Annotated in this window: 54 protein-coding genes, 1 tRNA gene and 2 pseudogenes (2 of these 57 running past the window's edge); 24 read left to right on the top strand and 33 right to left on the bottom strand. The window is 71.5% G+C overall.

Features of this window, described 5'->3' with window-relative positions; all coding sequences use genetic code 11:
* The 4 genes in view from ACIQCJ_RS33380 to ACIQCJ_RS33365 are tightly spaced (at most 6 nt apart) and all read left to right on the top strand, a layout consistent with a single transcriptional unit that may run on beyond the window.
* On the top strand, nt 1-213 hold the 3' end of the coding sequence (locus ACIQCJ_RS33380) for a SigE family RNA polymerase sigma factor (protein WP_391049628.1). The gene continues 519 nt to the left of window position 1, outside the view; only the last 213 of its 732 coding nucleotides appear in the window; its start codon lies off the left edge, out of view; the stop codon is at nt 211-213.
* Nucleotides 201-998 carry a hypothetical protein gene (locus ACIQCJ_RS33375; protein WP_355342297.1) on the top strand — a complete coding sequence of 266 codons (798 nt, stop codon included), beginning with the start codon at nt 201-203 and terminating at the stop codon, nt 996-998. Before ACIQCJ_RS33380 ends, ACIQCJ_RS33375 begins: the two co-directional genes overlap by 13 nt.
* A gap of 4 nt (nt 999-1002) precedes the next feature.
* On the top strand, nt 1003-1686 hold the full coding sequence (gene cseB, locus ACIQCJ_RS33370; protein ID WP_355342294.1) for a two-component system response regulator CseB: 684 nt from the start codon (nt 1003-1005) through the stop codon (nt 1684-1686).
* 6 nt (nt 1687-1692) lie between these two features.
* Complete coding sequence (locus ACIQCJ_RS33365; protein ID WP_402713559.1) at nt 1693-3048, top strand: sensor histidine kinase; 1356 nt, start codon at nt 1693-1695, stop codon at nt 3046-3048.
* Nucleotides 3049-3132: 84 nt separating this feature from the next.
* On the opposite strand, the gene ACIQCJ_RS33360 is transcribed toward ACIQCJ_RS33365, so the two are convergent.
* Both ACIQCJ_RS33360 and ACIQCJ_RS33355 read right to left on the bottom strand, forming a co-directional pair.
* Nucleotides 3133-3543: a hypothetical protein gene (locus ACIQCJ_RS33360; RefSeq protein ID WP_402713557.1), complete on the bottom strand. Its 411-nt coding sequence runs from the start codon at nt 3541-3543 to the stop codon at nt 3133-3135.
* Between the two features lie 108 nt (nt 3544-3651).
* On the bottom strand, nt 3652-4152 hold the full coding sequence (locus ACIQCJ_RS33355) for an ATP-binding protein (protein WP_355342288.1): 501 nt from the start codon (nt 4150-4152) through the stop codon (nt 3652-3654).
* Between the two features lie 158 nt (nt 4153-4310).
* Between ACIQCJ_RS33355 and ACIQCJ_RS33350 the strand changes: the two genes are divergently transcribed.
* Complete coding sequence (locus tag ACIQCJ_RS33350; protein WP_402713555.1) at nt 4311-5687, top strand: transcriptional regulator; 1377 nt, start codon at nt 4311-4313, stop codon at nt 5685-5687.
* Complete coding sequence (locus tag ACIQCJ_RS33345) at nt 5684-6043, top strand: hypothetical protein (protein WP_355342282.1); 360 nt, start codon at nt 5684-5686, stop codon at nt 6041-6043. The genes ACIQCJ_RS33350 and ACIQCJ_RS33345 overlap by 4 nt, the downstream gene beginning before the upstream one ends.
* A 69-nt stretch (nt 6044-6112) precedes the next feature.
* Here the strand turns inward: ACIQCJ_RS33345 and ACIQCJ_RS33340 are convergent, their stop codons facing one another.
* Nucleotides 6113-7687, bottom strand: a complete 1575-nt coding sequence (locus ACIQCJ_RS33340) for an MDR family MFS transporter (protein WP_355342279.1) — start codon at nt 7685-7687, stop codon at nt 6113-6115.
* 234 nt (nt 7688-7921) lie between these two features.
* Here ACIQCJ_RS33340 and ACIQCJ_RS33335 point away from each other — a divergent pair, with 234 nt between their 5' ends.
* Entirely contained in the window at nt 7922-8500 is a 579-nt protein-coding gene (locus tag ACIQCJ_RS33335) for a helix-turn-helix domain-containing protein (RefSeq protein WP_355342276.1), read from the top strand.
* 135 nt (nt 8501-8635) lie between these two features.
* Here ACIQCJ_RS33335 and ACIQCJ_RS33330 read toward each other — a convergent pair whose 3' ends face one another.
* Complete coding sequence (locus tag ACIQCJ_RS33330; protein WP_355342273.1) at nt 8636-9373, bottom strand: M23 family metallopeptidase; 738 nt, start codon at nt 9371-9373, stop codon at nt 8636-8638.
* Between the two features lie 514 nt (nt 9374-9887).
* Here ACIQCJ_RS33330 and ACIQCJ_RS33325 point away from each other — a divergent pair.
* The 3 genes and pseudogenes from ACIQCJ_RS33325 to ACIQCJ_RS33315 form a co-directional block, all read left to right on the top strand.
* Nucleotides 9888-10064: pseudogene (locus tag ACIQCJ_RS33325) on the top strand (hypothetical protein); the annotation flags it as partial.
* Nucleotides 10061-10690 (top strand): trypsin-like peptidase domain-containing protein, encoded by a 630-nt coding sequence (locus ACIQCJ_RS33320; RefSeq protein WP_402713552.1) that lies wholly within the window; start codon nt 10061-10063, stop codon nt 10688-10690. The pseudogene ACIQCJ_RS33325 and the gene ACIQCJ_RS33320, both read left to right, overlap by 4 nt.
* Nucleotides 10623-10811, top strand: a pseudogene (locus ACIQCJ_RS33315) (NACHT domain-containing protein); the annotation flags it as partial. The gene ACIQCJ_RS33320 and the pseudogene ACIQCJ_RS33315, both read left to right, overlap by 68 nt.
* Nucleotides 10812-12076: 1265 nt before the next feature.
* Here the strand turns inward: ACIQCJ_RS33315 and ACIQCJ_RS33310 are convergent.
* Nucleotides 12077-14596, bottom strand: a complete 2520-nt coding sequence (locus ACIQCJ_RS33310) for an ATP-dependent Clp protease ATP-binding subunit (protein ID WP_355342267.1) — start codon at nt 14594-14596, stop codon at nt 12077-12079.
* A 434-nt stretch (nt 14597-15030) separates the two neighbouring features.
* Here ACIQCJ_RS33310 and ACIQCJ_RS33305 point away from each other — a divergent pair, with 434 nt between their 5' ends.
* On the top strand, nt 15031-15615 hold the full coding sequence (locus ACIQCJ_RS33305; protein WP_355342264.1) for an SCO3374 family protein: 585 nt from the start codon (nt 15031-15033) through the stop codon (nt 15613-15615).
* Here the strand turns inward: ACIQCJ_RS33305 and ACIQCJ_RS33300 are convergent.
* The 10 genes from ACIQCJ_RS33300 to ACIQCJ_RS33255 all read right to left on the bottom strand — a co-directional run bounded on the left by ACIQCJ_RS33300 (nt 15546) and on the right by ACIQCJ_RS33255 (nt 23702).
* Nucleotides 15546-15884: an Lsr2 family protein gene (locus ACIQCJ_RS33300; RefSeq protein WP_355342261.1), complete on the bottom strand. Its 339-nt coding sequence runs from the start codon at nt 15882-15884 to the stop codon at nt 15546-15548. The genes ACIQCJ_RS33305 and ACIQCJ_RS33300 overlap by 70 nt on opposite strands.
* Nucleotides 15885-16005: 121 nt before the next feature.
* Nucleotides 16006-16524 carry an amino-acid N-acetyltransferase gene (locus ACIQCJ_RS33295; protein ID WP_355342258.1) on the bottom strand — a complete coding sequence of 173 codons (519 nt, stop codon included), beginning with the start codon at nt 16522-16524 and terminating at the stop codon, nt 16006-16008.
* Between the two features lie 9 nt (nt 16525-16533).
* Complete coding sequence (locus ACIQCJ_RS33290) at nt 16534-16929, bottom strand: BlaI/MecI/CopY family transcriptional regulator (protein ID WP_355342255.1); 396 nt, start codon at nt 16927-16929, stop codon at nt 16534-16536.
* A 166-nt stretch (nt 16930-17095) separates the two neighbouring features.
* Nucleotides 17096-17272, bottom strand: coding sequence for a hypothetical protein (locus ACIQCJ_RS33285; protein ID WP_355342252.1), 177 nt, complete (start codon nt 17270-17272; stop codon nt 17096-17098).
* Nucleotides 17273-17331: 59 nt separating this feature from the next.
* A complete protein-coding gene (locus tag ACIQCJ_RS33280; RefSeq protein ID WP_402713548.1) occupies nt 17332-18111 on the bottom strand; it encodes a hypothetical protein in 780 nt (259 codons plus the stop codon).
* Between the two features lie 164 nt (nt 18112-18275).
* Nucleotides 18276-19070 (bottom strand): type III pantothenate kinase, encoded by a 795-nt coding sequence (locus ACIQCJ_RS33275; protein ID WP_355342247.1) that lies wholly within the window; start codon nt 19068-19070, stop codon nt 18276-18278.
* Nucleotides 19071-19076: 6 nt separating this feature from the next.
* Nucleotides 19077-20135: a carboxylating nicotinate-nucleotide diphosphorylase gene (gene nadC, locus ACIQCJ_RS33270; RefSeq protein ID WP_402713546.1), complete on the bottom strand. Its 1059-nt coding sequence runs from the start codon at nt 20133-20135 to the stop codon at nt 19077-19079.
* The gene (locus ACIQCJ_RS33265) at nt 20132-21979 is read right to left on the bottom strand and encodes an L-aspartate oxidase (protein WP_401724368.1); all 1848 of its coding nucleotides are present in this window, start codon (nt 21977-21979) and stop codon (nt 20132-20134) included. Before ACIQCJ_RS33265 ends, nadC begins: the two co-directional genes overlap by 4 nt.
* On the bottom strand, nt 21976-22755 hold the full coding sequence (gene panC / locus ACIQCJ_RS33260; protein ID WP_402713599.1) for a pantoate--beta-alanine ligase: 780 nt from the start codon (nt 22753-22755) through the stop codon (nt 21976-21978). The genes ACIQCJ_RS33265 and panC overlap by 4 nt, the downstream gene beginning before the upstream one ends.
* A 50-nt stretch (nt 22756-22805) precedes the next feature.
* Nucleotides 22806-23702: a DUF2520 domain-containing protein gene (locus ACIQCJ_RS33255; RefSeq protein WP_355342364.1), complete on the bottom strand. Its 897-nt coding sequence runs from the start codon at nt 23700-23702 to the stop codon at nt 22806-22808.
* A gap of 767 nt (nt 23703-24469) precedes the next feature.
* Here ACIQCJ_RS33255 and ACIQCJ_RS33250 point away from each other — a divergent pair.
* Complete coding sequence (locus tag ACIQCJ_RS33250; RefSeq protein WP_391049644.1) at nt 24470-25615, top strand: beta-eliminating lyase-related protein; 1146 nt, start codon at nt 24470-24472, stop codon at nt 25613-25615.
* A gap of 16 nt (nt 25616-25631) precedes the next feature.
* Here ACIQCJ_RS33250 and ACIQCJ_RS33245 read toward each other — a convergent pair whose 3' ends face one another.
* The 4 genes from ACIQCJ_RS33245 to cdgB all read right to left on the bottom strand — a co-directional run bounded on the left by ACIQCJ_RS33245 (nt 25632) and on the right by cdgB (nt 30690).
* The gene (locus ACIQCJ_RS33245) at nt 25632-26609 is read right to left on the bottom strand and encodes a zinc-binding dehydrogenase (RefSeq protein ID WP_355342235.1); all 978 of its coding nucleotides are present in this window, start codon (nt 26607-26609) and stop codon (nt 25632-25634) included.
* Nucleotides 26610-26722: 113 nt separating this feature from the next.
* The gene (locus ACIQCJ_RS33240; protein ID WP_355342358.1) at nt 26723-27412 is read right to left on the bottom strand and encodes a response regulator transcription factor; all 690 of its coding nucleotides are present in this window, start codon (nt 27410-27412) and stop codon (nt 26723-26725) included.
* 75 nt (nt 27413-27487) lie between these two features.
* The gene (locus tag ACIQCJ_RS33235) at nt 27488-28687 is read right to left on the bottom strand and encodes a histidine kinase (protein ID WP_391049646.1); all 1200 of its coding nucleotides are present in this window, start codon (nt 28685-28687) and stop codon (nt 27488-27490) included.
* A gap of 338 nt (nt 28688-29025) precedes the next feature.
* On the bottom strand, nt 29026-30690 hold the full coding sequence (cdgB, locus tag ACIQCJ_RS33230) for a diguanylate cyclase CdgB (protein ID WP_355342229.1): 1665 nt from the start codon (nt 30688-30690) through the stop codon (nt 29026-29028).
* A gap of 288 nt (nt 30691-30978) precedes the next feature.
* Here cdgB and ACIQCJ_RS33225 point away from each other — a divergent pair, with 288 nt between their 5' ends.
* Nucleotides 30979-31497, top strand: a complete 519-nt coding sequence (locus tag ACIQCJ_RS33225; protein WP_355342226.1) for a flavin reductase family protein — start codon at nt 30979-30981, stop codon at nt 31495-31497.
* Nucleotides 31498-31575: 78 nt separating this feature from the next.
* Here ACIQCJ_RS33225 and arfB read toward each other — a convergent pair whose 3' ends face one another.
* Complete coding sequence (arfB, locus tag ACIQCJ_RS33220; protein ID WP_355342223.1) at nt 31576-32013, bottom strand: alternative ribosome rescue aminoacyl-tRNA hydrolase ArfB; 438 nt, start codon at nt 32011-32013, stop codon at nt 31576-31578.
* A 177-nt stretch (nt 32014-32190) separates the two neighbouring features.
* Between arfB and ACIQCJ_RS33215 the strand changes: the two genes are divergently transcribed.
* The 6 genes from ACIQCJ_RS33215 to ACIQCJ_RS33190 all read left to right on the top strand — a co-directional run bounded on the left by ACIQCJ_RS33215 (nt 32191) and on the right by ACIQCJ_RS33190 (nt 37373).
* Nucleotides 32191-32766, top strand: a complete 576-nt coding sequence (locus ACIQCJ_RS33215) for a TerD family protein (protein ID WP_355342220.1) — start codon at nt 32191-32193, stop codon at nt 32764-32766.
* A 167-nt stretch (nt 32767-32933) separates the two neighbouring features.
* Entirely contained in the window at nt 32934-33422 is a 489-nt protein-coding gene (locus ACIQCJ_RS33210; protein WP_391049648.1) for a hypothetical protein, read from the top strand.
* A gap of 148 nt (nt 33423-33570) precedes the next feature.
* Nucleotides 33571-34563, top strand: a complete 993-nt coding sequence (locus tag ACIQCJ_RS33205; protein ID WP_402713540.1) for a zinc-binding dehydrogenase — start codon at nt 33571-33573, stop codon at nt 34561-34563.
* A gap of 148 nt (nt 34564-34711) precedes the next feature.
* Nucleotides 34712-35167 (top strand): TerB family tellurite resistance protein, encoded by a 456-nt coding sequence (locus ACIQCJ_RS33200; RefSeq protein WP_355342211.1) that lies wholly within the window; start codon nt 34712-34714, stop codon nt 35165-35167.
* A 502-nt stretch (nt 35168-35669) separates the two neighbouring features.
* Nucleotides 35670-36446, top strand: coding sequence for a hypothetical protein (locus tag ACIQCJ_RS33195; protein WP_402713538.1), 777 nt, complete (start codon nt 35670-35672; stop codon nt 36444-36446).
* A gap of 168 nt (nt 36447-36614) precedes the next feature.
* Nucleotides 36615-37373: a hypothetical protein gene (locus ACIQCJ_RS33190; protein ID WP_355342205.1), complete on the top strand. Its 759-nt coding sequence runs from the start codon at nt 36615-36617 to the stop codon at nt 37371-37373.
* 101 nt (nt 37374-37474) lie between these two features.
* Here the strand turns inward: ACIQCJ_RS33190 and ACIQCJ_RS33185 are convergent, their stop codons facing one another.
* A complete protein-coding gene (locus tag ACIQCJ_RS33185; RefSeq protein WP_402713536.1) occupies nt 37475-38425 on the bottom strand; it encodes an endonuclease/exonuclease/phosphatase family protein in 951 nt (316 codons plus the stop codon).
* 584 nt (nt 38426-39009) lie between these two features.
* Between ACIQCJ_RS33185 and ACIQCJ_RS33180 the strand changes: the two genes are divergently transcribed.
* Both ACIQCJ_RS33180 and ACIQCJ_RS33175 read left to right on the top strand, forming a co-directional pair.
* Nucleotides 39010-40410, top strand: a complete 1401-nt coding sequence (locus ACIQCJ_RS33180) for a ricin-type beta-trefoil lectin domain protein (protein WP_402713534.1) — start codon at nt 39010-39012, stop codon at nt 40408-40410.
* Nucleotides 40411-40562: 152 nt separating this feature from the next.
* Nucleotides 40563-42239, top strand: coding sequence for a beta-1,3-glucanase family protein (locus ACIQCJ_RS33175; RefSeq protein ID WP_391049659.1), 1677 nt, complete (start codon nt 40563-40565; stop codon nt 42237-42239).
* A gap of 74 nt (nt 42240-42313) precedes the next feature.
* On the opposite strand, the gene ACIQCJ_RS33170 is transcribed toward ACIQCJ_RS33175, so the two are convergent.
* From ACIQCJ_RS33170 to ACIQCJ_RS33155, 4 genes are all read right to left on the bottom strand, one after another.
* Nucleotides 42314-43288, bottom strand: coding sequence for a teichoic acid biosynthesis protein C (locus ACIQCJ_RS33170; protein WP_402713532.1), 975 nt, complete (start codon nt 43286-43288; stop codon nt 42314-42316).
* 62 nt (nt 43289-43350) lie between these two features.
* Nucleotides 43351-44214: a sugar phosphate nucleotidyltransferase gene (locus ACIQCJ_RS33165; RefSeq protein WP_391049663.1), complete on the bottom strand. Its 864-nt coding sequence runs from the start codon at nt 44212-44214 to the stop codon at nt 43351-43353.
* Nucleotides 44215-44334: 120 nt separating this feature from the next.
* Nucleotides 44335-44763 (bottom strand): hypothetical protein, encoded by a 429-nt coding sequence (locus ACIQCJ_RS33160; protein ID WP_188280613.1) that lies wholly within the window; start codon nt 44761-44763, stop codon nt 44335-44337.
* Between the two features lie 342 nt (nt 44764-45105).
* Nucleotides 45106-46236 (bottom strand): sn-glycerol-3-phosphate ABC transporter ATP-binding protein UgpC, encoded by a 1131-nt coding sequence (locus tag ACIQCJ_RS33155; protein WP_355342187.1) that lies wholly within the window; start codon nt 46234-46236, stop codon nt 45106-45108.
* A gap of 184 nt (nt 46237-46420) precedes the next feature.
* On the opposite strand from ACIQCJ_RS33155, the gene ACIQCJ_RS33150 reads away from it, so the two are divergent.
* Both ACIQCJ_RS33150 and ACIQCJ_RS33145 read left to right on the top strand, forming a co-directional pair.
* Nucleotides 46421-46494 (top strand) — tRNA-Thr (locus tag ACIQCJ_RS33150).
* A gap of 174 nt (nt 46495-46668) precedes the next feature.
* Complete coding sequence (locus ACIQCJ_RS33145) at nt 46669-47217, top strand: Uma2 family endonuclease (RefSeq protein WP_402713529.1); 549 nt, start codon at nt 46669-46671, stop codon at nt 47215-47217.
* Between the two features lie 219 nt (nt 47218-47436).
* Here the strand turns inward: ACIQCJ_RS33145 and ACIQCJ_RS33140 are convergent, their stop codons facing one another.
* The 7 genes from ACIQCJ_RS33140 to ACIQCJ_RS33110 form a co-directional block, all read right to left on the bottom strand.
* Nucleotides 47437-49008 carry a DoxX family protein gene (locus ACIQCJ_RS33140; RefSeq protein WP_402713596.1) on the bottom strand — a complete coding sequence of 524 codons (1572 nt, stop codon included), beginning with the start codon at nt 49006-49008 and terminating at the stop codon, nt 47437-47439.
* 280 nt (nt 49009-49288) lie between these two features.
* Nucleotides 49289-50248, bottom strand: coding sequence for a 23S rRNA (guanosine(2251)-2'-O)-methyltransferase RlmB (rlmB, locus tag ACIQCJ_RS33135; protein WP_355342096.1), 960 nt, complete (start codon nt 50246-50248; stop codon nt 49289-49291).
* Between the two features lie 176 nt (nt 50249-50424).
* A complete protein-coding gene (cysS, locus tag ACIQCJ_RS33130) occupies nt 50425-51816 on the bottom strand; it encodes a cysteine--tRNA ligase (RefSeq protein ID WP_355342093.1) in 1392 nt (463 codons plus the stop codon).
* A 170-nt stretch (nt 51817-51986) separates the two neighbouring features.
* A complete protein-coding gene (locus tag ACIQCJ_RS33125; protein WP_355342090.1) occupies nt 51987-52376 on the bottom strand; it encodes a PPOX class F420-dependent oxidoreductase in 390 nt (129 codons plus the stop codon).
* A gap of 97 nt (nt 52377-52473) precedes the next feature.
* Entirely contained in the window at nt 52474-53094 is a 621-nt protein-coding gene (gene ispF, locus ACIQCJ_RS33120) for a 2-C-methyl-D-erythritol 2,4-cyclodiphosphate synthase (protein WP_402713526.1), read from the bottom strand.
* Nucleotides 53084-53815 (bottom strand): 2-C-methyl-D-erythritol 4-phosphate cytidylyltransferase, encoded by a 732-nt coding sequence (gene ispD, locus ACIQCJ_RS33115; RefSeq protein WP_391164090.1) that lies wholly within the window; start codon nt 53813-53815, stop codon nt 53084-53086. The genes ispF and ispD overlap by 11 nt, the downstream gene beginning before the upstream one ends.
* A gap of 322 nt (nt 53816-54137) precedes the next feature.
* Nucleotides 54138-54620, bottom strand: a complete 483-nt coding sequence (locus ACIQCJ_RS33110) for a CarD family transcriptional regulator (protein WP_033174074.1) — start codon at nt 54618-54620, stop codon at nt 54138-54140.
* 544 nt (nt 54621-55164) lie between these two features.
* Between ACIQCJ_RS33110 and ACIQCJ_RS33105 the strand changes: the two genes are divergently transcribed.
* A complete protein-coding gene (locus ACIQCJ_RS33105; protein WP_355342083.1) occupies nt 55165-55782 on the top strand; it encodes a DUF461 domain-containing protein in 618 nt (205 codons plus the stop codon).
* Between the two features lie 132 nt (nt 55783-55914).
* On the opposite strand, the gene ACIQCJ_RS33100 is transcribed toward ACIQCJ_RS33105, so the two are convergent.
* On the bottom strand, nt 55915-56027 hold the final stretch of the coding sequence (locus ACIQCJ_RS33100) for a response regulator transcription factor (protein ID WP_093716893.1). The gene runs 568 nt beyond the window's last position; the window shows 113 of its 681 coding nt (coding positions 569-681); its start codon lies off the right edge, out of view — the gene reads right to left on this strand; its stop codon occupies nt 55915-55917.

Raw genomic sequence — 56027 nt, 5'->3', positions numbered from 1 at the left:
GACCGGGACTCTGCCGGGCGTGACGCGTCCCAACCGGAATCGGCATACTCGACGCACCCGGCTCATTCGACGGACGCGACCGGACCGCTCGGCGCGGCCGCTCCGCTCGGCACGGCCGGCTCGACCGGGTCGGCCGGATCGACCGACCCGCTGGACCCGGCCGCGCTCGGCCGGGAACCGATGGAACGCATGGAGGGCGTGTGGGCCGCGTAGCCTCGACTCTCGCGACGGGCGCGCTGGCGTGCGCGTGCGTCGTGGTCGCAGGCTGCGGTACGGCCGCCACCGGCGCCCGCCGCGAGGGCCCGGCGCCGGCCGCCACCCGGGTGAAGACGCCGTCCACCGTCGCCCCGGCGATCGTCGCCGACCAGGTGGCGCTGGCCACGATGGTGCGCAAGGACAACAGCGTCAGCGCGGACGTACGCGAGGATCTGACGCCGTGCGTGGGGGCCGGTTACCCGATGGACACCGACTCGGGCGACCTCACGGCGGGCGACGGCCCCGACCTGGTGATCAACGTGACGACGTGCGGCGACGGCCTCGGCATCGCCGCGTACGTGTACCGGATGGTCAACGGCAAGTACCAGAACGTGTTCGCGGACGAGCAGCCGCCGGTCTACGGCAGCGTCGAGGACGGGCGGCTCCAGATCATCCACGAGGTGTACAGGACCGACGACCCGGCGACGTATCCGACCGGGCAGGAGTCGATCACGTACGCCTGGCGCGGGCAGCGCTTCGTCGAGGTCGCGCGGGACTTCTCGGACTTCGGCGCGCGGACCCCGACCGTCTCGCCCGAGCCGACCTCGACCGACCCGGCGCCGCTGCCCAAGTCGGACCCGGTCGACCCCGGCGTGCCGGCGGCGGAGACCACGACCCCGGCGCCGGCCAAATCCCCCTCCTCCGGCGTGTCCGGCAGGCCGAGCAGTCCCGCCGCTGCCGGTTCGACGGCCCCGCAGATGTCGGCCGACGGCGACGCCGTCCAGCACGGCCAGGGACAATAGCCCGGTGGCCGCCACTCATGTCCTGTTCGTCGAGGACGACGACGTCATCCGCGAGGCGACGACTCTCGCGCTGGAACGCGACGGCTTCGAGGTCACGGCCGCGCCCGACGGGCTCGAAGGGCTCACGGCCTTCCGCGCCCGCAGGCCGGACCTCGCGCTGCTCGACGTGATGGTGCCGGGCCTGGACGGCGTGTCGCTGTGCCGCCGGATCAGGGACGAGTCGACGGTGCCGGTGATCATGGTGTCGGCGCGGGCCGACGCCATCGACATCGTGCTCGGCCTGGAGGCCGGGGCCGACGACTACGTGACCAAGCCGTTCGACGGCGCGGTGCTGGTGGCGCGCATCCGCGCCGTACTGCGCCGCTTCCGGGCGGCGGGCGGTGACGACGGGCTGGACGACGCGCCGCAGCTCTCCTTCGGGGACATCGAGATCGACCCCGAGGGCATGGTGGTCACGCGGGCCGGGGAGCGGCTGGCGCTGACCCCGACCGAGATGCGGCTGCTGCTTGAGTTCGCGGGCGCGCCCGGCACCGTGCTCTCCCGCGACCGGCTGCTCCAGCGGGTCTGGGACTACGAGTGGGGCGGCGACACGCGGGTCGTGGACGTCCATGTGCAGCGGCTGCGCGCCAAGATCGGCCAGGACCGGCTGGAGACCGTCCGCGGTTTCGGCTACAAGCTGCGGGCCTGAGGTCGCGTGCCGTCCCGTCCGGCGGACTCGCCGTCCGCCTCCTCGTACCCCGGAGCCCCGCGCCGCTCGCGTACCGGCCCGCGCCGCTTGCGTACCGGCCCGCGCCGCTTCGGTACCGGCCCGCGCTGGTTCCGTGCCGGTCTGCGCTGGAAGATCGCCGCGGCCATCGCCGTGGTGTCGGCGCTGGTCGCGCTCGCGCTGAGCCTGGTCGTGCACAACGCCGCGCGGGTCAGCATGATCAACAGCACCCGTGACGTCCAGGACGAGCGCGTCCAGTCGGCGCTGCGGATCTACGAGACGACCGGGCGGCTGGTCTTCTACGCCAAGATCGACGACCCGGAGCTGCCGCGCGAGCTGAAGGAGTTCGCGGCCAAGGGGCAGCGCGCCACGTATGTGCAGGACACCGGCGGTCACCCGATGGTGTGGGCGGAGACGCCCGCCGCGGACGGCCGGGTGCTGTCGCTGAAGACCGGTTTCACCGACCGCTACTCCGTGCTGGACGACCTCGACCAGGCGCTGGTGGCCGGGTCGCTCGCGGTCGTCGTCGGCGGTACGGCGATCGGCGTGCTGATCGGCGGCCGGATGTCGCGGCGGCTGCGGAAGGCGGCGGTCGCGGCCCGCAAGGTCGCGGACGGCGACACCGAGGTACGGGTGCGCGAGGCGATCGGCGGCCGGCGCGTACGGGACGAGACGGACGAGCTGGCGCGGGCCGTGGACGCGATGGCCGACGCGCTGCAACTGCGGCTGGAGGCCGAGCGGCGGGTGACGGCCGATATCGCGCACGAGCTGCGGACGCCGGTCACCGGTCTGGTCACCGCCGCCGAGCTGCTGCCGCCCGGCCGCCCCTCGGAGCTGGTGCGCGACCGCGTGCACGCGCTGCGGACGCTGGTCGAGGACGTCCTGGAGGTGGCGCGGCTGGACGGCGCCGCGGAACAGGCCGACCTCCAGGAGCTGGCGCTCGGCGAGTTCGTCCGCCGCCGCGTCGTGGCACTGGCGCCGGACGCCTCGGTCACGGTGGCCGAGGAGGCCGTCGTGCCCACCGACCCGCGCCGCCTGGAGCGCATCCTCGGCAATCTGCTCGCCAACGCCGCCCGGCACGGCGGCGCCCCCGTCGAGGTGGTGGTCGACGGCCCCTATCTGCGCGTCCGCGACCACGGGCCCGGCTTCCCCCCGGACCTCCTGCGCGACGGCCCCAACCGCTTCCGTACGGGCTCCGCCGCCCGCTCGGGCGGCGGCCACGGCCTGGGCCTGACGATCGCCACCGGCCAGGCCCGCGTCCTCGGCGCCCGCCTCACCTTCCGCAACGTCCCCGCCGAGGACGGCGGCGGCGCGGTCGCGCAACTGATGCTGCCCCGCGAGTAGCCGTGGGTCCGGCACTTCGCGGGGCTTGCACAATCCAGTGACCTCCCGCCACGCGAATGTCGGTCGCAGTCGGATGGCACGCGTCTACATCTCCCGCGGGTGGGCGGTGGACGCCGCGGGGACAGCCGTTGGCTGCCAGGGGTCGGTGAGTTCGTAGCAGTGGCCGCCGGGATGGTCCGCGTACTGGCAGCACCCCTCGTCCAGCGGTTCGGGCGCGCGTACCCGGCAGTCGGGCAGCACCGTGAGGGCGAGTGGCCCCTCGCTTCGGTCCCACCGGGCCCAGACCGAACCGGTGTCGCGGCCGTCGATGTGCATCACGTACGCGTGGTGGTCACCTGCGGCGTGGGCCTGGAGCACGCATCGCAGGTCGCGGTCCACGTGCTCGGGCTCCGTGGTGTCGGGCGGGGCGAACGCCCGCGCCGCGGGCACGAGTTGGTCGGGTAAGAGGCGGCGGGCACCGCACACGGGTAAGGGTGCGGGCACGAAGTCGTTCACGGCGGACCCTCCATGGTTGTTCTCGAAGTCGCGTCGCCCGGAATCGAACCGGGGCCTGCCCGACCGGGGGGCCGGGTCTCTTCCACGGAAATACGGGGGGGGTGACGGTCACGCGGGCTCGCGCACCAAAGCGGCTACGACGGCCCACGTCGTCTTCGTGCCGTTCTCGTGCGGTGTCCAGCCCCAGTCCCGCGAGAGCGCGGCCACCAACGGCAGCCCGCGACCGGTCTCGCCGTAGCGATCGGGGCCGCGGTCGATGACCGGCGGACGGCGCGAGCCGTCGCGTACTTCGATCAGCACGTGACCGTCGGCTGCGGTCACGGTCAACGCGATGCTCGGGCACGGCGCGTGCTGTAACGCGTTGCCGACCAGTTCGCTGAGCACGATCAGCGCCACGTCCGCTGCCTCGCTCAGTCGCCACTCGGCCAGGCGGTCACGCAACTCGTGGCGCGCACGGCCCACCTCGGCGAGTTCGGGCCTCAGCCCGAGTGCGATGCGATGCCGCGCAATCATGCGGGGCCGGCCGCGAGGTGCCACGGTTTTGGTCGGCATGGGCGATCTCCGTTCCAGAATGAGCAGCGTCTCCGGTAGTTGCTCGTAGTTGCTCATCGAGGAAAACCGATAGCGTCCGGCGATCGCGTGGCCACCGGCGTGTAAGAAGCATGCAATTCGCACATCGGAGTCGCCCCGACCGGGCATCCAGCCTCCAACGTGCCGCTTCAGAAGCTACGTTCTGACCGTCAACGTGCTGAAGTGCCGGAGCCGAGATGACCGCAGACGCCAAGCCCAACAACGTCATCCGCGATGTGCGGGAAGCTCAGTTCCGCATGAGCCGGACCGAGTTCGCCCGACACGTCAACGCCACGGCGTCAACTCTGGGCGAGAACACCGGCTGCACTCCGCGCCTCATCGCGGCGTGGGAGCGCGGAGAGGTCGCCAGCCCCCGGCCTGTCTACGAGCGCGTGCTGCACAAACTCACCGGTCGCTCCCTGACCGACCTGGGATTCAGCCCACGGCGGGCCACGATCAGCACAGTCGCGGTGACCGTCCGGCGGGCGACGTACGGACGGACCAGGACCAGGACCGCGACCGGACACGGCGGGCCAATCCATATCGACAACGCGTTCGTTCAGGAGCCCGACTCAGGCACTCTTGAGGACATGATCCGTCGTGAGTTCCTACGACTCGTCAGCGTCACGGGGGCGATAGTCGCACTCCCGCAGCCCGTGGCGCCGCCCGAGACCGGTGCGGCTCCCACCGAGGACATGCGTGAGCGCAGCACGCTCAATGCCGATCTATGGAGCGTCTACGGTCTGACATCGACCAAGCAGTCGGTGTATCCGCTGGTGCGGGAACAACTCGCCTCTCTCACCTCTGCCCTGAGGGGAGGGCAGCGGGCCTCGGATCACCGCGAACTGTGCGGCATGGTCGGCGACATCGCCCAACTCGCCGGCGAGGTCTGGTTCGACGCGAACCGGTACACCGAAGCCGCTCAGTGCTACCTGCTGGCCGGTGACGCGAGCAAGGAAGCCGGGGACCGGGATCTGTGGGCCTGTGCGCTGGTCCGGCACTCGTTCGTCAGTCTCTACGCGCGCCAGTACGAGGAGGCGCTTCCGCTGCTTGAGGCAGCCGCGGCCCTCGCGCGGAACGGAGACGGTGAGCTGCCCACCCGCCACTGGGTCGCATCCGTGCGGGCGCAGGTCCTCGCCGGGCTGGGTGACGCGGACGGCTGCAACCGCGCGCTGGACGAGGCGGCCGGCGTGCAGGATCTGACCGGCCCCGCCCCCAGCGGCTGGCTGCGCTTCACCGGCGACCGACTGGCGGAGGAACGGGGGGCCGCCTATATCTCCCTGGGTCGGCTGGACCTGGCCGAGCAGGCTCTCACGAGAGCGCTTCGTGAACCACTCTCCCCGCGCCGCCAGGGCTCGGTGCTCACCGACCTCGCCGTGATCGGTGCCCGCCGCAAGGACATCGACCGGCTGGTGAGCCATGGGACGGGCGCGGTGGACGTGGCATACCGGACCAGGTCGGGTTACATGATCCAAAAACTGCACGGCTTGAGGAGTCATCTCACGCCGTACGTGTCCGACAGGCGGGTCCGGGAGTTGTCGGACCGCATGACAGCGTTGGGAGTCCGAACGTGACACAAGAACCTGGACGCCTGTTTCGTGAGGCGTGGATCACCGGAGTGCACCGGCACTTCCCGGGGGAGCCGAAGGCCGGGTACGTAACGCCGTGGGAGGCGACGCCGGAGTGGGAGCGGGCGTCGGCAGCGGCCGTGGAGGGGCAGGTGCGGGAGTTCCTGGCGGTGAGCGGCGGGCACGCGGGCAGGCTCGGCCGGGAGCAGAAGGGGCGGTTCGTGGCGACGTGCTGGATCGCGCAGATCTACCGGCACTTCGAGGACCCGAAGCCCGGGTATGTCGCGGACTGGGCTGAGCTGCCGCCCTGGCAGCGGGAAACGGACGCGGACATCTTCGAGGCGGTCGAGGCCGCGTCGTAGCCGCGGCGCGACCGAGCCCCGCGTCTGCCGGGGCGGGCGCGGGGCTCGTACGGGGTAACGGTCAGATGATCAGATGGCGTCGGCCAGGACCGGGGGCTGTTCGTCCTCGGAGCTGGCGGCCTTGGGGGCCGCGGCGCGCAGCGGGGTCTCGGTGATGAACCAGGCCGCGACGAAGCCGACGACGCTGATGACGGCGCCCCACAGGAAGACGGTGTGGGTGCCGTCGGCGACCGCGTGGAAGTACGCGTCCTTCACGGCCGGCGGGAACTTGGCGATGGTGGCCCGGTCGAGCTGGGCACCGGCTCCAGCGGCCCCGGAACCGGCTCCGGCGGCGCTGGAGGCCATGCCGTGGGAGACGGTGTGCGTGAAGAGGGCGCCGAAGAGCGAGACGCCGAAGGAGCCGCCGATCGTGCGGAAGAGGGTGGAGGACGAGGAGCCGACGCCGATGTCCTTCATCTCGACGCTGTTCTGCGCGATCAGCATCGTGATCTGCATGACGAAGCCCATGCCGACGCCGAGTACGGCCATGTAGAGGCCGGAGGTGAACCGGCTGGTGTTGACGTCCATGGTGGAGAGCAGGAACAGGCCGAAGGTCATGAAGGCGCCGCCGACCAGCGGGAAGATCTTGTACTTGCCGGTGGAGGTGGTGATGCGTCCGGCGACCATGGAGACGACGAGCATGGCGCTGAGCAGCGGCAGCAGCAGGAGTCCCGAGTTGGTCGCGGAGGCGCCCTGGACGGTCTGCTGGTACAGCGGCAGGAAGGTCATCGCGCCGAACATCGTGAAGCCGACGATGAAGCCGACCAGCGAGATCAGCGAGAAGTTGCTGTTGCGGAAGATCCGCAGCGGCAGCACCGGCTCGGCGGCGCGGGTCTCGGCGTAGAGGAAGGCCGCGAGCGAGACGAGGCCGAGCACGAGCAGGCCGATGATCTGCGCGGAGCCCCAGGCGTACTGCGTGCCGCCCCAGGTGGTGAGCAGGACCAGCGAGGTGATCGCGACGGTGAGCAGCGACGCGCCCCAGTAGTCGATACGGCCCGAGCGCCGCTTCTTCGGCAGGTGCAGCACGATGGTGACCATCGCGAGGGCGACGACGCCGATCGGCAGGTTGATGTAGAAGCTCCAGCGCCAGCCCCAGTTGTCGGTGATGCTGCCGCCGACGAGCGGGCCGCCGATCATGGCGATGGCCATGACACCGGCGATCATGCCCTGGTACTTGCCGCGCTCGCGGGGCGGGATCATCTCGCCGATGATCGCCATCACGCCGACCATCAGACCGCCGGCGCCCAGGCCCTGGACGGCGCGGAAGCTGATGAGCTGGTCCATGGTCTGCGACATGCCGGAGAGCGCGGAGCCGAGCAGGAACAGCACGATGGACGTGAGGAAGATGCCCTTGCGGCCGTACATGTCGCCGAGCTTGCCCCAGATGGGGGTGGAGGCGGCGGTGGCCAGCGTGTAGGCGGTGACGACCCACGACAGGTGGTTGAGCCCGCCGAGTTCGCCGACGATCGTCGGCATCGCGGTACCGATGATCATGTTGTCGAGCATCGCGAGCATCATCGCGATCAGCAGGCCCGCCATGACGACGCGCACACTGCGCTGTCGCGGCTCCGCCTTGACGGCGGCGGCGGTGTCGGTCTGGGACATGGCGGTGGGTCCTCCCCCGGTGAGGGCGGTTCTCCGGGTCCGGCGACACTCACTTCGCCGTCCGCTTACTTGCCGCCCGGCTAGCTAGGTACGGAATGAAGGTACGGGCGTAACTAGCCGGGCGTCAAGTAAGTGCGTAGGGTTTGACCAAGGCCGTACCGTCATGCCCCGTACAGCCCGTCGAGCCGGTCGGGCTCCGTCTGCCCGACGCGAGCGCAGCAGGAGTGCACAGCCATGGTCACAGCGCAGACCCGCCGCGGCGACACCCGCCGCCGCATCCAGGACGTCGCCCTCGAACTCTTCGCGGAGCAGGGCTACGAGAAGACCTCACTGCGCGAGATCGCCGAGCATCTGGACGTCACCAAAGCGGCGCTCTACTACCACTTCAAAACCAAGGAAGACATCCTCATCAGCATCGCGCAGGACCTGTCGAAACCGGTCGACGCGCTGATCGCCTGGGGCAACGAGCAGCCGCGCACGCTGGCCACCAAGCAGGAGGTGCTGCGCCGCTACAGCGAGGCGCTGTGGGGCGCGGAGGCGCTGTTCCGGTTCTTCCAGGAGAACCAGGCCACGGTGCGCGAGCTGAGCATCGGCGAGTCCTTCAAGGGCAAGATCGGCTCGCTGAGCGGGCTGCTGAGGGAGCCGGAGTGGCCGATGCCCGCGCAGGTGCGCTGCATGACCGCGCTCTTCGCCATGCACGCCGGGATGTTCGCGATGCGCGACATCGAGGGCGATCCGGCCGCCAAGCGCGCCGCCATTCTCGACGTCGCGCTCGACCTGGTCGCCCAGGCGGAGGCCGAGGCGGGGGTCTGAGGGGGCTGAGCTTACGAGGGGCTGAGCTTGCGAGGGGCTGAGGGGCTCTTCCGAGGGTCCTCGCACGGGTAGAGACGGCGGCCGGATGTTGACGGCCGCCGTCTCTCTTGTACGACTGGTGGGATCAGACGTACGTCAGACGTGCACGCCGTGCGTGCGCAGGAAGTGCAGCGGCTCGACGGAGGAGCCGTAGTACGGGGTCTTGCGGATCTCGAAGTGCAGGTGCGGACCGGTCGAGTTGCCGGTGGAGCCGGACTTGCCGATCTCCTGGCCGGTGTCCACCTTCTGGCCGACGTGCACGCCGATGTGCGACAGGTGGCCGTACTGCGAGTACGTGTTGTCCGCGTGCTTGATCACGATGTTGTTGCCGTACGCGCCGCCCCAGCCCGCCGTCACGACGGTGCCGGTGTGCGCGGCCCGCACGCTCGTGCCGCTCGGCACGACGAAGTCCTGGCCGGAGTGGGTGTGCGCCCAGTGCGGACCGGCCTGCGCGTACCCCGCGCCGATCACGTAACCGCTGGTCGGGGTCACCCAGGACGCGCTGCGGGCCTTGCGGTCGGCGGCGGCCTTGGCGTCCGCGCGCTTCTTGGCGTCGGCCGCGGCCTTGGCCTTGGCCTCGTTGGCGGCCTTGGTCTTCGCGGCGTCGGCCTTCACCTTGGCCGCGGTGGCCTGCTGGCCGCTGGCCTGCTTCTGCACCACGTCGGAGATGCTGCTCGCCGTCCCGGCGGCGAGGAATCCCTCGTGCTGCGTGTCGGCGGCGATCGCCGCCGTCGAGCCCAGGGCGAGCGCCGCGACCAGTCCGCCCGTCACTACCGCGACACGGCCACGGGTGACGGACTTCGGGGCACGGTTCATCGTCGAGTTCTTGCGCATGAAGAAACAACCTCACTGAAAGGGGGGAGCAACAGGTCCGGAGATCCGAAACATCCGACTGCGGCTCGTTGCCCATCCTTGGTAACGCGGCATTCCGCCGGACCACAAGGACCCCTATTACTAAGCGCGGTCGTAGTGCCGACCTCTCGGATTCCGCCCTTCCCTTCACCCTTTTTACGTCGAATGCCCGGTACGCCCCCGCGCTCAAGTCGCACCAAAACGGGCATCAAGGGCCCCGCCCCTTCACTTCCCTGTCCCCCGCCTGTGCGTGATCCACAGGCTCCGCACACCCCGCGAACCCGCCACTATTTCGCTTAGTAAGTGGCCTGGCTCACATGGGGCACATCACCTCGCCACGCGATCCGGCGAATTCCACCGGGACCAAAGACCTGTGACCGCCGCCACTTCCCCGCCCCTTCCCCGCCCCTTAGAACCCGCCCCCTTCCGCGAATTCGTGGCGCGGGTCACATTCACGCCCCTATCGTGAGGCCCGGACACAAGGGGGGCCGGCCACGGCGGGATCAAGGCCGTGGTCGTCGAAGCGGGCGCCGACACCGCCCGCACCACGGGCCGCACCCACACGGTCTCCTTCACGCTCCGCCCGAAGGACGCGGCGACGGGCCGGCCGGTGGAGATCGCCGCCCCGGACGAGGGCACCCTGCCGGGTGACGCGCCCCGGCCGCCCCGGTGAGCGGGCCCTTACGGGAGCGGCTGACGGTCGTCCGCAGCCGAGGCGTCCAGGGCAGCGGCTACCTGCTGACGCCCACGCTGGTCCTGACGGCCGCGCACCTCGTGGCGGGCACGGACGAGGCCAGGGTCACCGTGCTCGGCGGCGCGGGCGAGGTCGGCTGCCGCGTCGCGGGCCGCTGGTACGAGGACACGTCGGGCACCGACGTGGCCGTCCTCGTCGCGCCCCGGCCGCTGGCCGACGAGAGCGCCTTCGCCCGCGGTCGCCCCAACCTGTGGGCCATGCTGTCCTCCCTCGCCCCCGTCCCCGACTGCCAGGCGATCGGCTTCCCCTACGCCCAGCGCGACGCGACCGGCGGCCTCGACACCGAACAGCTCACCGGTACGTACAAGCCCGGCTCGGGCCTGCTCGGCGGCCGGGACGTACTCACCGTCGACGGCACCCCGCCCGCGCCGCGCCCCGACGGCCTCTCCCCCTGGGCGGGCATGTCCGGCGCCGCCGTCTTCGCGGGTGACGTCCTGATCGGCGTCGTGACCACCGACCCGACCGGCTGGCAGCGACATCCTGGCCGAACGGCGCGGGCTGGTCCTCATCGACGGCCTGGACGAGATCGACGAACGGTCCCGTGAGCGCGTCGGCGACTGGCTGCGCGGCCTGCTCGCCGCGTATCCCGGCAACCGCTGGCTGGTCACGTCCCGCCCGACGGCCGTCTCCGACTCCTGGCTCGCCGACGAGGGCTTCACCGACCTGACCCTCTCCCCCATGAGCCGGGGCGACATCCGCGCCTTCACCGAGCGCTGGCACGACGCCGCCCGCGCCACCGTCCCCGACGAGGAGCCCGAGGAGCGGGCGCGCCTCGACACGTACCAGCGCACCCTCCTCGACGCCCTCCACACCAAGCAGGACCTGGCCCGGCTCGCCACGAACCCGCTCATGTGCGGCCTCATCTGCGCCCTGCACCGCGACCGCAGCGGCTACCTCCCCACCGGCCGCAAGGAGCTGTACGACGCCGCCCTCGGCATGCTGCTGATCCGCCGTGACCGCGAACGCGGTCTGGCGACCCCGCTCACCGAGGAACCGCAGATCCAGCTCCTCCAGAAGCTGGCGTACTGGCTGGTGAAGAACGGCCAGGCCGAGATGGACATCTCCGACGCCATGCGCCTGATCTCAGCCGCCCTGCCCGCGATGCCGTCCGCCGCCGCGCTCGGCGACAGCGCCTCCGTCTACTGCCACCTGCGCGACCGCAGCGGGCTGCTGCGCGAGCCCACGCCGGACACGGTCGACTTCATCCACCGCACCTTCCAGGACTTCCTGGCCGCCCGCGCAGCCGTCGAAGACCTCGACTTCGACCTGCTGGCCGCCAACGCCCACCACGACCAGTGGGCCGACGTCATCCGCATGGCCGTCGCCCACGGCCGCCCGGCCGAGCGGGCCAGGCTGCTGCGGAAGCTGATCGAGCGCGGCGACGCGGAGCCGGACCACTCAGCCCGGCTGCACCTGCTGGCGACGGCGTGCCTGGAACACGCCACAGAGCTGGACCCGCGGGTCCGCGCGGAGGTGGTGCATCGTGCGGAGAGGCTCATCCCGCCACGGACGGCCGAGGACGTCCAAGGACTGGTGAGCGTCGGCCCGCTGGTCCTGGAACTGCTTCCGGGCCCGGAAAGGCTGAGCCGCGACGAGGCCTCGGCCGTCGTCCAGGTGGCGTGGTCCATCGGTGGAGACGCCGCGGTCGTTCTGCTGGCTCGGTTCGCAGCTCACGACCGCCATCATGGAAGCGCGTTGCCCCAGGGACCCCGGCCCGGTCGACCTGGCGCCGCTCGCGGCCCTTCCCGCTCTGACCAAGGTCACGGTCACCGGCCCCGGCCCCGTCCTCAACGCCGACCGCATCCCGCGCGCGAAGGTCACCGTCCACGCCCCGAGGTGACAAAAGGGGCGGGCCCCGGACCGTTACCGCTGGTCCGGGGCCCGCCCCTCACTGCGCCGCTGTCGCGGCGGACGCTACCGCGCCGGAGGCGCTACGCGTCCTTGGTCAGATTCGGCCCGCTCGCCGTCTCCACCGGCGGGGCGTCCGCGACCGTGACCTTTTCCTCGCCACGGAACGTGAACTTGGCCGTCTCGCCCTCGCCCTCGACGTCGACCACGACGATGTGACCGGGGCGCAGCTCGCCGAAGAGGATCTTCTCGGAGAGCGAGTCCTCGATCTCGCGCTGGATGGTCCGGCGCAGCGGCCGGGCGCCCAGGACGGGGTCGTAGCCGCGCTTGGAGAGCAGCACCTTGGCGTCGGGGCTGAGCTCGATGCCCATGTCGCGGTCGCGCAGCCGCTCGTCGACCCGGCTGATCATGAGGTCGACGATCTGGAGGATGTCCTCCTCGGTGAGCTGCGGGAAGACGATGACATCGTCGACGCGGTTCAGGAACTCCGGGCGGAAGTGCTGCTTCAGCTCGTCGCTGACCTTGTTCTTCATCCGCTCGTAGTTGGACTTCGTGTCGCCCTGGGCGGCGAAGCCCAGATTGAAGCCCTTGGAGATGTCCCGGGTGCCGAGGTTGGTGGTCATGATGATCACCGTGTTCTTGAAGTCCACGACCCGGCCCTGGGAGTCGGTCAGGCGACCGTCCTCCAGGATCTGCAACAGCGAGTTGAAGATGTCGGGGTGGGCCTTCTCGACCTCGTCGAAGAGGACGACGGAGAACGGCTTGCGGCGCACCTTCTCGGTGAGCTGGCCGCCCTCCTCGTACCCGACGTAGCCGGGAGGCGAGCCGAAGAGCCGCGAGACGGTGTGCTTCTCGCTGAACTCCGACATGTCGAGCGCGATCAGCGCGTCCTCGTCGCCGAAGAGGAACTCGGCGAGCGCCTTGGACAGCTCGGTCTTACCGACGCCGGACGGGCCGGCGAAGATGAACGAGCCGCCGGGACGCTTGGGGTCCTTCAGACCGGCACGCGTGCGTCGGATGGCCTTGGAGAGCGCCTTGACGGCGTCCCGCTGGCCGATGACGCGCTTGTGCAGCTCGTCCTCCATGCGCAGCAGGCGGGAGGACTCCTCCTCGGTCAGCTTGAAGACCGGGATGCCGGTGGCGGTCGCCAGGACCTCGGCGATCAGGTCGTCGTCGACCTCGGCGACGACGTCCATGTCGCCGGCCTTCCACTCCTTCTCGCGCTTGGTCTTCGCGGCGAGGAGCTGCTTCTCGTTGTCCCGGAGCGAGGCCGCCTTCTCGAAGTCCTGCGAGTCGATCGCGGACTCCTTCTCGCGGCGCACGTCGGCGATCTTCTCGTCGAACTCGCGCAGGTCCGGCGGCGCGGTCATCCGGCGGATACGCATCCGGGAACCGGCCTCGTCGATCAGGTCGATCGCCTTGTCCGGCAGGAAGCGGTCCGAGATGTACCGGTCGGCCAGGGTCGCGGCGGCCACCAGGGCGGAGTCCGTGATGGACACCCGGTGGTGCGCCTCGTACCGGTCGCGCAGGCCCTTGAGGATCTCGATGGTGTGCTGGAGCGACGGCTCCGCGACCTGGATGGGCTGGAAGCGGCGCTCGAGGGCCGCGTCCTTCTCCAGGTACTTGCGGTACTCGTCCAGCGTGGTGGCGCCGATGGTCTGGAGCTCACCGCGGGCCAGCATGGGCTTGAGGATGGAGGCGGCATCGATCGCGCCCTCGGCGGCACCGGCGCCGACCAGGGTGTGCAGCTCGTCGATGAACAGGATGATGTCGCCGCGGGTGCGGATCTCCTTGAGGACCTTCTTCAGGCGCTCCTCGAAGTCACCGCGGTAGCGGGAGCCGGCGACCAGGGCGCCGAGGTCAAGCGTGTAGAGCTGCTTGTCCTTCAGCGTCTCGGGCACCTCGCCCTTGACGATCGCCTGGGCCAGGCCCTCGACGACGGCGGTCTTGCCGACGCCGGGCTCGCCGATGAGCACGGGGTTGTTCTTGGTGCGGCGGGACAGCACCTGCATGACCCGCTCGATCTCCTTCTCGCGCCCGATCACCGGGTCGAGCTTGGTCTCACGAGCGGCCTGGGTCAGGTTGCGGCCGAACTGGTCGAGGACGAGCGAGGTCGAGGGGGTGCCCTCGGCCGGGCCGCCTGCCGTGGCCGACTCCTTCCCGCCGGAGTAGCCGGACAGGAGCTGGATGACCTGCTGCCTGACCCGGTTGAGATCGGCGCCCAGCTTCACCAGGACCTGGGCTGCGACGCCCTCGCCCTCGCGGATCAGGCCGAGCAGGATGTGCTCGGTGCCGATGTAGTTGTGGCCGAGCTGGAGGGCCTCGCGGAGCGACAGCTCCAGGACCTTCTTCGCCCGGGGGGTGAAGGGGATGTGGCCGGACGGGGCCTGCTGGCCCTGGCCGATGATCTCCTCCACCTGCTGGCGGACCGCCTCGAGCGAAATCCCGAGGCTCTCCAGGGCCTTAGCGGCGACACCCTCACCCTCGTGGATCAGGCCCAGGAGGATGTGCTCGGTGCCGATGTAGTTGTGGTTGAGCATCCGGGCTTCTTCCTGAGCCAGGACGACAACCCGCCGCGCGCGGTCGGTGAACCTCTCGAACATCGTTAATCGCTCCTCAGAGCGGTCGGGCAGTGAGGGGTCGGTCCCCTCCCTGTCCTTCCGCATGCTAGTCCCGCACAGCGGCGCCGCTCACGTATCCACCCCCGCTCGCGCGAGGAAAGCTGCGCTACCGGCTGACGTCACTCACACAACCTCGATGGTGCGAGACGATGTTCCCGCAGGCCAGGCGAATACCCCTTTATCAAGTACGCCCGTGGCGAACGCACGCCCTCGCCTGCTCGAACACCAGCCCTTCCCACTAGGTACTTCTTACCCTCTGCCCAGGACACTCCATGCCGAAAGCGGCTGGGGAGTGCGCTAAGGGCGAACAACCTTGCGCCGTTACGGACACTTCCGGCCGACACCGAACGTGTTCACCCATCGACGGTACGTGGTCACCGCCGTAACCCCTGCCCCGGCGGGCAGTTGCACACGGCATGGGCTGGTACGAGCACGAACTGGGGTGGCCGACCACCGGGGCGCTGCCGCCGGGTCTGGTCACCGGGGTGCGGTTCGACGCGGTGGACGTGCCCGCGGAGGCGGGTCTGGCGATGCTGAACCGTTTCCCGCGGCCGGGCCAGCTCGGCCCGGTGGCGCTGGACGGCCACCGGATCCGGCTGCTGGTGGCCGCCGGATCCGCCGAGGAGCTGCCGGGGCTGCTGGAGTGGCTGGAGTGGGGCGGTATCCGGCTGGATCTGACGGCGCTGGGGTCCGGCGCTCCGATGCGAGCGCCCGCGCACCCCGAGTGGGGCCGCCGGGAGGCCGCGTACGACCGGTCCGCGCCGGTGTGGCTGCGGCCTCCCCGACCGGGGTGCGAAGTCGAGTCCACGGTGCCCGCGCTGCGTGTCACGGATGGAGCCGATGGAACGGGGGTACCCATCGGGCTCACGGCACTGGTGGCCGCCCTTGCGACGGCCTGCCACCGGATCACGCTGCGGACGCGTAGCCAGGATCAGCCGTGGGCCTTCTCGTACGCCTCACGAATGGTGGCCGGAACACGACCGCGGTCGTTGACCTCGTAACCCTTCTCCTTGGCCCACGCACGGATCTTCGCGGTGTCGGGACCGGAAGCGCCGCCTCCGCGGACCGCCTTGGTACGGCCACGACCGGCCCGTCCGCCGGTACGACGGCCACTGTCCGTGTACGGGTTGAGCAGCCCGCGGAGCTTGTCAGCATTCGCGGTGGTGAGGTCGATCTCGTAGGTCACACCGTCGAGAGCGAACGTGACGGTCTCGTCCGCCTCGCCGCCGTCGAGGTCGTCAACAAGAAGAACCTGGACCTTCTGAGCCACCGGCTTCCCTTTCATCGAAAACGGATTAACGGTAAAAGCAAAGCGCCTTTGCGGGAAAAACACAAACCCCTTGCACGAACGGGCGCCCGCGAGGTAGCGCGATCCGGACAAACCGGAACGGTCAGAGTTGCAGCAGCATGCGGCTGTTGCCCAAGGTGTTCGGTTTCACTCGCTCCAGGTCCAGGAACTCCGCGACACCCTCGTCATTGGAACGGAGGAGCTCGCCGAAGACATCGCCGTCGACCGGCGTCTCCCCGATCTCCACGAAGCCGTGCTTCGCGAAGAAGTCCACTTCGAAGGTGAGGCAGAAAATTCGGCGGACTCCCAGCCAGCGTGCGGTGTGCAGCAACTTTGCCAGCAACTGGTGGCCGACACCCTTGCCGCGCTGCGTCGGGTCCACCGCCAGCGTCCTGACCTCGGCCAGGTCCTCCCACATCACGTGCAGGGCGCCGCACGCGACCACGTTCGCGTCCTCGTCCCGTTCCGCGACCCAGAACTCCTGGATGTCCTCATAAAGGGTCACTGTCGGCTTGTCGAGCAGGATGCCGTCACGCACATAGGAGTCGAGCAGCGTCCGTACCGCGGCGACATCGCCGGTGCGCGCCCGGCGGATGGTGACGTCATTCGACATGAGGGGCATGTGCGGACGCTATCGCCCTTCGGGATCCGCAGGACCGGAGGGGTCGACGGACTGGATGATGCGCAATGCGTCACGGACCGCTTCACGCTGTTCCGGAGACATCATGCCGAAGAAGTGGACGAGCGCGGCGGCCGGGTTGTCGCTCGCGGACCACGCTTCGTTCATCAGTGCGGCAGAGTATGCGGCACGCGTCGAAACGGCCTCATAACGATAAGCGCGGCCTTCCTCCTCGCGGCGGAGCCAGCCCTTCTGGCGCAGGTTGTCCATTACGGTCATGACAGTTGTGTACGCGATGGATCGATCCCGTGAGAGATCCTCCAGGACCTCACGAACCGTGACCGGTCGGTTCCACTCCCACACTCGCGTCATGACGGCGTCTTCGAGGTCTCCCAATGGCCGGGGCACATTCCGGATACTAGCCGCAGACGTTCCGCTTATCGGGACCAAACGGGTCGGACCGGCGCACGGCGCCTTGTCGGGCGCCGCGCACCGGTCCGTGGATCGGGCATGGATCTTCGGCCAAGTATCAGATGATATTGATTTCCTTGGCCGTCAAATGCCGCGGCGGGCGTCAGCGGTCCTCGGCGGAGGGCTGGCGCGCGGCCTCGGCGCGGGCGAAGGCGGCGTCCACCGCCGCGTCCTCCTTGGCCTTGTTGGCCCCGCCCTGATTCTTGATGATCGTCACGATGACGGCGATGAAGAGGATCGCCATCACCAGCGGCGGCACGATCGCGGATACGTAGTCCATACCGACCAGCGTAGCCACGCCTCCCGCGCCGCCGACGGCGGGTGGGTGCGGCGGGCCCGTCAGGCCGAGCGGGCCTCGTCGTCCCGCTTGGGCGCGGCGGGCTTGCGGCCGGGCGGCCAGATCTCGGCGGGCGTCGGCGGGCGCTTGGGCGCGCCCTCGCCGGGCCCCGGCGAGGGGGACGGCGCCGGGGACTTCGGGCGGGGCGAAGGAGCCGGGGACGGCTTCTTCTCCGCCGGGTCCGCGGCGGTGGCGGAACGGGCGCCCGGAAGGGCGAGCAGGCGGCGCGACGTGGTCATATGGGCCTCCAGACGGAGTCGTACGTCGTTCTCTGCGAGGGTTTCGCAGCGGCGCAGCAGTGCGGTGCGCCGCCGGTACTCCAGGGTTCCGCTCGGTGCGGCCCGCAGGCGGCGCAGTGCGGCGAGGTCGTCCGCGCCGGGTACGTAGCCGCCGGCGAGCGCGGCGGTGAGCCGTTCCAGATACCCGCCCGCGCTTCCGGGCAGCGCCTGCCGGTACCGGCTCAGCTCGTCCAGCAGGAACGACCGCAGCCGTCCCGCCTCGGCCACCGCGTCGTCCACGGCGTGCACGAGCCGGAGGTATTCCTGTACGTGCTCGGCGGGCCGCGCCGGTACGCGCGCCTGTGCGGCGGGGCGTACGGGTCCGCGGAGCTGTTCCGCCGGGCGTACGTGCTCGGCCGGGCGCGGCGCGAGCACGGCGTCGGCGGCGGCGGTGTCGGTCCGGCCCGCGTAAGGGGACAGGACTTCCGCCAGGGCTCGGCGCAGCACGCGCAGTTCGTCCGCGCTGAACGCCATCCCGCCTCGGTTTCCGTGTGGCGTGGGCATAGCGAAAGATTAGTCTTTAACCGGACAAATCACACGCATCCTCGCGCACTCGGGTGCGTCGCCCGCCCCGTACCGCCGCAAGCCCCCCGTACGGCCCGGAGCCGCCCCGTACCGCCGGGCGACACGGCGAGACACGCCGGGCGACACGGCGTACACCCCGGGCGCTACGACGTCTGGACGTTCCGCTCGTACACCAGCCGCAGTCCGATCAGCGTCAGCCAGGGCTCGTGCTCGTCGATGATCGACGCCTCGCCCAGGACCAGCGGCGCCAAGCCGCCCGTCGCGATCACGGTCACGTCGTCCGGGTCGTCGGCCAGCTCGCGCGCCATCCGCTCGGCGATGCCGTCGGCCTGCCCGGCGAAACCGTAGAGGATGCCGGACTGCATGGCCTCGATCGTGTTCTTGCCGATGACGCTGCGCGGCCTGGCCAGCTCGATCTTGCGCAGCTGCGCGCCGCGCATGCCGAGCGCGTCCACCGAGATCTCGATGCCGGGCGCGATGGCGCCGCCCACGTACTCCCCGCGCGCCGACACCGCGTCGAAGGTGGTCGCCGTGCCGAAGTCCACGACGATGCACGGGCCGCCGTAGAGGTGCACGGCGGCCAGCGAGTTGATGATCCGGTCGGAGCCGACCTCCTTGGGGTGGTCGACCAGGATCGGCACACCGGTCTTGACGCCCGGCTCGACCAGGATCGACGGGACGTCGCCGTAGTAGCGGCGGGTCACCTCGCGCAGCTCGTGCAGCACCGACGGCACCGTCGAGCAGATCGCGATGCCGTCGATGCCGTCGCCGAGGTCGCCGAGCAGCGGGTGCATCCCCATCAGGCCCTGGAGCAGTACGGCCAGTTCGTCGGCGGTACGGCGCGGGTCGGTGGAGATCCGCCAGTGCTCGACGATCTCCTCCCCGTCGAACAGCCCGAGGACGGTGTGGGTGTTGCCGACGTCGATGGTGAGCAGCATGCGCCCCTACGCTTCCGCTCGCCGGCCCGCGGCGTCCGCGCGCAGGTCGAGGCCGATGTCCAGGATCGGGGAGGAGTGGGTGAGGGCGCCGACCGCCAGGTAGTCCACGCCGGTCTCGGCGTAGGCGCGGGCGGTGTCCAGGGTGAGGCGGCCCGAGGACTCCAGCACCGCGCGGCCCGCGACCAGCGCGACGGCCTCCGCGGTCTCGGCCGGGGTGAAGTTGTCCAGCAGGATCAGGTCGGCGCCCGCGTCCAGCACCTCGCGCACCTGGTGCATCGTGTCGACCTCGACCTCGACCGCCAGATCGGGGAACTCCTCGCGGACCAGCTTGAACGCCTGCGCCACGCCGCCCGCCGCGACCACGTGGTTGTCCTTGACCAGCGCCGCGTCCGACAGCGACATCCGGTGGTTGACGCCGCCGCCGCAGCGGACCGCGTACTTCTCCAGCGCCCGCAGGCCCGGTGTCGTCTTGCGGGTGTCGCGGACCTTCGCGGAGGTGCCCTCCAGCACGTCGGCCCACTCGCGGGTGGCGGTGGCGATACCGGAGAGCCTGCACAGCAGATTGAGCGCGCTGCGCTCGGCGGTCAGCAGGTCGCGGGTGCGGGTGCGCACGGTGAGCAGCTTCTGCCCGGCCGCGACCCGGTCGCCGTCCTCCACGTGCCGCTCGACCTCGAACTCGTCGGTGCACACCACCGACAGCACCGCCTCGGTGACCCGCAGGCCCGCCACGGTGCCCGCCTCGCGGGCGGTGAAGTCGCCGGTGGAGAAGGCGTCCTCGGGGACGGTCGCCACGGTCGTGACGTCCACGCCCTGGTCCAGGTCCTCCTCGATCGCCATGTGCGCGATGTCCTCGACCTGCACCGGGTCAAGGCCCGCGTCCATCAGGAGCTGCGCCAGGTCGGGGTCGAGGCCGCACTCCAGCGGGTCGAGGCCGTACGCGTCGTCGTACGCCTCGCCCGCGCCGCAGCCGCAGCCGTCACCGCAGCCGCCGCCGGTCACCTCGCTCGGCGGGCCGATCTGCGGCAGCGGGAGGGCGACGGGCCGGGGACGGTCGGGGGTGGTCACGAGGGCTCCTTCGGATTCCGAGCGGCGTGCGGCGGACGGTTCGCGGTACTGGGCGCGGCGTCCGGCGCGGTGCCGTTGGGGGCGGCCCCATCATCCACGATCGGAGCGGTCCCGGGGGCGCCGCCCCGGGTGTCCCCCGTGCCGCCGCCGGTCGGCGGGAAGTCCGTGCCTTCGGTGGTGTGCACCGCGAGCGTGCGGTGCGGGGTGAGGCGTACGACGAGATGCCGGCGCCACGCCCGGTCGTCGCGGTCGGGGCGGTCCTCGCGCCAGTGGCAGCCGCGGGTCTCCTCGCGGCGGCGGGCGGCGGCGACCAGCACCCGGGCGACCAGGCCCAGATTGGTCGCCTCCCAGGTCTCGACGCACGGCTCGGCGGTCTTGCCGTCCCTGTCGTACTCCTCGACGGCCGCGGTGTGCAGCCGTTCCAGCGCGCCCGCCGCGGTGGCCAGGCTGTCGGCGCTGCGCAGGACGCCCGCGCCCGCCGACATGATCCGCTGCACCTCGTAGCGCGCCTCGGAGGCCAGCAGCGGGGTGTGCGCGGGCTCCGGGATGACGGGCTCGCCCGGCACCGTCGGGTCGGCGACGATGTCGGCGGCGATCCGCTCGGCGAAGACCAGCCCTTCGAGGAGCGAGTTCGACGCGAGCCGGTTCGCGCCGTGCACGCCCGTACAGGCGACCTCGCCGCACGCGTACAGGCCGGGGACGGTCGTACGGCCGAGGAGGTCGGTACGGACGCCGCCGGACGCGTGGTGCGCGGCGGGCGCGACCGGGATCGGCTCGGTGACGGGGTCGATGCCGTGGGCGCGGCAGGCGGCCAGGATGGTGGGGAAACGCTCCTCCCACATGGTGGCGCCGAAGTGCCGGGCGTCGAGGTACATGTGCTCGGCGCCGGTCTCCTGCATCCGCCGCGTGATGCCCTTGGCGACGATGTCGCGCGGGGCCAGTTCGGCCAGTTCGTGCTGGCCGACCATGAAGCGGACCCCGTCGGCGTCCACCAGGTGCGCGCCCTCGCCGCGTACCGCCTCCGAGACCAGCGGCTGCTGGCCCTCGGCGTCCGGGCCCAGCCACAGCACGGTCGGGTGGAACTGGACGAATTCCAGGTCGCTGACCTCGGCCCCCGCGCGCAGCGCCAGCGCCACGCCGTCGCCCGTCGACACCGCCGGGTTGGTGGTCGCCGAGAACACCTGGCCCATGCCGCCGGTGGCCAGGACGACGGCACGGGCGCGTACGGCTCCGACGCCGTCGCGCTGCCCGGCGCCCATCACGTGCAGGGTGACGCCCGCGGTGCGGCCCTCGGCGTCGGTGAGCAGGTCGAGGACCAGCGCGTTCTCGACGAAGTCGATATTGGCTTCGCGGACCGCCTCGATCAGCGCGCGGGAGACCTCGGCCCCGGTCGCGTCGCCGCCCGCGTGGACGATCCGGCGGCGGTGGTGGCCGCCCTCGCGGGTCAGCAGGATCTCGCCGCTGGTCTTGTCGGTGTCGAAGTGCGCGCCGGTCGCGATGAGGCGGCGCACCGCGGCGGGGCCCTCGGTGACCAGGGTGGCGACGGCCGTCTCGTCGCAGACACCCGCGCCCGCGACGAGGGTGTCGGCCAGGTGCTGCTCGGGGGTGTCGCCCTCGCCGAGGGCCGCGGCTATGCCGCCCTGCGCCCAGCGGGTCGAGCCGTCGTCCAGGTGCGCCTTGGTCACGACGGTGACCTTCGCTCCCGCGGCGGCGCAGCGCAGGGCGACGGTGAGGCCCGCGACGCCCGAGCCGACCACGACCACGTCGGAGGTCAGCGTCCAGCCGGGCTCGGCGGCGTACAGGCGGATGCCGGTACTCGCGCTTGTGGCTCTGGTTCCGTTCATTCGGCGGCTCCGAACTCCAGCGGGAGGTTGTCGATCAGGCGGGTGGTGCCGGCCTTGGCGGCGACGGCGAGGACGGCGGGGCCCGCGTGGTCCGGCGCGGCTTCGGTGAAGTCGGCGGGGTCGATGAGGGCCAGGTAGTCGACGGCGAGGCCGTCGGCCGTGGCCAGGACGTGTCCTGCCGCCCGTCGTACGGCGTCCGGGCCGCCCCCGGCCGCGTCCCGGCCCGCGAACAGGGCGCGGGACAGGGCCAGGGCGTGCTCGCGGTCCCACTCCGACAGGTAGCGGTTGCGGCTGGACAGCGCCAGGCCGTCCGGCTCGCGCACGGTCGGTACGGCGACGATCTCGACGGGGAAGTTCAGGTCGGTGACCATGCGGCGGATCAGGGCGAGCTGCTGGGCGTCCTTCTGCCCGAAGAAGGCCGCGGCGGGCCGCGTGAGGTGCAGCAGCTTGGCGACGACGGTCAGCATGCCGTCGAAGTGGCCGGGCCGGGACGCGCCCTCGTACCGCTCGCCCATGGGTCCCGCGGTGATACGGACCTGCGGTCGGCCGCCGGGGTAGACCTCGTCGGTGGCGGGCGCGAAGACGTGGTCGGCGCCGGCCTTCTGCGCCAGCACGACGTCGGCTTCGAGGGTGCGGGGGTAGCGGTCGAGGTCCTCGTTCGGCCCGAACTGGAGGGGGTTGACGAAGACGGTGACGGTGACGAGGCCGTCGCCCGCGTAGGCGCGGGCCGCGCGGATCAGGGCGGCGTGGCCCTCGTGCAGCGCGCCCATCGTCATGACGACGGCGGCGGCCGGGGGCAGTTCCGCCGCGGTGTGCACCAGCTCGGTCACGGGGTCCCTCCATTGGCGAGGGCGCCGAGCAGCGCCTCCGCGAACTCCGGTTTCAGCATTCCGTTGGCCAGAGCGCGGTCCGCGGTGGCGCGGGCCATTCCCACGTACGAGGCCACCGTCTCGGGGGCGTGCGCGCGCAGTTCGTCCAGGTGCGCGGTGACGGTGCCGGCGTCGCCGCGGGCGACCGGCCCGGTCAGGGCGGCGTCACCGGAGCGCAGGGCGTTGTCGAGCGCGGCGCCCAGCAGCGGGCCGAGCATGCGGCCGGGTTCGGCGACGCCCGACGCCTTGAGCAGGTCCATCGACTGGGCCACGAGGGTGACGAGGTGGTTCGCGCCGATGGCCAGTGCCGCGTGGTAGAGCGGGCGGGCGGCCTCCTCGATCCACTCGGGCTCGCCGCCCATCTCGATGACGAGCGCCTCGGCGGCCAGCCGCAGCTCGCCGGGGGCGGTCACGCCGAAGGAGCAGCCCGCCAAGCGCTGCACGTCCACCGGGGTGCCGGAGAAGGTCATCACCGGGTGCAGCGCGAGCGGCAGCGCGCCCGCGCGCAGCGCCGGGTCGAGCACGGACGTGCCGTACCGGCCCGAGGTGTGCACCAGCAGTTGGCCGGGCCGCACCGCGCCGGTCTCCGCGAGGCCCTTGACCAGGTCGGGCAGGGCGTCGTCGGGGACGGTCAGCAGTACGAGGTCGGCGCGTTCGAACACCGCGGCCGGTTCCACCAGGGGGACGCCGGGGAGCAGCGCCGCGGCGCGGCGCTTGGACGCCTCGGACACGCCGGACGCCGCCACGGGGCGGTGCCCCGCCATGCGCAGCGCCGCCGCCAGTGCGGGGCCCACTCGGCCTGCTCCCACGACCCCGACGGCCAGTCGCGCCGGCCGCCCCTCCGCCTTGCCCATCTCGTCCACGCGCGCTCCGAGCCTTCCGTTCCAGTCCTCACCGGGGTACCGGACGCCTTCTCGTCAATCCTACGCGAATCCCCTCCGGGGCGGTCAGCCCGTGCGGGGTGCCCCCTGCGAGAGCTTCAGCACACCGCTGCGTCTCTTTGTCTTGTTTCTTTCCCGCCCGCCCACCCGTGCGGGTGCTTTGTCGTCTGCGGGTGCCGCCTGTGCCTGGTCGGTGCCGGTCCGGGGCACCTCCTCGAAATCCGTATCACCTGGCCTTTGCGAATCCGGTACCCGGCCGTCAACGTATTTCTGCGGGGGCACCCCGGCCCGTCCCCTCCTCGCTCGTCGGCGTCCGACGGTCCGCTGTGGTGGCGGAGGGAGGGGGGTTCTTTTCGGCGAGCCGCCCCGCGTCACCCGACGTCCAGCCGGGGGGCGAAAGGTCTGTCGGAAGGGCGCACCGGCGCAGGGCGGTTCGCCGGGAGGACCCCCCTCCGCCACCCCCACCGGACAGGCGGACGCCGACGTACCGGGAGGGGACGGGCCGGGGTGCCCCCGCAGGGGGACGAACGGAAAGGGGCTGGACGTCTTCGAAGTGGGTGCACGTTCGTCGCCCGAGGAGGTGCCCCGGACCGGCACCGACCCAGGCACAGGCGGCACCCGCAGACGAAGAAAGCACCCGCACGGGTGGGCGGGCGGGCGGGGAAAGGAGGGAGGGCAGGCACCCGCACGGGGGGCGATAAGGCGTGGCGGGGGACCGCCCTGGAAGGGAGTATCGGGGGATGGGCGATGACGGCGAGATGCGGGAGAAGGTCGCGGCGGCAGTCGCGAAGTGCGACGGAAGGGTCCTGATGTCCGGCCCCAAGGCGACCCTTGGGGAACGGCTGGCGCGGCTCGCCGAAGAGGCGGCGACGGCGTACGACGTGACGGAACCGGTGGACATCTACGGCGACGGCGTCGTGGCCGCCCTGGAGCGCCGCGTGGCGGAAATCCTCGGCACGCAGGACGCGGCCTTCTTCCCGACGGGCACGATGGCCCAGCAAGTGGCCCTGCGGGCATGGGCGGGCCGCACGGGCAACGCGACGGTGGCGCTGCACCCGATGGCGCACCCGGAGGTGCACGAACGCGGCGCGCTGCACGCGGTGAGCGGCCTGCGCACCGTCCACCCGACGACGGAACCCCGCCTGCCGACCGCGGAAGAGATCCGCGACTTCGAGGAGCCGTTCGGCACCCTGATGCTCGAACTGCCGCTGCGGGACGCCGGTTTCGTGCTGCCGTCGTGGGACGAGCTGACGGCGACGGTGGCCGCCGCCCGCGACCGGGACGCGGTCGTGCACTTCGACGGCGCCCGCCTGTGGGAGTGCACACCCCACTTCGGCCGCCCGCTGCCGGAGATCGCGGCCCTCGCGGACAGCGTGTACGTGAGCTTCTACAAGTCGCTGGACGGCATCTCGGGCGCGGCCCTGGCCGCCTCCGCGGACGTCGTCGCGGAGGCGAAGGCGTGGCGGCACCGGTACGGCGGCATGCTGTTCCAGCAGTTCCCCGCCGCGCTGGCGGCGCTGGCCGGTCTCGACACCGTACTGCCGCGGCTCCCGTCGTTCGTGGCGCACGCCAAGCCGGTCGCGCGGGCCCTGCGCGAGGGCCTGACGGAGGGCGGCGTGCCGTGGCTGCGGGTGCACCCGGAAGAGCCGCAGACCCACCAGTTCCAGCTCTGGCTGCCGTATCCGGCCGACGTCCTGGGTGAGGCGTCACTGCGTCAGGCGGAGGAGACCAGGATCTCCCTCTTCGGCCGCGCCGTCTTCGCGGAGCCGGGCGTGCCGGGCCTGTCCATGACGGAGGTGACGGTCGCGGCCCCGGCGCTCGAATGGACCGAGCAGGACGTCAGGGAGGCGGCGGCGGCCTTCGCGCGCCGCCTCCCCCGGCCGTAGGACCGAGGCCGCCCGCTCAGCCGCCCACCCGCAGGAGCAGCTTCCCCGTGCTCCTGCGCGACTCCAGCAGCCGGTGCGCCTCCGCCGCCCGCTCCAGCGGGAATTCGGCGCTCACCGGCAGCTCCACATCGCCGTCGGTGACGGTACGGAAGGCGGCGTCGGCGATCCGCCGCAGCCGCTGCGGCTCCTGCGCGGCCATGCCGAGGACGGAGAAGCCCGAGACGGACAGCCCCAGCGGATACGTGTCGGCGGGCCCGATCCGCCAGGGCTCCTCCGAACCGGCGTTGCCGAAGGAGACGAGGCGGCCGAAGCGGCCGAGCGTGCCGAGGGTGCGGCGGAAGGTCTCGCCGCCGACCGGGTCGAGGGCGATGTCGACGCCCCGCCCGCCGGTCGCCGCCCGGACGTCGGTGTCGAAGGTCGCGGCCGTGAAGACCTCGTCGTAACCGGACTTGAGCGCGTGGTCGGCCTTGTCGAGGCTGGAGACGACGCCGTAGACGGCCGCCGCGCCGCCCAGCCGGGCGAGCTGTCCCGCGACCGTGCCGACGCCGCCCGCCGCGCCCTGGACGAGCACGGTGTCGCCCTCGCGCAGCCGCCCGACCTCGTGCAGCAGCGCGTACGCGGTGGGCAGCACGCTGGGGAGGGTGGCGCCGGTGCGCAGGTCGAGTCCCGCGGGCAGGGCGAAGACGGTGGCGGCGGGCGCGAGCGCGGTCTCGGCGTAGCCGCCGCCGTCGAGGAAGGCGGCGACCTCCTGGCCGGGCGTGAAGTCGGTGACGTCCGGGCCGACCTCGCGGATCAGCCCCGAGACCTCGAGGCCCGGCCGGAAGGGCAGCGCCTCCACCCGGTAGCCCTCGGCCCTGGCCTTGACGTCGGCGAAGTTGACGCCCGCCCAGGCGACGTCGACGGTGACCTCGCCGGGGCCCGGCGAGGGCCGCGGCACGTCCGCGAGGCGCAGGACCTCGGGACCTCCGTACTGCTCGAAAACGATGGCGCGCATGTCGTACTCCCCCGTGCTGTGATCCCTACCGGTCGGTACGGACCTTCCCTGATCGGCCCGGCGTGAACCCGTATCCGCGAACCGCCGGTAACCGCTTCAGGGGTCCGGCCGCCTCAGCCGCCGGCCCGCACCAGGCCCGTCTCGTAGGCCAGGACGACGGCCTGGACGCGGTCGCGCAGGCCCAGTTTGGTGAGGATGCGGCCGACGTGCGTCTTGACCGTGGCCTCCGACAGGACCAGCTTGCGGGCGATCTCGCCGTTGGACAGGCCCTGGGCGACCAGCAGCAGCACCTCGCGCTCGCGCTCGGTCAGCTTGTCGACCTCCTTGTGCTCCTCGGCCGCCGCGGACGGCAGCATCGGGGTGAAGCGGTCGAGCAGCCGCCGGGTGGTGCTGGGCGCCACCACGGCGTCGCCGCTGTGCACGGCCCGGATCGCGCCGAGCAGTTCGTCCGGCGGCACGTCCTTGAGCATGAAGCCGCTGGCGCCCGCCTTGAGCGCGGCGAAGGCGTACTCGTCCAGGTCGAAGGTGGTCAGGATGAGGACCCGCGGGCCCTCGCCCTCCCGGCGGACCGCCTCGCCGCGGTCGCCCCCGCAGATGTGCCGGGTCGCCTCGACCCCGTCCATCCGCGGCATGCGGACGTCCATCAGCACGACGTCGACCCGCGTGTGCCGCAGCACCTCCAGCGCTTCGGCGCCGTCGCCCGCCTCGGCCACGACCTCCATGTCCGGCTGGGCGGCGAGCACCATCCGGAACCCGGTGCGCAGCAGCACCTGGTCGTCGACGAGCATGACGCGGATCGCCATGTGTCCTGCCTCTCGGTTGTTCTCCGTGGTCACGGCCGCCGGTCCTCGCCGGTCCCGGCCGTGGTGGTCGTCCGGCTAACCGGTTCTCAGCGGCAGCACCGCGCTGATCCGGAAGCCCCCGCCGGGGCGCGGACCCGCGTCCAGCGTGCCGCCGACCATGCCTATCCGCTCCCGCATGCCGATCAGGCCCTGGCCCAGGCCGTCCCGGCCGCCCTGCTGGTACAGCTCGTGCCGGGCGCCGCGCCCGTCGTCCTCGATCAGCAGGTCGAGCGCCGCGTCGCCGAAGCCCAGCATGACGCTGGCGCTGGCGCCGTCCCCGCCGTGCTTGCGGACGTTCGTCAGCGCCTCCTGCACGATGCGGTACGCGGTCAGCTCGACGCCGCTGGACAGCGGTCTGGCGTCGCCCGCGACCTCGAATCTGACCGGCAGGCCCGCGCCGCGCACCTGGTCGATCAGATCGGCGAGCTGGTCGACGCCGGGCTGCGGCACGTACTCGCCGCCCGCGTCGTCGCCCGCGCGCAGCAGCCCGAGCAGCCGCCGCATCTCGGCGAGGGCCTGTCTGCCGGTGGTGGAGATGGTCGACAGCGCCTGCTTGGCCTGGTCGGGCGCGGCGTCCAGCACATACGCGGCGCCGTCCGCCTGGACGACCATCACCGAGACGTTGTGCGCCACGACGTCGTGCAGCTCGCGGGCGATACGGGCCCGCTCGGCCGCCACCGCCGCCTTGGACTGCGCCTCGCGCTCCCGGTGCAGCCGGGCCGCCCGCTCCTCCAGCTCCGCGTAGTACGCGCGGCGGGTACGGAGGCGGTCGCCGACCACCCACGACAGGGCGAAGATCACCGTCAGGAAGAAGGTCTGGAGCAGCGTCGTCCAGACCGTCGAGTACTCGTCGTGCGGCGGCCAGCGCAGCATCGACAGCGGCGCCGCCGCGAGGCCCGCCAGCAGGGCCAGCCGGGACGACCAGCGCTCGCCGTTGGACGCGCACGTGTAGATGATCGCCAGCATCGCCGCGTCGCCGGGATTGGTCTGCACGCCCAGCGCCAACTGGGTCAGGCCGACCCCGATGGCCAGCAGCAGCATCTTCTCCGGCGCACGGCGGCGCAGCGCCACCACGACCGCCAGCGCGCCGGACAGCGGCACCGCCAGCAGCCGCTCGGGGAACCTCAGGTCGGGGACTTCCAGCACCCACACAGCGCAGACCACGAGCAGGACGAGGGCCCAGAAGCCGTCGACCCACGTCGGGTGTCTGCGGAGAAAGTCGTAGATGCGCTGCACATAACCCAGCGTAGGCAACGGAACCCGTGCCGGGGTCAGCCGCTGGAGCGATCTCCCCTACTCCCCAAGGTGGACCCTCCGGGCCGGGTTCCCCCGCTCACCTCTACGTCCCGCCGCCCCGCACCCCGCCTCTCCGCGGGAGGGCCCGCCCCGTCCGGGGCGCGGGGAGAGCGCGCCGCCGGCCCCCGCCGGCCGGTGGTCCGCAGACCACCGGACTGCCCCGCCGGGGCCGGTGGTGACCTGCGGGAGCACCGTGGCTGAGCGCGCGGTTCCTCCCCCGGCGCAACGGAACCGCCCGGGGCCGGGCCGCGAAGAGCCACGACCCGCGCGGGGAGGGGTCAGCCGGCGCGGCGGTGGCCCGTGCGGGAGCGCGAGCGTTTCTCGACGTACATGCGCTGGTCGGCCGAGTGGAGGACTTCCTCGGCGGTCATCCCGCACCCGGCCCAGCCGATGCCGAAGCTGGCGCCGACGCGGACGGCGCGCCCGTCGACGCGGATGGGCGGGATGATGGCGTTGCGGAGGCGGACGGAGAGGTCGGCGGCGTCGGCGGGCGCCAGCCCGTCGGCGAGGACGACGAACTCGTCGCCGCCGAGGCGGGCGACGGTGTCGCCGTCGCGGACGGCGCCGGTGAGGCGGCGGGCGACCTCGATGAGGACGGCGTCACCGGTGTGGTGCCCGAAGCGGTCGTTGATGGACTTGAAGCCGTCGAGGTCGCAGAAGAGGACGGCGAGGCCCTTGCCCGCGTTCTCGGGGTCGCTCTCGTCGGGCGCGGTGACGTGGGTGTGCGAGTCGTAGCCGAGGGCGCCGAGGGGCGCGGCGAGCTCCTCGGGCCCGTAGCCGTAGCTGAAGGCGAACTCGTCGGGCCCCTCGCCGGGGACGCCGAGGGCGTCGGAGAGGTCGTGGGCGTCGCGGTCCTGGGGCCGCGAACAGAGCCGGGCGGAGAGCCGGGCGCGCAGTTCGGCGCTGTTGGGCAGGCCGGTGAGCGAGTCGTGGCTGGCGCGGTGGGCGAGTTGCAGCTCGCGGCCCTTGCGCTCCTCGATGTCCTCGACGTGGGTGAGCAGGAAGCGCGGCCCGTCGGCGGTGTCGGCGACGACCGAATTGCGCAGCGAGGCCCAGACGTAGCTGCCGTCGCGCCGCGCGAGCCGCAGTTCGGCCCGGCCGCCCTCGGCGGAGGTGCGCAGCAGCAGGCCGACGTCCTCGGGGTGGACGAGGTCGGAGAAGGAGTAGCGGCGCATGGTGGAGGCGGAGCGGCCCAGCAGGCGGCACAGGGCGTCGTTGGCGCGCAGCAGCTTGCCGTGCTGGTCGCCGCCCATCTCGGCGATGGCCATGCCGCTGGGGGCGTACTCGAAGGCCTGCCGGAAGCTCTCCTCGCTGGCGCGCAGTGCCTGCTGGTCGCGTTCGAGCCGGACGAGGGCGCGCTGCATGTTGGCGCGCAGCCGGGCGTTGCTGATGGCTATGCCGGCCTGGAACGCGTACATCTGGAGGGCTTCGCAGCCCCAGGGGCCGGGGTGCCTGCCGCTGGTGGGCTTGTCGACGGATATGACGCCGATCAGCTCGCTGCCGACGGTCTGCGAGGAGTACATGGGGGCGTAGAGGCGGTCGCCGGGGTGCCATTCGTCGGCGAAGCGGGGCAGCGGGCCCTCGGTGTGCCACTGGGGCACGTCGTCGTCGATGAGGACCCAGCCCTCGGTGTGCGGGATGAAGCGCAGGGTGCCCCAGCGCTCGCCCATGGTGAGGCGGCGCTCCCAGGAGGTGCGCGAGCCGATGCGTCCGGCCATGAGGGCCTCGGCCGCGGCGCTGCCCGCGAAGGCGGCCACGATGAGATCGCCGTCGGGGCGTACCAGATTGACGGCGGCCAGCTCGTAGTTCAACCCTTTGACCACGCCTTCCGCGACGGCCTGAAGGGTGTCCGCGAGACTCCGCGCCGTGTTGAGGTCCGCGACGACCTGGTGCAGCTGACGCAGGGTCGCGAGACGGACATACGGCTCCGACTCGGTGTCCATGCCTCTCTCCGCGCCCTCGACAGCAACTCCTGATAATTTCAAATCAACGGATTACACGGGCCACTGAATCACAGCGAGCTGTGCCCCAGGTACACAGGGTCAACAATTCCTCGCCCTTGTGACTCAAGTCACATCATCATGTAAGCGGTTGAACACACAACGTAGAGCCCTGGTCCTAGGACCGGCCACGGCCCGCCTCCGACCGGAGCCCGATGCGCGCGATTCCTACCGCCCCGTAACGTGATGGATGTGCTTGAACCTTCACCCGGACGGCATCCTGGGACCACCATGGGCCTATCCGAGACCGTCGACCTCGACGACTTCCGCGCCGCGATGTCCCGCCTGGCGGCGGGCGTCGTCCTCATCACCGCACACGACTCGGAGGACGAGCCGCGCGGCGAGGACGTCGGCATGACCGCCACCGCCTTCCTCTCCGTCTCGCTCGAACCGCCGCTGGTGATGGTGAGTGTCCGCGAGGGCTCGCGGATGGACGACCTGCTGGAGCGGCAGCCGCGCTGGGCCGCCTCGGTCCTCAGCGAGAGCCAGCGGCACATCGCGGGCCGCTTCGCGATGCGCGGCCGGATCAGCGACCGGCTGCTCTTCGAGGACATCTCGTACTACCGGGGCGAACACTCCGGCGCTCCCGTGCTCGGCGGCGCGCTCGCGATACTCGAGTGCGAGACGCAGCAGCGGGTGCCCGCCGGTGACCACACCCTGGTGGTGGGGCGGGTGCTGACGGCCAGGACGCCGAGCGCCGACGGCGGGCCGCTGACGTACTTCCGCGGCCGGTACCGCTACCTGCGCTGAGCCGTGGGCTCCCGCCCGCGCCGAGCCGTGCGCCGTATACCCGGGGATACGGGTCCCCGAGTACCCGAGGCGGTCCGCTCAGTCCCAGCCGCCGCCGCTGCGGCCCCGCTTGGTCTGACTGCGCTGCTTCTTCACGCGCAGCCGCCGCTCGTTGATCCCGCGCGGGATCTTCGTGGCGCGGCGCGCCTTGGGCGGCGGCGCCGTGGCCTGCGCCAGCAGCGCGGCGAGGCGGGTGAGCGCCGTCTCCCTGTTGCGCCACTGCGAGCGGTGCTCGGACGCCTTGACCGTCAGTACGCCGCCGGTCAGCCGTCCCGCGAGCCGTTCCAGCGCGCGTTCCTTCCACACCGGCGGCAGCGACTCCGTACGCGCGAGGTCGAAGCGCAACTCGACTTGCGAGTCGGAGGTGTTCACATGCTGACCGCCCGGCCCCGAGGAACGCGAGAAACGCCACAGAAGCTCGGCCTCCGGCACGGAGACCGAACCGCGAATGAGAAGTGGCCCGGACATGTGTCCCATGATCCCGCGTCCGGGGCCCGCGCGTCACGGGGTTTTCGACAGCGGCGCAACAGTTTCGGCGGCGGCGCAACAGCACAGTTGCAGGATTACTGAACCGTACGATCCTGTGACCGCGTTCTGGGGAATGACGGTAGTTTCGTCGGAGTACCTATGACAGACCACAAAAGGGGACTCCTCATGGCTGTAAGCCTGTCCAAGGGCGGCAACGTCTCACTGACCAAAGAGGCGCCCGGCCTGACGGCCGTGACTGTCGGCCTCGGCTGGGACGTGCGGACGACCACCGGCACCGACTTCGACCTCGACGCCAGCGCCATCGCCGTGAAGGTGGACGGCAAGGTCTACTCCGACGGCCACTTCGTCTTCTTCAACAACAAGCAGACCCCGGACCAGACCATCGTCCACACCGGCGACAACCGGACCGGTGAGGGCGACGGCGACGACGAGGCGATCAACGTCAACCTCGCGGGCCTGCCCGCCGACATCGACAAGATCGTCTTCCCCGTCTCGATCTACGACGCCGAGGCCCGCAGCCAGAACTTCGGCCAGGTCCGCAACGCGTACATCCGCATCGTCAACCAGGCCGGCGGCGCCGAGATCGCCCGCTACGACCTGAGCGAGGACGCGGCCACCGAGACCGCCATGGTCTTCGGCGAGCTGTACCGCAACGGCGCCGAGTGGAAGTTCCGCGCCGTCGGCCAGGGTTACGCCTCCGGCCTCGTCGGCATCGCGACCGACTTCGGTGTGACCCTCTAACACACGGGTCACCGTCAGAGCCGCCCACCGCACGGCCCCCGCCCCGGACGCTTCCGGGGACCGGGGGCCGTTCGCGTGTCCGGGCGCAGGTTCTCCCGTGTCCGCCTGTCCGCCTGTCCGCCTGTCCGGGTGTACGGGCCCGCACGCGCGGGTGACACCATCGGTGGGTGATCGACCTCGGATACGCCCTTTCGCGCCGCTTTCCCGACCCGCCGCAGATGGATTACCGGACGGCGGATGTGCGGACCCTGCGGCACGATCTGTTCTGCGGGGATGTGTATGTGGCCGAGGGCGAGCGGGAGTTGTCCACAGGCTGGGGATGGGTGCCGGTGCTGGACTTCGCCTGGGCGTTGTGCGACATCGTGGAGGAACTGGACCGGGACCCGGCGGGGAGCAGGGCGGCGCGGCCGCAATATGCGGAGTTCGACTTCACGGAGTCGGCGGACCGGCTGAGGTTCGTACGGCGTTTCGGCTATGTGGACGTGACGGCCGACTGGGTCGAGGACGAGCCGCCGTTGTCCTTGCACCACGCGGAACTACGGCGGGAGGCGCGGGATTTCCTGCACGATGTGGTGGCCGACCTCACGGATATGCACGAGGGCCTGGACGGAAATCCGGTGATCTGGGATCTGCTGAGCCGTTTCCCGCGAGTGTGAGGCGGGTGTAAGGCGGGTGCGGGACGGGCGTGAAGCGGATGGTGTGAGGCGGTCACGGAAGCGAGGGCGCCGCTTGACTTCAAGTCCGCTTGAGGTTGTTGGCTGGGGTCCGCACGCGCCGCGCCCGTACCCCGACAGGAGACCCGCCATGCACGCCGTACGACTGCACGCCTTCGGCCCTCCGGAGAATCTGCGGTACGAGGAGGCGCCGGACCCCGTGCCGGGCGCGGGACAGGTGCGGATCGCGGTCGAGGCGGCCGGAGTGCACCTGGTGGACACCACACTGCGGGCCGGGAAGTACGAGGGCGGCCCGATGCCCGCGCCCGAACTGCCGACGATTCCGGGCCGGGAGGTGGCGGGCACCGTGGACGCGCTCGGGGACGGCACCGACCCGGCGTGGCTCGGCCGCCGCGTCGTCGCGCACCTGGGCATGGTGCCCGGCGGGTACGCGGGGGCCGCGGTCACCGACGCCGCCCGGCTGCACGCGCTCCCCGACGGCCTGGACGCCGCCGCGGCCGTCGCGATGATCGGCACGGGCCGTACGACGGTGGGCATCCTGCGGCTGGCGGAACTGCGGGCGGCCGACACCGTGGTGGTGCTGGCCGCCGCGGGCGGCATCGGGACGCTGGTGGTGCAGTACGCGCGGCAGCTCGGCGCGATTGTCGTCGGCGCGGCGGGCGGCGCGGAGAAGACCGAACGGGTCCGCTCGCTGGGCGCGGGCCTCGCCGTCGACTACGGGCGGCCGGAATGGACGCGGGAGGTGCGGGACTTCCTCGGGGGCGCGGGCGCGACCGTCGTCCTCGACTCCGTGGGCGGCGGCCTCGCGCGCGCCGCGGTCGGCCTGCTGGCGCCCGGCGGCCGGCACCTCGTCTACGGCTGGTCCTCGGGCGAACCGCTGCGTTTCGCCGACAGCGAACTCGCCGAGCGCGGCATCACCTCGCGGGTCGTCGTGGGCCCGGCCCTCCAGAAGTTCACCGGCACCCCGGAAGGGATGCGCGCGCTGGAGACCGAGGCGTTGGCGGCCGCCGCCGACGGCCGGCTGCGGCCCGCCGTACAGCGTTTCCCGCTCGCGGACGCCGCCGGGGCGCACCGGGCGCTGGAGTCGCGGGCGACGATGGGCAAGGTCGTCCTGATCCCGTAGCCGGGACTTCGGGCGGGGACGGCGTACGGCCCGCACACGCGCTCGCCGGATGCCGTCTTTCCGTCTTGGGAACTCCTTTACGCTCCCCGAGAGTTCTCAGATCGCGTACGGACCACGTACCGAACCCCGCCCGAGGAGAGACCCGCTCATGGCCCTGTGGGACCGCTTGAAAGACTCCACCAAGACGATGCAGACCCAGCTCAACGCGAAGAAGAACGACCTGAAGAGCGGGGCCTTCCGCGATGCCAGCATGGCGATGTGCGCGCTCGTGGCCGCCGCCGACGGCTCCGTCGACCCGTCCGAGCGGCAGCGCGTCGCGTCGCTGATCGCGAGCAACGACGTGTTGCAGAATTTCCCGGCGCCCGACCTCCAGCGCCGTTTCGAGGACTACCTGACCAAGCTCACCGCCGACTTCGCCCTCGGCAAGGTGGCGATCCTCCAGGAGATCGCCAAGGTGCAGAAGAAGCCGACGGAGGCGCGTGCCGTCATCCAGATCGGCATCGTCATCGGCGGCGCCGACGGCGACTTCGACAAGACCGAGCAGGCCGTCGTGCGCGAGGCGTGCTTCGCGGTGGGCCTCAACCCGGCGGAGTTCGACCTCTGACCGGCCCCGCGTGACCGGGGGTCTCCGTCACCGGGGGCTTCCGCGACCGGGGTTCGTGGTCCGGTCGGGTTCGTGATCCGGTCGGGTTCGTGATCCGGTCGGGTTCGTGATCCGGCGCCCCTGCCTCCGGCGGTGCGCGGCATGGTGACGGCCGCGCCGCCGGGGCGGGCGCGGGCGCCGTGCGGCGCGTCGGTACGTCGGTACGTCGGTACGTCGGTACGTCGAGAGGCGCGTCGCTACGTCGAGTGGCGCGTCGGTACGTCGTCAGGCGCGTTCTTACGCCGTAAGGCACGTCCGCGCTGTGCGTCGCGCGTCGGGCGCGATGCGTCGTCCGCCGAGCGTCCCATTCCGCACGGCACATGCCGCGTGCCCATTTTTGGCCATATTGGGCTGTTCGAATGACATGACCCTCCGCGTCCCCATATCTTCATGCTGATACCAGCGGAAACCGGTACAGCACTGCGCGCCACCGGGCGACTCCTGGGGAAGCGAGGTGCTGACCGTGCCGGTGGGGGGCTCCGCGTGCCGCGCGGCGGCCGTGGCGGTACGAGCCGTCACACCGGTCGCCGTCGCCGTCTTCGCCGTCGCTGTCCTAGCAGGCGTCGTGGCCGGGGCGGGCCGGGCGTCGGCCGCGACGGAAACCGGCAGCGGCGGGGAAGCCGGGAGCGGCGGGCACCAGCCGGTGACCGTGGCGGTGTGCGTCGACGGCAGGATCATCAGCCGACTGCTGCATCTGGATGTCTCCTTACGGCTCCCGGTGGGCCGCCTCACCGTGAAGGTCGGTGAACCCTGCGGCCCGAGGCCGCCGTCCGGCGGGGGCTCGCCGACACCCACGCCGACGTCGTCCCCGACCCCCACCTCCTCCCCCTCCCCCACGTGCACCCCCACCGCGGCCCCGACACCCTCGGGCCCCGTAGCCGTACCGCCGCCCGTGACGCCGCCCACGAATGGCGCGGGCCGCCCGACACCGTCCCCCGCGGGCTCCGCGCCCGTTCCTCCCCCGTCCGCAGCGCCCGCCGACGCCGCGTCCGCCCGGCACCGTACGGCCGCCGCGTCCGGCGTACGCCCGGCCGCGCCCTTGTCACCGACGCCGTCGTCGGCCGGGGACGACGACGCGAAGCCGCGCGGCACGGGCGCCGAACCGCCCTTCGACGCGCAGCCGCCGCCGTCGCCCGGCCCCGACGAGAGCGTGTCGCGCTGGTGGCTGCTGTCGATGCTGGCCGTCCTGTTGCCCGCCGCCCTCGCGGCCCTGCCGCGCTTCGTCGCACGTCGCCGCTGACCTCGGTTCGTCCGTAGCGGTCGCATCGTCAGAGGTCACGTCGCCCAGAAGTCACCTCGTCCAGAGGTCACCTCGCCCAGAGGTCACCTCGTCCAGAGCAGGCGCGCACCCGCGCGCACCGAACCACCTGAGACCTGAGCACCGCCGTACCGAAGCCCCAGGAGTCGTATGTCCATGTACGTCGTCTCGCTGCTGTCCGTCCTCGGCGGTGTCGCCTTCGCCGTGCTGCTGGGCCACTTCCTCGGCCAGGAACAGCGGCTGGCGAGCGTCGAGTTCAACGGTCAGGCGCTGTCGCTCATCGGCGGTGTCCTGCTCAGTTCCTTCATCCTGCTGACCGGTTTCCAGGTCGCCGGCAGCTGGTCCGCGCTGAGCACCGCGCGGTCCCGTACGTACGACGAGGCCAGGGCGCTGGGTGACACGTACTGGGCGGCGGGCGGTCTCGCGAGCCCCGACCGCGTCAAGGTGCGGGCGCTGCTGCGGCAGTACACCTCCGACGTCAGGACCGTGGAGTTCCCCGAACTCGCCCACGGGCACACCAGCCCTGAGGCGTGGCATGCCCTCGACCAGGTGCGCGCGGCCGTCGGCGCCGCCGCGCCCGGCCACCAGACGGCGAAGTCCGCCGCCACGACGGCGCTGGCCACGGTCTACGAAACGCGCACCGACCGCGCCGCCGAGGTCAAAGCGGGCATGCCCCGGATCACCTGGCTCGCCATGCTGGTCGCCGGCGGCTTCCTCATCGCCTTCCCCCCGGTCCTCGGCCTCACCGCCACCGCCCGCCATCTCGTGGCCCTCTGCTTCGTGGGCGCCGCCATCGCCTTCGCCATCTGCCTCACCGCCCAGCTCAACCACGCCTTCCAGCACCCCTTCGGCGTCCGCGACACGGCCTTCACCTTCGCCGAGTCCCGCTTCCACCAAATGGACGGCTGACGTCCTGCGGACGGCTCGCCGCCGTGAGCGCGCCTCAGCCGTAACGAACGGCAGCCCGTTGCCGCGCGGGTGGACGGCAGGGGCGCTTCAGGGGGCGGGGGTCACCACTGCACGTCCGCCACCAGGGGGCGGTGGTCGGAGAGGGGGGTCAGGGGGGCGGTCGCCGAGGTCAGGGCGGGGCGGACCGAGGAGGGCGGGACGCCGTGGGCCAGGATGTGGTCGAACTGGACGAGGGGGCGGTGGGCGGGGTAGGTGGGGGTGCGGGCGAGGTCGTGCCAGCGCTCGCGGCCGGTGGCGGCGAGGACGGTCCTCGGTACGGCGCCGGTCAGGTTGAAGTCGCCCAGGAGCAGGTAGGGGCGGGGCAGGTCGGCGATCCAGCGGCGTACGGCGGCGAGTTGGCGGGCGTTCCAGCCGGGCACGAAGGACAGGTGCAGGGCGACGGCCGTGAACGGTCCGGCGTTGCCCTCCAGTACGGCGGCCAGCACGGCCCGCGGCTGGTCCCGTACCCATACGAGCCCCGGCCGTCCGGCCACCCGCAGCGGCAGTGCGAAGGGCGCGGGTGCGAGCCGCCGGGCCCGCCAGTGCCGTACCGGCAGCCGGGTGAGCAGGGCGACCCCGTGCGCGGGCGCATCGCCGTACGCCTCCACCCCGCCAGCCGCGCCCGCGTCCGTATCCGTATCCGTACCCGTACCCGTACCCGTATCCGTATCCGCACCCGCACCCGCACCCGCACCCGCACCCGCACCCGGTGGACCGTAGACCCGGAGGTCCGGCGCTTTCGGGTCCAGGACCCATCCCTCGCCCGGGACGGACCGGCCGTGGACGGCGGAGGCGAAGCGCCAGTGCGCGGCGCCCATCGCGTCGGCCGCGACCCGCGCCTGGTCGATCCGCCCGGACCGTTCCTGGGCGCGGTCGACCTCCTGGAGTGCCACGACGTCGGCGTCCAGCGCCGCCACGGCCGCGCCCAACGGCTCCCCTGCCGCCTCCCCCACCCCGAACGCCACCGGCCGCCCCCCGGTCATCGCCTGCCCATGCAGCACGTTAAACGTCACAAAGCGCACACTCCGACGATAGCCACACCCCCGGTGACCAGCAGCGCCCGACCGGGGCGGGCCGTATCCGCGAGTCGGGTGCCGCGAACCGCCCGGCGCGGACCGAGCCGTCGGTGAACCGGCGGACCGAGCCGTCGGTGAACCCCTTGCCGGTCGGTCGCCCCCCGGTGCGCGGACTCCCGCGAGATCACCGACCGCCGGAAGCCAACAGCCCGCCCGTCCAAGGCCGTTGGGGCCCGGCCCGGCGCCGGGCCGCCCCGCGGGCAGCGTTCCGGCCACCGCGGGCGGCCTCGGTCCCCCGCCCCCGGGCGGCAGCCCAGAGAGCGCTCTCACCACATCTTGACGGCAGCGCATGTACACGGGTTCAATCAACTTCGCTCAGTTGTCTACACCACCGGACGCCCCGCCTCCGCGCCGCGACCGGTCCACCGCCGCGCCCGTTGCACCCCCGCTGCATCCGCCGCACCCGTCACACCCCGCCGTACCACCGCATCCGCCGCCGTATCCGCGGCACCGCTCCCCCCTCCGCGTGTTCCCTGGCAACTCTTCCCGTCCGCCGATTGACGGACCGTCAGGAGCTCTCCGTGACCCACCGCTCATCCCCCCACAGCAGATCCCCGCGGTCGGCCTCGCGCACCCGCGCCTTCTCCGGACCCGCCGCATTCCGCGCCTTCCGCGCCTTCCGCGCATGGCGCGCATGGCGTCAACTCGCCCTCGCCACAGCGCTCGGCGCGCTCGCCGTGTTCGCCGTCGGCACCCCGTCCGCGGACGCGGTCACCGTGCCGGGCGCGCCGTCCGGCTGGACCACCGTCTTCAGCGACGACTTCGCCGGCGCGGCGGGCAGCGCGCCGAACGGGTCGAAGTGGACGTACGACACCGGCCCCGGTGCGAACTTCGGGACCGGCGAGATCGAGACGATGACCAACTCGACCAGCAACGTCCACCTGGACGGCAACGGTCACCTCAACATCACCGCGCTCGGCAGCGGCACCAACTGGACGTCGGGCCGCATCCACACGCCCACCGCGGTCGCGGGCGCCCCGGCGGGCGGCAAGTTGCAGGTCACGGCGTCGATCCAGCAGCCCAGCCCGGCCAACGGCCTCGGCTACTGGCCCGCGTTCTGGATGCTCGGCCCCGGCCAGTGGCCCGAGAACGGCGAGATCGACATCATGGAGGACGTCAACGCCCTCTCCCAGGTGGCGGGCACGATCCACTGCGGCACGTACCCCGGCGGTGTCTGCAACGAGGGCAACGGCATCGGCAGCGGCCTGCGCGCGTGTTCCGGCTGCCAGAGCGGCTTCCACACGTACTCGATGATCCTCGACCGGACGAACACGTCCAACGAGTCGATCACCTTCTACCTCGACGGCGCCTCGTACTTCAGCGTCACCGAGGGCCAGGTCGGCGCGGCCACCTGGCAGGCGGCGTACGACCACAACCTGAACATCATCTTCGACCTCGCGATGGGCGGCGGCTTCCCCAACGGCGTCTGCGGCTGCACCTCGCCGAGTTCGGCGACGACGTCCGGCGGGACGATGAGCGTCGGATACGTGGCCGCGTACACGACGACCGGCGGCGGTACGACCCCGCCGCCGTCCGGCGGCAAGGCCATCACCGGCTACGGCGGCCTGTGCCTGGACGACCGCGCGTCGAGTACCGCCAACTACAACCCCGTTCAGGTCTACACGTGCAACGGCACGGCCGCGCAGCAGTGGACCGTCGTGGAGGCGGGCAGCACCCTGCACGTCCTGGGCAAGTGCCTCGACGTCAACGGCGGCGGCACGGCCAACGGGACGCTGGTCGATCTCTACGACTGCAACAACACCGGTTCGCAGGTGTGGATACCGCAGTCCAACGGGTCGTTGTACAACCCGCAGTCCAACAGGTGCCTGGACGACACCGGTTGGTCGACCACCGCGGGCACCCAGGTGGAGATCTGGGACTGCACGGGCGGGGCCAACCAGGTCTGGCACCTGCCGTCCTGACGGTATTTCAGCTCTTGACGACCTGAGGCCCCGACGGCCTACGGCACTCCAGGCCCCAGGTCCTGACGTTCTTCCAGGCAGTCCCCCCACGCGAGCCGCCGCCCCGACGCACCGACGGCGACGGCCCGCCTGCCACCTCCAAGGAGGAGTACGTGGTCTCCAGACGATCCTTCGTCACCGCGGTCGGCGCGGGCGCCGCCGCCGCGAGTTCCCCGCTGTGGGCACGCGGCCTGACGTCGCGGGCCGCGGCGGCCGGTCCGTCACTGCCCGTCTCGCTGAAGAACAACTCGGGCAACGGCACGGTCTACGCCTACATCAGCGGCTCCGACAGCTCCGGCTGGCCCGGCTTCGTCACCTCGTCCGGGCGCTTCCAGCGGCTGCCCAGCCCCTCGTCCGTCCTGACCCCGATCGCCGACTTCTCCCTCCAGTTGGGAGCCTCGGGCTCGGCCGCCACCACCTTCACGCTCCAGGACTACGTGATCGGCGGCCGGGTCTGGTTCTCGGTCGGCAAGAAGATCCAGTTCTACGTCAACCCGCCCGGCGGCAACGGCGGCGTACCCGGTCTCGTACAGCCCGGTTTCACCAGTAGCGACCCCAACTGGCTGACCAACTGGACCTTCTGCGAGTTCACGTACAACAGCGCCAACCTGTACGCGAACATCAGCTACGTCGACATGGTGGCGCTGCCCGTCTCCATGGCGACGACCGGCAGCGGCGGTTCGCAGTCGGTCAGCCCGCTGCCCTCGGGCGCGCTGGCCTCCATCGCCTCCGGGCTCCAGGCGCAGCACGCCGCCGACGGGGCGCCGTGGGACAAGCTGGTCGCCACCGACTCCTCGGGCGCCGCGCTGCGCATCCTGGCGCCCTCGCACTCGCCGACCGACTTCGGCGGGTACTGGAACAACTACCTGAACAGCGTGTGGAGTTACTATCAGTCGCACACGCTGACCATCAACGGGCAGGGCGGCATCGGCTCGTACTCGGGCACCGTCTCCGGCAACACCCTGGTCTTCTCGGGTCTGAACACCAACGGCGTGCCGTTCACCAAGCCCAGCGCCGTCGACATCTTCGGCTGCGCCAGCGGCCCGCTCTACAACTCCGGCGGCGACGCCCGCGGCGCGGTCGCCGCCCGGCTGGCCGCCGCCCTCAACCGCAGCTCGCTGCTGGTCGGCGGCGGCAACAACCAGCCCGACGGCGTCGCGCCCTCCGCGTACTACACGGACGCGACGACCAACCACTACGCGCGGCTCGTCCACAAGTACGCCAACGTCGGATACGCCTTCCCGTACGACGACGTCGGTCCCACCGGCGCCGCTCCCGTCGACGGTCACATCCAGGACGGCGCGCCGACCTCCTGGACGGTCTCGCTCGGTCCCGGCGCGGGCTCCGGCACCACCCCGCCGCCCGGCGGTGGCGGCACGGGCGCCTACTCGACCGTCCAGGCGGAGTCCTACAGCGCCCAGAGCGGCACCCAGACCGAGGCGTGCACCGACTCCGGCGGCGGCCAGGACGTCGGCTACATCTCCAACGGCGACTGGCTCAAGTACGCGGCCCTCGACTTCGGTTCGTCCTCGCCCCTGCAGTTCACCGCCCGCCTCGCCTCCGGCGCCGACCCCGGCGTCAGCGGCGCCCTCCAGGTCCGCCTCGGCAGCACCACCGGGACCAAGATCGCCGAGATCGACTTCGGCAACAACGGCGGCTGGCAGAACTGGCAGACCGTCCCCGCCAACGTCACCGCCTCCGTCACCGGCACCCACGACGTCTGTCTCGTCTTCTCGTCCGGCTCCTCCGCCGACTTCCTCAACATCAACTGGTTCACCTTCACCCACTGATCCGGGTCCGTCCCTCAGTCTCCGCCGGGTCCGGGCCGCGCGATGTGCGGCCCGGCCCCAGCGGGTGGGGAACGTCAGATCAGGACGTCCTTGTAGTAGACGCTCGCGTAGCGGGTGGAGCTCGTCATGGAGGGGCGGGAGGCGAAGCCGAAGCACAGGCGCGGGTTGTCGTTGACGGTCCGGTAGACCATCATCCCCTCGGGCTCGCGGTAGAAGAGGGTCTTGCCTGCCGCGGTGAAGGAGCGCTGGACGACCTTGCCGGTGTTCATGTCGGTGGCCGTCACGTAGGAGTTGATGTCGGCGGGGTCCTCGTGCCCTGTGCCGTCCAGCGTGTAGAGGTAGTTGTCGAGGAACGTGTAGCCCTGGAAGGTCACGGAGCCGTTGCCGAGGGTGGGTTGGGCGAAGTGCGCCAGCGGGCTGGAGAACTGGCCCGCGGCGGCGTCGGCGAGCGAGAACAGGCTGTAGTGCATGCCGCCGCTCTCGCTGCGGCGGACCAACAGCCGTTTGTTGACCGGGTCGGTGGCGCAGGAGATCGTCTTGCTGCCGGTGAGGAACTTCTTCACCGACGACGGGGTGCCGCCGTTGACGAATTTGAAGCGGGCGAGCGCCGTGCCGCGACCGGCGTCACTGTGCTGGTCGGAGTCGCACTCCATCCAGATGTAGGACGCGGTGCCGACCGGCTCCACCCCGATCGACACACCGTGCCCCGCGTTGCTGACGTGCATGTGGCCGGTCAGGCCGCCGCTGATGCTCAACTGGTTGACGCACAGGTCGTCGCCGTCGCTGCCGTTCTGGATCTGCGCGATGTACAGGCGCCGGTTGACGTTGTCGTAGGCCATGCCCTGCATCGCGTGGTGCGTCTCGTGCAGCGACACCCCGCGGAACCGCTCGTACGACGGTTGCGACAGGTCGAACCGTTGGGAGGCCGGGACGTCGGCCGCTGCCAGTGACTCGCTCAGCGCGACGCCCGCGCCGACTCCGAGCAGGCCGGTACCGGCCACTTTTAACGCCGTGCGGCGCGAGAGGGATCGCGACAGTGATTTCGACATTGCGCCACCCTGGCACCACCCTTCACACCCCGCAATGCCCAGGGCGGAGGCGGGGCGGTCGGTCAGACGGCGGCGGGCGGCTGCACGGGGCGGGCGCTGAGTTCCTTGGCCGCCTCCGTGAGGTCCTTGGCGGTGTCGATGGCCCGCCAGTAGGCCCCCTGGGGGATCGGGAAACCGGCCAGCCTCCGCTCGCGGGCCAGCCGCGGGAAGGTGGTGCGCTCGTGGTCGCCCCGGTCCGGGAGCTGGGCGGTGAAGCCGGGCGCGAAGACGTACACGCCCGCGTTGATGAGGAAGGGCGAGGGCGGGGCCTCGATGAAGTCCAGCACCTGGCCGAACTCGTTGGTCTCGACGGCGCCCCACGGGATACGGGGGCGGGCCAGCGCGAGGGTCGCGATCGCGTCGCGCTCACGGTGGAAGGCGGCCATCTCGCGGAGCGAGAAGCGGGTCCAGATGTCGCCGTTGGTGGCGTACCAGGCTTCGTCGGGCCGGGGCAGCGAGGCTGCCGCGTACTTCAACCCGCCGCCGCGGCCCAGCGGTTCGCGCTCGACGACCGTGGTCACGTTCAGCGGCTGCGGGGTGCCGTCCAGCCACTCCTGGAGCACCTCGGCGAGGTGGCCGCAGGACACGACGGCGTCGGTGACGCCCTCGGCGGCGAGCCACGCGAGCTGGTGCCCGATGATCGGCGTCCCGGTGCCGGGGATCTCCACCATCGGCTTGGGGCGGTCGTCGGTGTACGGCCGCAGCCGCGAGCCCTGGCCGCCGGCCAGGAGCACGGCCTGGGTGACCGGCGCGGCGTCGTGGCGCGAGGCGTCATCCGGCGCGGCGGCGTGGCGCGAGGCGTCATCCGGCGCGGCGGCGTGGTGCGTGGCCTCGGCGCGCGAGGCGTCGTGGGCGGTCGAGGGGGAACGGTCGTCGGCGCGCGTCATGCAGCGCACCCTATGCGAAGGCGGCGTACGTCCCGCACCGGGCGGGCCGTACGCCGCAAGGGGTTCCTCGCGCGTGCCGGTGGTGGGAGGCGGCCGGAGAGGCCGCCGTCAACAGCGATGTCAGCCGACCGAGGCGACGCCCGTCGCGAAGGCGGTGTCGCACACCGGGCGCGACCACGCCTGGGCGCGCTGCGTGGCGCCGTCGTACTTGGCGACGGCGGCGCGCCCCAGCGACCGGGCGATCGACGCGCAGTACCGTGCGAGCGACGGCTGACGCGCCATCTCGACCTGCAACTGGGTCAGAGCGGCGCCGGGGTCCTTCTCCTGGAGTTCGTCCAACAGACGGCGGCGCAGCACCTCCTGCGGTGCCTTGGAGGCATCCTGCGCGGCAACCTGCTCCTTCGTCTTCGCGGATGCGGTGAGCACCTGCGAGTCGGAGGAGGAGTCCGCCCACGGGACGCGGGTGACGGCGAGCGTTCCCGACAGCACGAGAACGACCGGAAGAACGAGCGCGAATGTCTTGCCGAGACGGCGAGCTACCTGGTTCACGCATCGGATCGTAGCGACTGGTGATGATTTGGCGACATTTAGTCACCCTGACGAGGGAGTGAAAATCTCGGAGAGGGTGTTCGGGTGTTGACGAACACACCCGAAAGGCCGGATATGCGTATGTATTTGTCGACAACGTGTACGGATGGCGGGGGTGGGGGCGGGGGCGGGGGTGGGGGCGAGGCGGCGACGCGGCTCAGGTAGCGGCGGGGCACGTACCGGCGGGACACGTACCGGTGGGGCACGTACTGGCGGGACACGTACCGGTGGCACACGGCGACGGCCCGCCGGTACGTGAGGAGTCACGTACCGGCGGGCCGTCGGCGTGGAGGAACCGGTGGATCAGCGGTTGTCGGTCAGGCGCTCGCCGGAGGAGGTGGCGAAGACGTGCGTCTCACCGGCGCGCGGCACGACGTGCAGCACGGAGCCCTTCTCGGGGATCGCGCGGCCGCCGACGCGGATGACGACATCCTTGTCCTCGTCGCCGACCTTGGCCGAGCCGTACACGTAACCGTCGGCGCCCAGCTCCTCGACGACGTTGACGGTGACGGCGAGACCCGCCGGGCCCTCCTTCGTCAGCGCCTTGGAGCTGTCGTTCTCGGAGACGATGTCGAAGTGCTCGGGACGGACGCCGACGGTGACCGTACGGTCGCCCTTGTCCGACGCGGCCTGCACCGCTTCGCGCTCGACGTTCACGACCGCGTTGCCGAACTTCACGCCGCCGTCGGTGATCGGCACCTCGATGAGGTTCATCGCCGGGGAGCCGATGAAGCCGGCCACGAAGAGGTTCGCGGGGCGGTCGTACATGTTCCGCGGGCTGTCGACCTGCTGGAGGATGCCGTCCTTGAGGACCGCCACGCGGTCGCCCATGGTCATGGCCTCGACCTGGTCGTGCGTCACGTACACGGTCGTGACGCCCAGACGGCGCTGGAGGCTCGCGATCTGCGTACGGGTCTGGACGCGGAGCTTGGCGTCGAGGTTCGACAGCGGCTCGTCCATGAGGAACACCTGCGGCTCACGGACGATCGCGCGGCCCATCGCGACACGCTGGCGCTGACCGCCGGAGAGCGCCTTCGGCTTGCGCGCCAGGTACTCGGTGAGGTCCAGGATCTTCGCGGCTTCCTCGACCCGCTTGCGGATCTCGGCCTTGTTGACGCCCGCGATCTTCAGGGCGAAGCCCATGTTGTCCGCGACGGTCATGTGCGGGTACAGCGCGTAGTTCTGGAACACCATCGCGATGTCCCGGTCCTTCGGCGGCAGGTGCGTGACGTCCCGCTCACCGATCCGGATCGCACCCGCGTTGACGTCCTCGAGACCCGCGAGCATGCGCAGGGAGGTCGACTTGCCGCAACCCGAGGGCCCGACGAGAACCAGGAACTCGCCGTCCCCGACCTCGATCTCCAGGCCGTCCACCGCGGGCTTGTCGCCACCGGGGTAGATGCGGGTCGCCTTGTCGAACGTGACAGTTGCCATGACTGATTACAGTCCCTTCACCGGCAGGAACGTGCCGGACGATCCGAGTAAAGGAAGGATTGGTCCAGTCCACACTGTGTGAACCTTCCCGTGACGCTACCTTGCCCCCCGCCCCTTGTCACCAGCCCCCCGCCCCCCACTTTCCCTCCCACCCCCCGATCCGTGCCCGCTACACTTCTCCTGCGCCTCCTTAGCTCAGCTGGCCAGAGCACCGCTCTTGTAAAGCGAAGGTCGTCGGTTCGAATCCGACAGGGGGCTCTCTGTGGACCCCGGCCCAGACAGGATCTGGGCCGGGGTTCTGCGTTGGCGGATGCGGTCGGCCGGGCGGGTGTGGAAAGTCCCGGTCGGCGTCCGTGAACGGTGCGGGCTCTGGGGCGTCAGGTCGGGCTAGGCTGGGAGACCGGTCGGCCCGTTCATGGGAGGCACAGCGGCATGGACCCGCAGCGCTTCGCACTCCTTGATGAGGCCCGCAGGAGTCTGCCGGACGGGTTCAAGACCGAGATCTCCGGCGACACGATCGTGATGATGGTCGGCCCCCCTGGCATCCACCAGCGCAATCTCCTGGTGGTAAGGCGCCAGTTCGACGCACACTGCCCTGGCGACCTGCTGCCGAGCGAGAACACCGACCTCGTCTCTCCCGGTGTGGGCAAGAGCCGCAACCCCGATCTGACGTACCTGCCCGCTGACGTGCTGGAGACCACCGACAATCAGGTCCCCGCGGAGAGCGCGGCCATCGCCGTCGAGCTGGTCTCGCCGTCGAACCCTGAGAACGACTGGGTGGGCAAGGTACGGGACTACCCGATGATGGGAATCCCGCTGTACCTCGTGGTCGACGCGAGGCTGAAGACGGTCACGCTCTTCAGCCGTCCCGACGGCGGGAAGTATCACCGTCGCGAGGACGCCGACTTCGGTGAAAGCCTTCGCGTCCCGCAACCGTTCGGCTTCAACCTGGACACTGGGACGCTGCTGCCGTACTCGTGAGGTCCTTTCCCGCGCAGAGGTCCGCGCGTGGCGGTCGACAGGACGCAGAAGCCGGCGGGCGACCGCGCGAAGTCGGCGATGTGCTCATCGGGCCTGCCGGGGGCACCGCCGCGTTGCAGATCCGACCGGCGGGCAGGCTCGGGCCCCGGGGGGATGATCGGCGCGGCGTGAGGACCGCGCCCTCTGGGGCGGGGGCGCGGTCCTGGGGGTGGGGAAGGGTCAGGAGGTGCGGGTGGGGGACGGGGAGGAGGGGTCTCCGAGGACGTGGAGGCCGAGGAGGCCGCCGATGGCGCCCTGGGTGGGCTTGGGGGCCGGGGCGGACGGGGCGGGAGCCTCCGGCTGGGAGGGCGGGGCGGGCGGCGGGGCCTGCGAAGTCCCGCCGGAGGTACCGCCGCTGGAGGAGGACGTCGAGCCGCTGGTCGGGCGGGAGCCCGCGGAGTGGCCGCCGCCGGTCGACGAGGAGGACGTGGACGACGAGGACGTCGGCGCCTTGGACGTCGGCTGCCCCTTGGCCTTCTTCTTGTCCTCGCCCTTCTTCTTGGACTTCGGCGACGCCGACGGCTTCGGCGACGCGCCCTGCGGCCCGCTGCCGCCCGAGACCTCGGGCAGCGGGGAGCCGGGCAGATCGTTGGTCGGAATGACCGTCGGCCGCTGCGGCCTGTCGTCGTGCGTGCTGGACGCGCGGACGGCGGCGCCGAGCACCGAGCCGATCAGCAGCGTCAGACCGGCGATCACGGTGGCGAGCACCGTGCCGCGCCGCAGCACCCGGCGGCGCAGGTCCCACACCGTGACGCGCGGGCCGAGCCGCCGCCAGGCGTCCCCTGCGAGGTGACCGTCGATGGAGTACACCGGCGCGCCCGCGATGATCAGCGGGCTCCACGCGGCGAGGTAGATGAAGTCCGGGGCGTCGTACACCGGGACCGTCCGCCAGCTCACCGTCACCAGCAGCGCGATCGACAGCCCCGCGCCGAAGAAGGCCGCGACACGCTGCCACAGACCGCAGACGGTCAGGACGCCGACGACCACCTGGAGGAAGGCGATGCTCAGGCCCGCGCCCACCGGGTGGTTGAGCGCGGCGTCGCGCAGCGGCTCCGCGAGGGCCCACGGGTGCAGGGAGTTGAGCCAGGTGACCATCGAGCCGCGCTTGCCGCCGTCGAAGTAGACGGGGTCGCAGAGCTTGCCCATGCCCGCGTAGATCGACACGAAGCCGAGGAAGATCCGCAGCGGGAGCAGCACGATGCCGAGGTTCATCCGGCGGTCGGGGTACCAGGCGTGCTTGGCCGGTTCGCCGTTGCGGGTACGCGGCCTGCGCTCGGCGCCGTCGACGGACGAGGAGTCGCCGACGTAGCCCACCCGCTGCTCGTCGGAACCGCCGTCCGCGCCCTCGTCGTACGCGCCGGTCGCCGGGCGTACGCCGCTGAGCAGGCCGGTCGGGGACTGCGCGCCGCGCTGGCCCACGACGGTCGGCACGGGGGGCGCCGCCGTGGTGTCGTCGATCCGCGGCAGCACCTGGGTGGCCGCGCCGGAGGAGTTCGCGCCGCCGGCCACGCCCGCGCGGCGGACCGCCTGGAGCAGTTCCCCGGCCGCCGGATCGCCCGGCGTGGAGCGGCCCGACCACACCACCGGCGACAGCTTCCGCCGCCCGGCCGCGCCGGGCCGCGCTTGCGTCACGACGGGGATCTGCGCGGTGTCGTCGAGGCTGAGGGCACGGCCCGGGGTCGCGCCGAGCTGCACCCGGAAGCTCGCGTGATTGACGATGACCTGGGCGGGATCGCTCGGCACCCTGGCCATGCTCAACGGAGCGGGCTCGTCGAAGCCGGGCAACCCTCCCCCCGTAGGAGTGCGGGGTGTTCTGGTGTCCACACTCATCTAACCGAGTGACGGACGTTTAGGACACTGCCTCCGCGCCCCCACGATGTCCGAGACCCGTCAACGCCCGGTCAGCGCCCCGGCGATGACGATTCGAAGACGCGTCCGAGAACGCCTCAGGAAGTGTCACAGGGCGGCTCAGAGCCTGCGCCGCGCAAGCTTTTCAGCCCCGGCGCCACGACCCCGGCGCCACAACCACCGCTCAGGCCCTGCGCCGCGACGCCTCGTACAGCACAACACCCGCCGCCACACCGGCGTTCAGCGACTCCGCCGCGCCGCCCGGCATCGGAATCCGCACCAGCAGGTCGCACGTCTCGCTGACGAGCCGCGACAGCCCCTTGCCCTCGCTGCCCGCGACGATGACGACGGGCCCCGACAGGGCGTCCAGCTCGTGCAGTTCGAGGTCGCCGTCCGCGGCCAGGCCGACGACGGTGAGCCCGGCCTTCTGGTACGACTCCAGGGTGCGGGTGAGGTTGGTGGCGCGCGCCACCGACACCCGCGCCGCCGTCCCCGCGGACGTCTTCCACGCACCGGCCGTCATCCCGGCCGCGCGCCGCTCGGGCACGACGACGCCGTGCCCGCCGAAGGCCGCCACCGAGCGGACGACGGCGCCGAGGTTACGGGGGTCGGTGACACCGTCGAGCGCGACGATCAGCGGGTCCTCGCCCGCGTCGTGCGCGGCGGCGGCCAGATCGTCCGGGTGCGCGTACTCGTACGGCGGGATCTGGAGCACCAGGCCCTGGTGGTTCAGGCCCGCAGTGAGCCGGTCGAGCTCGGGGCGCGGGGCTTCGAGCAGCGGTACCCCGCGGTCGGTGGCCAGCCGCAGCGCCTCCCGTACCCGGTCGTCGTTCTCGATGAACTGCTGGACGTACACAGCTGTGGCCGGGATGTCGGCGCGCAGCGCCTCCACCACCGGATTGCGGCCGACGACCAGCTCGGAGGTCGACTTGGAGCCGCGGCCCGACGGGCGCCGGGACTGCGAGGAGACGGCCCGCTTGGCCGCCGCGTTGGCGACGCGGTTCTTCTTGTGGCCCTTGCGCGCCTCCGCGGGCGGCGTCGGGCCCTTGCCCTCAAGGCCCCTGCGCCGCTGCCCGCCGCTGCCGACCGTGGCGCCCTTTTTGTTGGATGTACGGCGGTTCCTGCGCTGGCTGTTCCCGGCCATGGGGCACTCTCACTTCGCTTCGGTCATGCTCGCCGGACGTGGGTCCGGCGTACGGATATACGGGTCGGGTCGGGTCGACGGGTCGGGCCCGTCGGCCGGGGCCGCGGAGGCGATCCGCCAGGAGGCGGTCCGCCACGGAGGCAGTCGGCCGCTGAGGCGGTCGGCCGCGGGATCGGTCAGCCGCGCAGCGTCCAGCGCGAACCCGTCGGTGTGTCCTCGATCTCCAGACCCGCCTGTACGAGCTGGTCGCGGATCGCGTCGGCGGTCGCGTAGTCCTTGCGGGCGCGGGCCGACTGCCGCTGTTCGAGGACCAGCCGGACCAGGGAGTCCACGACGCCGTGCAGGTCGTCGCCGCGGTCGGCGCCCGTCCAGTGCGCGTCGAGCGGGTCGAGGCCCAGCACTCCGAGCATCGCACGGACCTCGGCCAGACGCGCGACCGCGGTCTCCTTGTCGTCCGCCGTCAGCGCGCTGTTGCCCTGCCGGACGGTGGTGTGGATCACGGCGAGCGCCTGCGGCACTCCCAGGTCGTCGTCCATCGCCTCGGCGAAGGCGGGCGGCACCTCGGCGGCGGGCTCGACCGGCCCGGCTTTCTCGATGACCCGCTGCACGAAGCCCTCGATCCGCGCGAAGGCGGACTCCGCCTCGCGCAGCGCCTCCTCGCTGTACTCGATCATCGACCGGTAGTGCGGGGTGCCCAGGTAGTAGCGCAGCACGATCGGCCGCCAGCGCTGCACCATCTCGGAGACCAGCACCGAGTTGCCGAGCGACTTGCTCATCTTCTCGCCGCTCATGGTGACCCAGGCGTTGTGCACCCAGTAGCGGGCGAACTCGTCGCCGTACGCCTTGGCCTGCGCGATCTCGTTGTCGTGGTGCGGGAAGATCAGGTCGATCCCGCCGCCGTGGATGTCGAAGACGCTGCCCAGGTACTTGTGGGCCATCGCCGAGCACTCCAGGTGCCAGCCGGGACGGCCGCGGCCCCACGGCGTCTCCCACGACGGCTCGCCGGGCTTGGTCGACTTCCACATCGCGAAGTCCCGCTGGTCCCGCTTGCCGGTCTCGCCCTCGCCCTCGGGCTGGCGCAGATTGTCCAGCTCCTGGTTGGACAGCTCCAGGTACTCGGGGAACGAGCGCACGTCGAAGTACACGTTCCCGTCGGCCTCGTACGCGTGCCCGCGCTCGATGAGGCCGCGCATCATCTCGATCATCTCCGGTACGTGGCCGGTGGCGCGCGGCTCGTACGTGGGCGGCTGGCAGCCCAGCGCGTCGTAGCCCGCGGTGAAGGCGCGCTCGTTCTCGTACCCGATCGCCCACCACGGGCGGCCCTGGTCGGCCTCCTTGGCGAGGATCTTGTCGTCGATGTCCGTCACATTGCGGATGAACGTGACGTCGTAGCCGCGGTAGCGGAACCAGCGCTGGATGATGTCGAAGTTGAGCCCGGACCTGATGTGCCCGATGTGCGGGGCCGCCTGCACGGTGGCGCCACACAGGTAGATCGAGACGCAGCCCGGCGTGAGCGGGACGAAGTCACGGACCTGGCGCGCGTTGGTGTCGTACAGGCGAATAGTCACTCCACAAGGGTAGTGGCCCGGAGCGGGTGCCTTGTGCGGTCTGACACAGGGCACACACAACGGTGACAATCGGCTGTACGGCGACCCCCGCGCCCCGGCCCCGCCCGGCTGGACGGCAGCCCGGCTGTACGGACGGCGGCCCGGCTGTACGGACGGCGGCCCCGCGCGGCTCAGCCGTGCTCGACGATGCGGTCCGCGCTCACCCGTACGACGACACGCACGTCCCCGGGCTCGTCGTTGCCGTACTCCTCACCGGTGTACTTCCGGCTCAGCGCGTTGATCAGGTCGTCGCCGCCCTCACGGGTGAGGGTCGCCGTGCCCCGGATCTCCAGGTACTTGTACGGGTTGTCGACCGGGGTCACCAGCACGGTGGTGCGGGGGTCCTTGAGCAGATTGAGGTGCTTGCGACGGCCTTCCTTGGTGGAGACGAGCACGTCGTCACCGTCACGCGTCACCCACACGACGGACAACTGGGCCTGGCCGTCGGGCTGGAGGGTGGCGATGGTCGCGAAATTCTTGCCGTCGATCAGGGCGCGGGCGGAGTCCGGGAGGGCGGCCATGAGCGGGTCCTTTCACATGCCGGGGCGGTGATCTTCCGGCTACGCAACGTGCCGGACGGGCGGAGAATTCCCTCACCCGCCCGTGGGTTTTCCTCGCTCACTCGTGCGGGTGAGCGCGGACCACCAGTGCCGTCGCGACGGCCGCGAGGCCGTCGCCGCGGCCGGGGAAGCCCAGGCCGTCGCTGGTGGCGGCGCTGACCGAGACGGGGGCGCCGACCGCCGAGGTCAGGACCTTCTGGGCCTCGTCGCGGCGGCGGCCGATCTTGGGGCGTTTGCCGACGACCTGGACCGCCACGTTGCCGATGACGAAGCCCGCGTCGCGCACGATCCGGGCGGCCTCGGTGAGCAGGGCGGTCCCGGAGGCGCCCGCCCACTCGGGCCGGTCGGTGCCGAAGTGGGCGCCGAGGTCACCGAGCCCGGCGGCGGAGAACAGGGCGTTGCAGGCCGCGTGGGCGACGACGTCGGCGTCGGAGTGCCCGGCGAGCCCGGGCCCCTCCCCCTCCCAGAGGAGTCCGGCGCACCACAGCTCGCGCCCTTCCTCGAAGGCGTGGATGTCGGTGCCGATGCCGACCTGGGGAAGCACGTAGCCGGGCGGCAGGCCGGAGCCGGGCAGACCGGACGCGGACAGGCCGCCGCCGGGCAGACCGGACCCGGACGGATCGCCGCCGGGCAGATCGGACCCGGACACCCCGTGCCCGAGCGGGCCGTCAGTAGCCATCGGTGGCCCTCCTGCGGGCGAGTACGGCCTCGGCGAGTACGAGGTCCAGCGGGCGGGTGACCTTGAACGCCTCTTCGTGGCCCGGCACGACCAGCACCGGTACGCCGAGCTGTTCGACCATGCTCGCGTCGTCGGTGACATCGCGGGTGACGGTGGCGTGCGCCTTGGCGAGCGTGCCGCGGTCGAAGCCTTGCGGGGTCTGGACGGCGCGCAGCAGGGCGCGCTCCGGGGTGCCGGTGACCAGATGGGTGACCGCGTCGACGCTCTTGACGGTGTCGGCCAGCGGCAGCGCGGGGACGACGGCGGGGGCGCCGCCGCGTACCGCCTCGACCACGCCGTCCACGGTCTCCACCGGCACCAGCGGGCGGGCCGCGTCGTGCACGAGGACGACGTCCACGTCGTCGGGGAGCGCGGCGAGGCCGAGCCGTACCGACTCCTGCCGTACGTCACCGCCGGGGACGACCCGTATGTCGGTGGACTCGGGCAGGCCGTGGGCGTCGAGCAGCGCCCTGACCTCGGGGACGCCCTCGGGCGGGGCGACGACCACGATCACGTCGACGGCGCGGGCGCGGGCCATCGCGCGGACGGCGTGCACCAGGATGGGCACCCCGCCGAGGGTGCGCAGGGCCTTGGGCGCGCCGGGGCCGAGCCGAAGTCCACGGCCGGCGGCGGGAATGACTGCTGCGGTACGCAGGTTTGTGTCCTTGTATGAGGTGGGTATCGCCTGGGAGTACCCCCAGCCGAGGTTGGGGACAGTGCCGGGCAAGCGCTCACCGCGGACCCCTTCCGTGAAGTCCGCGGGGATGTGCCACGCCCGGTACCGCCTGGTGAGCGGTGCCGTATGTCTCCGGCCGTATGTCTCCGTACGCGGGCACAAGCATGCCGCAGCACCCGGTCGTCATGCCCGACCGGGTGCCGCGGTAATTCCCTCGGGTGGTGTTTCCGGGGGCAGTGCGTCGCCGTACGTCACGGTCGGCGTGGCCACGCCGATTGAGACGAGAAACGAGAACCTCGATGGCACGTGGTGGGCGCGCGCGAGGATCTTAGGACGCGAGAACCTCGTCGAGCAGCGCCTCGGCCTTGTCCTCGTTGGTGTTCTCCGCCAGAGCGAGTTCGCTGACCAGGATCTGCCGGGCCTTGGCGAGCATGCGCTTCTCGCCGGCCGACAGGCCGCGCTCGCGCTCACGACGCCACAGGTCGCGGACCACTTCTGCGACCTTGATGACATCGCCGGAAGCGAGCTTCTCCAGATTTGCCTTGTATCGCCGGGACCAGTTGGTGGGCTCCTCGGTGTACGGCGCGCGCAGCACCTCGAAGACCCGGTCCAGACCCTCCTGACCGACCACGTCGCGTACGCCGACGAACTCCGCATTGTCCGCGGGCACACGTACCGTCAAGTCGCCCTGGGCGACCTTGAGCACCAAGTAGGTCTTGTCCACGCCTTTGATCTGGCGAATTTCGATTGCCTCGATCAGCGCGGCCCCGTGATGGGGATAGACCACGGTGTCGCCAACCTTGAACGTCATGTGACAGGTACCCCTTCCGTGGCTATCCAGGGTAACACGGGAACGCCCTCATCTGAATGGCGTTTTCGCAGGTCAGAGCATATCTCAGGGCTTGACAACGGCCCCCGGGACGTGCTGGAGCATGCCTCCCGCGCGAGGTATCCGCAGGTGGGAGCAGGTATACGGGGAGGCTGAAACGCCGCCGTTACAGGCTCTACCGCCGCCGAACAAGGGGCAGTACGTCCCTATTTGTCGCTCCCGGACGAGTGGATCATCGCTACTCCGTTCGGGAACCTGCCCGCAGATGATCCAATTTTGCACAGTCGTGGAACAACGGCGGAACACTCGCGGAAAACCGGCCGCGCCGATCATGAACGACGTCGGGTAATCACGTCGGGGGAATGCGGAATGCAATGGGTACGCGCACCCGGCCCGCCACCGGGCGGGTGAACCGCGCGGGTGAGCCGGGCTCCCAGGGGCCACCCGGTGCGCGGGCGCGTCAACGGCTCGGTAATCTAAGGCCGCTGGAAGATCTTCCGAACCTGATCTAGGAGATGCCGCCGCCGTGGTCCGCAGCTTCCGTCGCGGCGCCCTCGCCGCCGTTTTCGCGCTCTCGCTCGCCCCGCTCGCCGCCTGCGCGGCCGGGAACGACGCGCAGACCCTGAAGGTCCAACCGGACAGCGACTCCGTGACCCACGGCGTGATCAAGGTACAGAACGCCGTGGTGCTCACCCAGAGCGCCGGCAACGGACCCGCGACGGTCTCCGCGCGCCTGTTCAACAACGGCGACGACGCCCAGACCCTCCAGTCCGTCCAGCTCGGCTCGACCAGGGTCACGCTCGCGGACAAGGACGGCGGCCAGACCGTCAGCGTCCCCGGCCACGGCACCGTGCTCCTCGGCGGCAAGGGCAACCCGTCCGCCGTCGTGGACAGCGGCACCGAGGCGCTGCGGGACGGCGACGTGCAGAACGCCGTGTTCGAGTTCAGCTCCTCCGGGCCCGTCGCGATCCAGCTCAACGTGATCCCGGCCACCGGCGACTACCAGCAGTTCGGTCCCAGCTCGCTGCCGACCACCCAGGCGCCGACGCCGAGCACCACGCCGACCGGCTCGGCCACGCCCACCGGCTCGGCCACGCCGACGGACACCGCGACCCCGACGGGCACCGCCACCCCGACCTCCTGAGGTCGGTTTTCGGACAACCTCAAACGGCCCGGTGGCACACTCGCCACCGGGCCTTTCCCGTATACGAATCCGGGACGCGCGCTGCCGTCCGCGCGCTGTGTCAGGGCCCGGGTCCAACGCCCGGACCCGGGGTTACGGCTCGAACTTGTAGCCCAGGCCGCGGACCGTCACGAGATAACGCGGCGCGCCCGGGTCGGGCTCGATCTTGGCGCGCAGCCGCTTGACGTGCACGTCGAGGGTCTTGG

This window comes from Streptomyces sp. NPDC093221 (assembly GCF_044753885.1).
GTDB lineage: Bacteria > Actinomycetota > Actinomycetes > Streptomycetales > Streptomycetaceae > Actinacidiphila.
The sequence above is the reverse complement of the archived record's forward strand: the minus strand, read 5'-3'. Positions and strand labels throughout refer to the sequence as shown.

Coding starts and splice junctions, on each gene's coding strand:
- ACIQCJ_RS33275 (WP_355342247.1), bottom strand. CDS start 19,070: ATGCTGCTCACCATCGACGTCGGCAACACCCACACCGTCCTCGGGCTG.
- ACIQCJ_RS33355 (WP_355342288.1), bottom strand. CDS start 4,152: ATGAGCAACTACGAGCAACTACCGGAGACGCTGCTCATTCTGGAACGG.
- ACIQCJ_RS33330 (WP_355342273.1), bottom strand. CDS start 9,373: ATGCGCAAGAACTCGACGATGAACCGTGCCCCGAAGTCCGTCACCCGT.
- ACIQCJ_RS33305 (WP_355342264.1), top strand. CDS start 15,031: ATGGGCTGGTACGAGCACGAACTGGGGTGGCCGACCACCGGGGCGCTG.
- ACIQCJ_RS33125 (WP_355342090.1), bottom strand. CDS start 52,376: ATGGCCGCCCTCCCGGACTCCGCCCGCGCCCTGATCGACGGCAAGAAT.
- ACIQCJ_RS33340 (WP_355342279.1), bottom strand. CDS start 7,687: ATGTCCCAGACCGACACCGCCGCCGCCGTCAAGGCGGAGCCGCGACAG.
- ACIQCJ_RS33170 (WP_402713532.1), bottom strand. CDS start 43,288: ATGTCGAAATCACTGTCGCGATCCCTCTCGCGCCGCACGGCGTTAAAA.
- ispF (WP_402713526.1), bottom strand. CDS start 53,094: ATGGCTACTGACGGCCCGCTCGGGCACGGGGTGTCCGGGTCCGATCTG.
- ACIQCJ_RS33145 (WP_402713529.1), top strand. CDS start 46,669: ATGGACCCGCAGCGCTTCGCACTCCTTGATGAGGCCCGCAGGAGTCTG.
- ACIQCJ_RS33350 (WP_402713555.1), top strand. CDS start 4,311: ATGACCGCAGACGCCAAGCCCAACAACGTCATCCGCGATGTGCGGGAA.
- panC (WP_402713599.1), bottom strand. CDS start 22,755: ATGACGATGGGCGCGCTGCACGAGGGCCACGCCGCCCTGATCCGCGCG.
- ACIQCJ_RS33310 (WP_355342267.1), bottom strand. CDS start 14,596: ATGTTCGAGAGGTTCACCGACCGCGCGCGGCGGGTTGTCGTCCTGGCT.
- ACIQCJ_RS33285 (WP_355342252.1), bottom strand. CDS start 17,272: ATGGACTACGTATCCGCGATCGTGCCGCCGCTGGTGATGGCGATCCTC.
- ACIQCJ_RS33250 (WP_391049644.1), top strand. CDS start 24,470: ATGGGCGATGACGGCGAGATGCGGGAGAAGGTCGCGGCGGCAGTCGCG.
- ACIQCJ_RS33245 (WP_355342235.1), bottom strand. CDS start 26,609: ATGCGCGCCATCGTTTTCGAGCAGTACGGAGGTCCCGAGGTCCTGCGC.
- ACIQCJ_RS33165 (WP_391049663.1), bottom strand. CDS start 44,214: ATGACGCGCGCCGACGACCGTTCCCCCTCGACCGCCCACGACGCCTCG.
- ACIQCJ_RS33205 (WP_402713540.1), top strand. CDS start 33,571: ATGCACGCCGTACGACTGCACGCCTTCGGCCCTCCGGAGAATCTGCGG.
- ACIQCJ_RS33335 (WP_355342276.1), top strand. CDS start 7,922: ATGGTCACAGCGCAGACCCGCCGCGGCGACACCCGCCGCCGCATCCAG.
- arfB (WP_355342223.1), bottom strand. CDS start 32,013: ATGGGACACATGTCCGGGCCACTTCTCATTCGCGGTTCGGTCTCCGTG.
- ACIQCJ_RS33140 (WP_402713596.1), bottom strand. CDS start 49,008: ATGGCCAGGGTGCCGAGCGATCCCGCCCAGGTCATCGTCAATCACGCG.
- ACIQCJ_RS33225 (WP_355342226.1), top strand. CDS start 30,979: ATGGGCCTATCCGAGACCGTCGACCTCGACGACTTCCGCGCCGCGATG.
- ACIQCJ_RS33295 (WP_355342258.1), bottom strand. CDS start 16,524: ATGCCCCTCATGTCGAATGACGTCACCATCCGCCGGGCGCGCACCGGC.
- rlmB (WP_355342096.1), bottom strand. CDS start 50,248: ATGGCCGGGAACAGCCAGCGCAGGAACCGCCGTACATCCAACAAAAAG.
- ACIQCJ_RS33200 (WP_355342211.1), top strand. CDS start 34,712: ATGGCCCTGTGGGACCGCTTGAAAGACTCCACCAAGACGATGCAGACC.
- ACIQCJ_RS33190 (WP_355342205.1), top strand. CDS start 36,615: ATGTCCATGTACGTCGTCTCGCTGCTGTCCGTCCTCGGCGGTGTCGCC.
- ACIQCJ_RS33155 (WP_355342187.1), bottom strand. CDS start 46,236: ATGGCAACTGTCACGTTCGACAAGGCGACCCGCATCTACCCCGGTGGC.
- ACIQCJ_RS33110 (WP_033174074.1), bottom strand. CDS start 54,620: ATGACGTTCAAGGTTGGCGACACCGTGGTCTATCCCCATCACGGGGCC.
- ACIQCJ_RS33280 (WP_402713548.1), bottom strand. CDS start 18,111: ATGCCCACGCCACACGGAAACCGAGGCGGGATGGCGTTCAGCGCGGAC.
- cdgB (WP_355342229.1), bottom strand. CDS start 30,690: ATGGACACCGAGTCGGAGCCGTATGTCCGTCTCGCGACCCTGCGTCAG.
- ACIQCJ_RS33215 (WP_355342220.1), top strand. CDS start 32,191: ATGGCTGTAAGCCTGTCCAAGGGCGGCAACGTCTCACTGACCAAAGAG.
- ACIQCJ_RS33265 (WP_401724368.1), bottom strand. CDS start 21,979: ATGAACGGAACCAGAGCCACAAGCGCGAGTACCGGCATCCGCCTGTAC.
- ACIQCJ_RS33240 (WP_355342358.1), bottom strand. CDS start 27,412: ATGGCGATCCGCGTCATGCTCGTCGACGACCAGGTGCTGCTGCGCACC.
- ACIQCJ_RS33255 (WP_355342364.1), bottom strand. CDS start 23,702: ATGGGCAAGGCGGAGGGGCGGCCGGCGCGACTGGCCGTCGGGGTCGTG.